Origin of the sequence: Pseudomonas putida, from assembly GCF_002741075.1 — a bacterium.
Classification (GTDB): domain Bacteria; phylum Pseudomonadota; class Gammaproteobacteria; order Pseudomonadales; family Pseudomonadaceae; genus Aquipseudomonas; species Aquipseudomonas putida_T.
In genome coordinates, this window is record NZ_CP016634.1 from 4,099,306 (window position 1) to 4,156,028 (window position 56,723).

56 protein-coding genes and 1 tRNA gene (2 of these 57 only partly in view) are annotated in these 56,723 nt (G+C 62.5%); 15 read left to right on the forward strand and 42 right to left on the reverse strand.

Annotation, left to right across the window (positions count from 1 at the left end; genetic code table 11):
• Nucleotides 1-291, forward strand: the final stretch of a protein-coding gene (locus IEC33019_RS19165; protein ID WP_099593846.1) for a polyamine ABC transporter substrate-binding protein. The gene continues 789 nt to the left of window position 1, outside the view; only the last 291 of its 1,080 coding nucleotides appear in the window; its start codon lies off the left edge, out of view; it ends in the stop codon at nt 289-291.
• A 117-nt stretch (nt 292-408) separates the two neighbouring features.
• On the opposite strand, the gene IEC33019_RS19175 is transcribed toward IEC33019_RS19165, so the two are convergent.
• Entirely contained in the window at nt 409-1,992 is a 1,584-nt protein-coding gene (locus tag IEC33019_RS19175) for a peptide chain release factor 3 (RefSeq protein ID WP_070093040.1), read from the reverse strand.
• Nucleotides 1,993-2,493: 501 nt separating this feature from the next.
• Between IEC33019_RS19175 and IEC33019_RS19180 the strand changes: the two genes are divergently transcribed.
• From IEC33019_RS19180 to IEC33019_RS19195, 4 genes are read left to right on the forward strand one after another with little or no spacing between them, the layout of a single operon-like run.
• Entirely contained in the window at nt 2,494-3,207 is a 714-nt protein-coding gene (locus IEC33019_RS19180) for an ABC transporter permease (protein WP_070093041.1), read from the forward strand.
• Between the two features lie 13 nt (nt 3,208-3,220).
• A complete protein-coding gene (locus IEC33019_RS19185; RefSeq protein ID WP_070093042.1) occupies nt 3,221-4,132 on the forward strand; it encodes a glycine betaine ABC transporter substrate-binding protein in 912 nt (303 codons plus the stop codon).
• Complete coding sequence (locus IEC33019_RS19190) at nt 4,129-4,782, forward strand: ABC transporter permease (RefSeq protein ID WP_070093043.1); 654 nt, start codon at nt 4,129-4,131, stop codon at nt 4,780-4,782. The genes IEC33019_RS19185 and IEC33019_RS19190 overlap by 4 nt, the downstream gene beginning before the upstream one ends.
• A complete protein-coding gene (locus IEC33019_RS19195) occupies nt 4,779-5,936 on the forward strand; it encodes an osmoprotectant ABC transporter ATP-binding protein OsmV (RefSeq protein ID WP_070093044.1) in 1,158 nt (385 codons plus the stop codon). The genes IEC33019_RS19190 and IEC33019_RS19195 overlap by 4 nt, the downstream gene beginning before the upstream one ends.
• A 94-nt stretch (nt 5,937-6,030) precedes the next feature.
• Here the strand turns inward: IEC33019_RS19195 and IEC33019_RS19200 are convergent, their stop codons facing one another.
• The 3 genes from IEC33019_RS19200 to IEC33019_RS19210 all read right to left on the reverse strand — a co-directional run bounded on the left by IEC33019_RS19200 (nt 6,031) and on the right by IEC33019_RS19210 (nt 10,046).
• A complete protein-coding gene (locus tag IEC33019_RS19200; RefSeq protein ID WP_070093045.1) occupies nt 6,031-8,457 on the reverse strand; it encodes a TonB-dependent siderophore receptor in 2,427 nt (808 codons plus the stop codon).
• A gap of 108 nt (nt 8,458-8,565) precedes the next feature.
• The gene (locus tag IEC33019_RS19205) at nt 8,566-9,528 is read right to left on the reverse strand and encodes a FecR family protein (RefSeq protein ID WP_070093046.1); all 963 of its coding nucleotides are present in this window, start codon (nt 9,526-9,528) and stop codon (nt 8,566-8,568) included.
• Nucleotides 9,529-9,545: 17 nt separating this feature from the next.
• Complete coding sequence (locus tag IEC33019_RS19210) at nt 9,546-10,046, reverse strand: RNA polymerase sigma factor (protein ID WP_070093047.1); 501 nt, start codon at nt 10,044-10,046, stop codon at nt 9,546-9,548.
• A gap of 593 nt (nt 10,047-10,639) precedes the next feature.
• On the opposite strand from IEC33019_RS19210, the gene IEC33019_RS19215 reads away from it, so the two are divergent.
• Complete coding sequence (locus IEC33019_RS19215; RefSeq protein WP_043208127.1) at nt 10,640-11,803, forward strand: type III PLP-dependent enzyme; 1,164 nt, start codon at nt 10,640-10,642, stop codon at nt 11,801-11,803.
• Nucleotides 11,804-11,902: 99 nt separating this feature from the next.
• Here the strand turns inward: IEC33019_RS19215 and IEC33019_RS19220 are convergent, their stop codons facing one another.
• Both IEC33019_RS19220 and IEC33019_RS19225 read right to left on the reverse strand, forming a co-directional pair.
• The gene (locus IEC33019_RS19220; RefSeq protein ID WP_070093048.1) at nt 11,903-12,652 is read right to left on the reverse strand and encodes a tetratricopeptide repeat protein; all 750 of its coding nucleotides are present in this window, start codon (nt 12,650-12,652) and stop codon (nt 11,903-11,905) included.
• Nucleotides 12,653-12,655: 3 nt separating this feature from the next.
• Complete coding sequence (locus IEC33019_RS19225; RefSeq protein ID WP_070093049.1) at nt 12,656-13,336, reverse strand: Fe2+-dependent dioxygenase; 681 nt, start codon at nt 13,334-13,336, stop codon at nt 12,656-12,658.
• A gap of 222 nt (nt 13,337-13,558) precedes the next feature.
• Between IEC33019_RS19225 and IEC33019_RS19230 the strand changes: the two genes are divergently transcribed.
• Nucleotides 13,559-15,799, forward strand: coding sequence for a TonB-dependent receptor (locus tag IEC33019_RS19230; protein ID WP_099593850.1), 2,241 nt, complete (start codon nt 13,559-13,561; stop codon nt 15,797-15,799).
• A 108-nt stretch (nt 15,800-15,907) separates the two neighbouring features.
• Entirely contained in the window at nt 15,908-18,463 is a 2,556-nt protein-coding gene (locus tag IEC33019_RS19235; protein ID WP_070093051.1) for a PepSY domain-containing protein, read from the forward strand.
• Nucleotides 18,464-18,569: 106 nt separating this feature from the next.
• On the opposite strand, the gene IEC33019_RS19240 is transcribed toward IEC33019_RS19235, so the two are convergent.
• The 21 genes from IEC33019_RS19240 to trmJ all read right to left on the reverse strand — a co-directional run bounded on the left by IEC33019_RS19240 (nt 18,570) and on the right by trmJ (nt 37,315).
• A complete protein-coding gene (locus tag IEC33019_RS19240) occupies nt 18,570-19,361 on the reverse strand; it encodes an amidohydrolase (RefSeq protein WP_070093052.1) in 792 nt (263 codons plus the stop codon).
• Nucleotides 19,349-20,497 (reverse strand): pyridoxal phosphate-dependent aminotransferase, encoded by a 1,149-nt coding sequence (locus IEC33019_RS19245; RefSeq protein WP_070093053.1) that lies wholly within the window; start codon nt 20,495-20,497, stop codon nt 19,349-19,351. The genes IEC33019_RS19240 and IEC33019_RS19245 overlap by 13 nt, the downstream gene beginning before the upstream one ends.
• Nucleotides 20,498-20,720: 223 nt before the next feature.
• Entirely contained in the window at nt 20,721-22,187 is a 1,467-nt protein-coding gene (der, locus tag IEC33019_RS19250; RefSeq protein WP_070093054.1) for a ribosome biogenesis GTPase Der, read from the reverse strand.
• A 117-nt stretch (nt 22,188-22,304) separates the two neighbouring features.
• Entirely contained in the window at nt 22,305-23,447 is a 1,143-nt protein-coding gene (gene bamB, locus IEC33019_RS19255) for an outer membrane protein assembly factor BamB (protein WP_070093055.1), read from the reverse strand.
• A gap of 1 nt (nt 23,448) precedes the next feature.
• A complete protein-coding gene (locus IEC33019_RS19260; protein ID WP_070093056.1) occupies nt 23,449-24,090 on the reverse strand; it encodes a tetratricopeptide repeat protein in 642 nt (213 codons plus the stop codon).
• 39 nt (nt 24,091-24,129) lie between these two features.
• Entirely contained in the window at nt 24,130-25,419 is a 1,290-nt protein-coding gene (gene hisS / locus IEC33019_RS19265) for a histidine--tRNA ligase (protein ID WP_070093057.1), read from the reverse strand.
• A 24-nt stretch (nt 25,420-25,443) separates the two neighbouring features.
• Nucleotides 25,444-26,553: a flavodoxin-dependent (E)-4-hydroxy-3-methylbut-2-enyl-diphosphate synthase gene (ispG, locus tag IEC33019_RS19270; RefSeq protein WP_070093058.1), complete on the reverse strand. Its 1,110-nt coding sequence runs from the start codon at nt 26,551-26,553 to the stop codon at nt 25,444-25,446.
• A gap of 2 nt (nt 26,554-26,555) precedes the next feature.
• Nucleotides 26,556-27,584, reverse strand: a complete 1,029-nt coding sequence (locus IEC33019_RS19275) for a RodZ domain-containing protein (RefSeq protein WP_070093059.1) — start codon at nt 27,582-27,584, stop codon at nt 26,556-26,558.
• Nucleotides 27,581-28,342: a type IV pilus biogenesis/stability protein PilW gene (gene pilW, locus IEC33019_RS19280; RefSeq protein ID WP_070093060.1), complete on the reverse strand. Its 762-nt coding sequence runs from the start codon at nt 28,340-28,342 to the stop codon at nt 27,581-27,583. The genes IEC33019_RS19275 and pilW overlap by 4 nt, the downstream gene beginning before the upstream one ends.
• Before the next feature lie 12 nt (nt 28,343-28,354).
• Nucleotides 28,355-29,500 (reverse strand): 23S rRNA (adenine(2503)-C(2))-methyltransferase RlmN, encoded by a 1,146-nt coding sequence (rlmN, locus tag IEC33019_RS19285; protein WP_070093061.1) that lies wholly within the window; start codon nt 29,498-29,500, stop codon nt 28,355-28,357.
• Between the two features lie 24 nt (nt 29,501-29,524).
• A complete protein-coding gene (gene ndk, locus IEC33019_RS19290) occupies nt 29,525-29,956 on the reverse strand; it encodes a nucleoside-diphosphate kinase (protein WP_023382208.1) in 432 nt (143 codons plus the stop codon).
• 89 nt (nt 29,957-30,045) lie between these two features.
• Nucleotides 30,046-30,246, reverse strand: coding sequence for a Fe-S cluster assembly protein IscX (gene iscX, locus IEC33019_RS19295; RefSeq protein WP_023382209.1), 201 nt, complete (start codon nt 30,244-30,246; stop codon nt 30,046-30,048).
• A 9-nt stretch (nt 30,247-30,255) separates the two neighbouring features.
• Nucleotides 30,256-30,597 carry an ISC system 2Fe-2S type ferredoxin gene (gene fdx / locus IEC33019_RS19300; protein ID WP_043208095.1) on the reverse strand — a complete coding sequence of 114 codons (342 nt, stop codon included), beginning with the start codon at nt 30,595-30,597 and terminating at the stop codon, nt 30,256-30,258.
• A 3-nt stretch (nt 30,598-30,600) separates the two neighbouring features.
• Nucleotides 30,601-32,463, reverse strand: a complete 1,863-nt coding sequence (gene hscA, locus IEC33019_RS19305) for a Fe-S protein assembly chaperone HscA (protein ID WP_070093062.1) — start codon at nt 32,461-32,463, stop codon at nt 30,601-30,603.
• A gap of 43 nt (nt 32,464-32,506) precedes the next feature.
• Nucleotides 32,507-33,028: a co-chaperone HscB gene (gene hscB, locus IEC33019_RS19310; RefSeq protein ID WP_070093063.1), complete on the reverse strand. Its 522-nt coding sequence runs from the start codon at nt 33,026-33,028 to the stop codon at nt 32,507-32,509.
• A gap of 8 nt (nt 33,029-33,036) precedes the next feature.
• Nucleotides 33,037-33,360 carry an iron-sulfur cluster assembly protein IscA gene (gene iscA / locus IEC33019_RS19315; RefSeq protein ID WP_043208089.1) on the reverse strand — a complete coding sequence of 108 codons (324 nt, stop codon included), beginning with the start codon at nt 33,358-33,360 and terminating at the stop codon, nt 33,037-33,039.
• Between the two features lie 42 nt (nt 33,361-33,402).
• Complete coding sequence (iscU, locus tag IEC33019_RS19320; protein ID WP_043208088.1) at nt 33,403-33,789, reverse strand: Fe-S cluster assembly scaffold IscU; 387 nt, start codon at nt 33,787-33,789, stop codon at nt 33,403-33,405.
• Nucleotides 33,790-33,835: 46 nt separating this feature from the next.
• A complete protein-coding gene (locus IEC33019_RS19325) occupies nt 33,836-35,050 on the reverse strand; it encodes an IscS subfamily cysteine desulfurase (RefSeq protein ID WP_043208086.1) in 1,215 nt (404 codons plus the stop codon).
• 42 nt (nt 35,051-35,092) lie between these two features.
• Complete coding sequence (iscR, locus tag IEC33019_RS19330) at nt 35,093-35,584, reverse strand: Fe-S cluster assembly transcriptional regulator IscR (protein ID WP_070093064.1); 492 nt, start codon at nt 35,582-35,584, stop codon at nt 35,093-35,095.
• Between the two features lie 168 nt (nt 35,585-35,752).
• Nucleotides 35,753-36,538, reverse strand: coding sequence for a serine O-acetyltransferase (gene cysE / locus IEC33019_RS19335; RefSeq protein ID WP_070093065.1), 786 nt, complete (start codon nt 36,536-36,538; stop codon nt 35,753-35,755).
• A gap of 6 nt (nt 36,539-36,544) precedes the next feature.
• Complete coding sequence (trmJ, locus tag IEC33019_RS19340) at nt 36,545-37,315, reverse strand: tRNA (cytosine(32)/uridine(32)-2'-O)-methyltransferase TrmJ (RefSeq protein ID WP_070093066.1); 771 nt, start codon at nt 37,313-37,315, stop codon at nt 36,545-36,547.
• Between the two features lie 151 nt (nt 37,316-37,466).
• Here trmJ and suhB point away from each other — a divergent pair, with 151 nt between their 5' ends.
• Nucleotides 37,467-38,285: a type III secretion system regulator SuhB gene (gene suhB, locus IEC33019_RS19345; RefSeq protein ID WP_070093067.1), complete on the forward strand. Its 819-nt coding sequence runs from the start codon at nt 37,467-37,469 to the stop codon at nt 38,283-38,285.
• Nucleotides 38,286-38,392: 107 nt separating this feature from the next.
• A protein-coding gene (locus IEC33019_RS19350; protein WP_099593083.1) for an IS3 family transposase occupies nt 38,393-39,612 on the forward strand; the annotation gives its coding sequence in 2 pieces (ribosomal slippage) (nt 38,393-38,741 and nt 38,741-39,612; 1,221 coding nt in all).
• Nucleotides 39,613-39,750: 138 nt separating this feature from the next.
• Here IEC33019_RS19350 and IEC33019_RS19355 read toward each other — a convergent pair.
• From IEC33019_RS19355 to queA, 6 genes are all read right to left on the reverse strand, one after another.
• A complete protein-coding gene (locus IEC33019_RS19355; protein ID WP_070094192.1) occupies nt 39,751-40,299 on the reverse strand; it encodes a glycine zipper 2TM domain-containing protein in 549 nt (182 codons plus the stop codon).
• A gap of 120 nt (nt 40,300-40,419) precedes the next feature.
• Nucleotides 40,420-41,328 carry a protein translocase subunit SecF gene (gene secF, locus IEC33019_RS19360; protein WP_070094191.1) on the reverse strand — a complete coding sequence of 303 codons (909 nt, stop codon included), beginning with the start codon at nt 41,326-41,328 and terminating at the stop codon, nt 40,420-40,422.
• Nucleotides 41,329-41,338: 10 nt separating this feature from the next.
• Entirely contained in the window at nt 41,339-43,201 is a 1,863-nt protein-coding gene (secD, locus tag IEC33019_RS19365; protein ID WP_070094190.1) for a protein translocase subunit SecD, read from the reverse strand.
• Nucleotides 43,202-43,264: 63 nt separating this feature from the next.
• A complete protein-coding gene (gene yajC, locus IEC33019_RS19370) occupies nt 43,265-43,600 on the reverse strand; it encodes a preprotein translocase subunit YajC (RefSeq protein WP_023382222.1) in 336 nt (111 codons plus the stop codon).
• A gap of 43 nt (nt 43,601-43,643) precedes the next feature.
• Nucleotides 43,644-44,759, reverse strand: a complete 1,116-nt coding sequence (gene tgt / locus IEC33019_RS19375; RefSeq protein WP_167358102.1) for a tRNA guanosine(34) transglycosylase Tgt — start codon at nt 44,757-44,759, stop codon at nt 43,644-43,646.
• Nucleotides 44,760-44,773: 14 nt separating this feature from the next.
• A complete protein-coding gene (queA, locus tag IEC33019_RS19380; protein ID WP_070094189.1) occupies nt 44,774-45,823 on the reverse strand; it encodes a tRNA preQ1(34) S-adenosylmethionine ribosyltransferase-isomerase QueA in 1,050 nt (349 codons plus the stop codon).
• Nucleotides 45,824-45,930: 107 nt separating this feature from the next.
• Here queA and IEC33019_RS19385 point away from each other — a divergent pair.
• Together IEC33019_RS19385 and IEC33019_RS19390 are read left to right on the forward strand one after the other, a co-directional pair.
• A tRNA-Leu gene (locus IEC33019_RS19385) sits at nt 45,931-46,015 on the forward strand.
• 294 nt (nt 46,016-46,309) lie between these two features.
• The gene (locus IEC33019_RS19390; protein ID WP_070094188.1) at nt 46,310-46,789 is read left to right on the forward strand and encodes a GNAT family N-acetyltransferase; all 480 of its coding nucleotides are present in this window, start codon (nt 46,310-46,312) and stop codon (nt 46,787-46,789) included.
• 48 nt (nt 46,790-46,837) lie between these two features.
• Here IEC33019_RS19390 and phnE read toward each other — a convergent pair whose 3' ends face one another.
• The 4 genes from phnE to IEC33019_RS19410 are packed head-to-tail and all read right to left on the reverse strand — an operon-like array spanning nt 46,838 to nt 50,068.
• On the reverse strand, nt 46,838-47,605 hold the full coding sequence (gene phnE, locus IEC33019_RS19395; protein ID WP_070094187.1) for a phosphonate ABC transporter, permease protein PhnE: 768 nt from the start codon (nt 47,603-47,605) through the stop codon (nt 46,838-46,840).
• Nucleotides 47,602-48,429 (reverse strand): PhnE/PtxC family ABC transporter permease, encoded by an 828-nt coding sequence (locus IEC33019_RS19400; RefSeq protein ID WP_070094186.1) that lies wholly within the window; start codon nt 48,427-48,429, stop codon nt 47,602-47,604. Before IEC33019_RS19400 ends, phnE begins: the two co-directional genes overlap by 4 nt.
• Complete coding sequence (locus tag IEC33019_RS19405) at nt 48,423-49,217, reverse strand: phosphonate ABC transporter ATP-binding protein (RefSeq protein WP_070094185.1); 795 nt, start codon at nt 49,215-49,217, stop codon at nt 48,423-48,425. Before IEC33019_RS19405 ends, IEC33019_RS19400 begins: the two co-directional genes overlap by 7 nt.
• On the reverse strand, nt 49,214-50,068 hold the full coding sequence (locus tag IEC33019_RS19410; RefSeq protein WP_070094184.1) for a putative selenate ABC transporter substrate-binding protein: 855 nt from the start codon (nt 50,066-50,068) through the stop codon (nt 49,214-49,216). Before IEC33019_RS19410 ends, IEC33019_RS19405 begins: the two co-directional genes overlap by 4 nt.
• Before the next feature lie 121 nt (nt 50,069-50,189).
• Between IEC33019_RS19410 and selD the strand changes: the two genes are divergently transcribed.
• Nucleotides 50,190-51,224 carry a selenide, water dikinase SelD gene (selD, locus tag IEC33019_RS19415; RefSeq protein ID WP_070094183.1) on the forward strand — a complete coding sequence of 345 codons (1,035 nt, stop codon included), beginning with the start codon at nt 50,190-50,192 and terminating at the stop codon, nt 51,222-51,224.
• Entirely contained in the window at nt 51,224-52,342 is a 1,119-nt protein-coding gene (gene mnmH / locus IEC33019_RS19420) for a tRNA 2-selenouridine(34) synthase MnmH (RefSeq protein ID WP_099593852.1), read from the forward strand. Before selD ends, mnmH begins: the two co-directional genes overlap by 1 nt.
• Before the next feature lie 56 nt (nt 52,343-52,398).
• Here mnmH and IEC33019_RS19425 read toward each other — a convergent pair whose 3' ends face one another.
• Nucleotides 52,399-53,325, reverse strand: coding sequence for a LysR family transcriptional regulator (locus IEC33019_RS19425; RefSeq protein ID WP_070094181.1), 927 nt, complete (start codon nt 53,323-53,325; stop codon nt 52,399-52,401).
• A gap of 90 nt (nt 53,326-53,415) precedes the next feature.
• On the opposite strand from IEC33019_RS19425, the gene IEC33019_RS19430 reads away from it, so the two are divergent.
• Entirely contained in the window at nt 53,416-53,889 is a 474-nt protein-coding gene (locus IEC33019_RS19430; RefSeq protein ID WP_070094180.1) for a DMT family transporter, read from the forward strand.
• A 67-nt stretch (nt 53,890-53,956) separates the two neighbouring features.
• On the opposite strand, the gene IEC33019_RS19435 is transcribed toward IEC33019_RS19430, so the two are convergent.
• The 4 genes from IEC33019_RS19435 to cyoE form a co-directional block, all read right to left on the reverse strand.
• Nucleotides 53,957-54,496, reverse strand: a complete 540-nt coding sequence (locus IEC33019_RS19435) for a hypothetical protein (protein ID WP_070094179.1) — start codon at nt 54,494-54,496, stop codon at nt 53,957-53,959.
• Between the two features lie 108 nt (nt 54,497-54,604).
• Nucleotides 54,605-54,982: a YkgJ family cysteine cluster protein gene (locus IEC33019_RS19440; protein ID WP_070094178.1), complete on the reverse strand. Its 378-nt coding sequence runs from the start codon at nt 54,980-54,982 to the stop codon at nt 54,605-54,607.
• Between the two features lie 149 nt (nt 54,983-55,131).
• Nucleotides 55,132-56,340: an alanine transaminase gene (alaC, locus tag IEC33019_RS19445; RefSeq protein WP_070094177.1), complete on the reverse strand. Its 1,209-nt coding sequence runs from the start codon at nt 56,338-56,340 to the stop codon at nt 55,132-55,134.
• Between the two features lie 329 nt (nt 56,341-56,669).
• Nucleotides 56,670-56,723, reverse strand: the final stretch of a protein-coding gene (gene cyoE, locus IEC33019_RS19450; RefSeq protein WP_043208040.1) for a heme o synthase. The gene runs 834 nt beyond the window's last position; 54 of the gene's 888 nt are visible here — the last part of the coding sequence; its start codon lies beyond the right edge, outside the window; it ends in the stop codon at nt 56,670-56,672.

Genomic DNA, 56,723 nt, shown 5'->3' on the forward strand with positions numbered 1-56,723 from the left:
CTGTGGTTCGACATGGTCGCCATGCCCGCCGATGCGCCGGACGAGAAAGCAGGCTATGCCTACATGAACTACCTCTTGCAGCCTGAGGTGATGGCCAACATCAGCGACTACGTGCAGTACGCCAATGGCAACCTCAAAGCCGACACGCTGGTGGACCCGAAGCTCAAGGCCAACAGCATGATCTACCCGAGTGACGAGGTGCTGGGCAAGCTGTATGCCCTGGAAGCGATGCCGGCGAAGATCGACCGCATTCGTACACGGATCTGGACCAGCATCAAAGCCGGAAATTAGCTTCGGCCGTAACGCGGTCTCCGTGGGAGCGGGTTCACCCGCGAATGCGCCGGTAGATCCAGCATCGCATTCGCGGGTAAACCCGCTCCCACGGAGGGCAGGTGCACGCTTCCCGAATCAGTGGTGCTCACGCGTCGCGCGGAACTGGATGTCCGGCCAGCGCTCTTCCATCAACGACAGGTTCACCCGGGTCGGCGCCAGGTAGGTCAGGTGACCGCCACCGTCGATGGCCAGGTTCTCCATGGCCTTGTTCTGGAATTCCTCGAGCTTCTTCTTGTCGTCGCAGCTGATCCAGCGTGCCGACCAGACAGTGATGGGCTCGTACGCGCATTCGACCTTGTATTCTTCCTTCAGGCGGCTGGCGACCACATCGAACTGCAGCACACCTACGGCGCCGAGGATGATGTCGTTGCTGCGCTCGGGGAAGAACACCTGGGTCGCGCCCTCTTCGGCCAACTGCTGCAGGCCCTGACGCAGTTGCTTGGACTTGAGCGGGTCCTTCAGGCGCACGCGGCGGAACAGTTCCGGGGCGAAGTGTGGAATGCCCGTGAAGCCCAGCGCCTCGCCTTCGGTGAAGGTGTCGCCGATCTGGATGGTGCCATGGTTGTGCAGGCCGATGATGTCGCCGGCATAGGCTTCTTCGAGCTGTTCCCGCTCGGAGGAGAAGAACGTCAGCGCATCGCCGATGCGCAGGTCCTTGCCCAGGCGCACGTGGCGCATCTTCATGCCTTTTTCGTACTTGCCCGAGCAGATCCGCATGAAGGCGATGCGGTCGCGGTGTTTCGGGTCCATGTTCGCCTGGATCTTGAACACGAAGCCGGTGAACTTCTCTTCCACAGGCTCGACGGTGCGCTCGTGGGCAACGCGGCCCAGTGGGCGCGGTGCCCAATCGACGACCGCATCGAGCACATGGTCGACACCGAAGTTGCCAAGGGCGGTACCGAAGAACACCGGGGTCAGCTGACCGTTGATGAACTCGTCCTGGTTGAACTCATGGCAGGCGCCCTGCACCAGCTCCAACTGCTCGACGAATGAATCGTACTGGTCGCCCAGGTGCGCACGGGCCTCGTCGGAGTCCAGCTTCTGGATGATCTTGGCTTCGGTGCGCTCATGGCCGTGGCCTGGGGTATAGACCACGATGTAGTCGCCGGTCAGGTGGTACACACCCTTGAAATCGCGGTAGCAACCGATCGGCCAGGTGATCGGCGCAGCCTTGATCTTCAGGACCGCCTCGATCTCGTCGAGCAGTTCGATCGGGTCGCGGATGTCGCGGTCGAGTTTGTTGATGAAGCTGACGATCGGCGTGTCGCGCAGGCGGCAGACGTCCATCAGGGCGATGGTCCGCGGCTCTACACCTTTACCACCGTCGAGCACCATCAGCGCCGAGTCCACCGCGGTCAGGGTGCGGTAGGTGTCTTCGGAGAAGTCCTCGTGGCCGGGGGTGTCGAGCAGGTTGATCATGTGCTCGCGGTAGGGGAACTGCATCACCGAGGTGGTGATGGAGATGCCGCGCTGCTTCTCCATTTCCATCCAGTCGGAGGTGGCGTGGCGGTCGGACTTGCGCGACTTCACGGTACCGGCGACGGCAATGGCCTTGCCCATCAGCAGGAGCTTCTCGGTGATGGTGGTCTTACCGGCGTCGGGGTGGGAAATGATGGCGAAAGTGCGGCGCTTCGCGACTTCGGCGGCCTGGTTGGTCATGGGAAATCGCCTGACGTGGGATCAAAAAGGGGCAGTATCATACCCGATGTCGAAGCAAGGACCAAAACCCGCCTGGACCATTGGGCTTATCGGCTCTGAATCTTGCGAAGCGTCGGTGCCTCAGAGACGCCTTCAAGCGTGACCGGTGCATGCCCAGGCACAGTCGTCTTCCGGCAAGCCCTCGAAGAGTAGGTACTTCAACGCCCAGACGTACTATCCACGGTTTTTTATCGCGCGATATTTCCTGCATGCCAGTGATTAACACTGGCCAAACGCCGCTTCAGATGGGAACCTTTAAAGCCATGGAGACGTCCACTCCCCTGCAACCCGCTTCGGTTCAGGGCGGGTTTCATCTGCATTTCGGGCCCGACGGGGTTCGGCTCATGGCGTGACCGCACTGCCTTCGCAGGGCACCACGCTGCTACTCGCGACCACACTGCCTGCTGCCAGGAATGGCGCCCGCCACGGGAGTGTGATCGCCGACTACAAAGGAGTCCGCCTGTGGCTGAACGCTATGGCAAAGGGCTGTTGGGATGGGCCGCCGTGCTCGTCATCCTGGCCCTGCTGGTCCACTGGATCGGCATCGAGACCTTCGCGCGTTATCGCGAAGACCTTTGGTTCTACCTGCAAGCGCACCTGGTACTGGTGCTGGCTTCGATGGCGGCGGCGTTGGCCGTGGGCATCCCCACCGGCATTGCCTTGAGTCGACCGCACAGGGTCGACAAGGCCGAGCGCTTCATGCAGTTGTTCAACGTTGGCAATACCATCCCTCCCCTGGCCGTCCTGGCCATCGCCCTGAGTGTCCTGGGCATCGGTGCAGGCCCTGCGATCTTCGCCCTGTTCCTCGCCTCCCTCCTGCCCATCGTGCGCAACACCTACGAAGGCCTGAAGAACGTCCCCGCCTCGCTCAAGGAAGCCGCCACCGGCATCGGCATGACCGCGCGCCAGCAACTCTGGCAGGTGGAACTGCCCAATGCCGTGCCGATCATCGTCGGCGGTGTGCGCGTGGCCCTGGCGCTGAACGTGGGCACCGCGCCACTGGCGTTTCTGATCGGCGCCAACAGTCTGGGCAGCCTGATCTTCCCCGGCATCGCCCTGAACAACCAGCCGCAACTGCTGCTGGGAGCGGCCTGCACGGCCTTGCTTGCACTGGTGCTCGATGCCGTGGTGAGCCTTTCCAGCAAACGCTGGCTGGAACGCGGCCTGGCTCAATAAAAAGAGAGAACCGATGAACAAGAAAATCGCCTTGCTCTTGGGCGCGGCCATGCTGTTCGCAGGGCTCGCCCATGCAGCGGAAAAACCGCTGATTCGCATCGGTGCGCGCGTCTTCACCGAACAGACCGTGCTCGCCGAAATCACCGCCCAATACTTGCGCGCCAACGGCTACGACGTGCGCGTCACCGAGGGACTGGGCAGCAACATCGCACGCCAGGCCCACGAAACCGGCCAACTTGACCTGATGTGGGAATACACCGGGGTTTCGCTGGTGTCCTACAACCACATCGAAGAGCGCATGCCCAACGCCGAAGCCACCTATGCCAAGGTCAAGGCCCTGGATGCCAGGAAAGGACTGGTCTGGCTGACACCATCGAAGTTCAGCAACACCTATGCCCTGGGCCTACCCCAAACCGTGGCCAAGGCCTACCCGCAGCTCACCACCATCAGCCAGTTGCAGCGGGTGCTGCGCGACGAGCACGAGCGCAACCACCTGGTGGCGCTGGACACTGAGTTCGCCAATCGCCCGGATGGCCTGGTGGGATTGCGCGAGCTGTACGACCTGCCGCTCGACCGGCGCAACATTCGCCAGATGGACAGTGGCCTGGTCTACACCGCCATGCGCAACAACCAGGTCTTCGCCGGCCTGGTGTACACCACCGACGGGCGCCTGAACGCGTTCAACCTCAAGTTGCTCGAAGACGACAAGCACTACTTCCCCGACTACACCGCCGCCCCCGTGGTGCGCCAGCAGACGCTGGACGCCAACCCGAAACTGGCCGCCCAGCTCAAGCCGCTGGCCGAGCTGCTCGACGACCAGACCATGCGCGCGCTCAATGCCAAGGTCGATGTCGAGCACCAGAGCCCAACCACCGTGGCTGCGGCATTCCTGCGTGATCACCCGATCAGTGAGGTACAGCCATGAACCTGCTCGATACGTTCACCCACCTGGACTGGGCCCAGGTCCTGCATCTGACCGGTCAGCACATCACCCTGGTAGGCGTGGCCGTGGGCCTGGCGATCTTGGTCGGCGTACCCTTGGGGATCTTGATGACCCGCTTCCCGACCCTGGCCGGCCCGCTGCAGGCCAGTGCCACGGTGCTGCTGACCGTCCCGTCGATCGCCCTGTTCGGCTTGCTGCTGCCATTCTATTCCAAGTTCGGCCAGGGCCTGGGGCCACTGCCGGCGATCACTGCGGTGTTCCTTTATTCGCTGCTGCCGATCCTGCGTAACACCTACCTGGCACTGACCAATGTCGAGCCCGGCATCCGTGAAGCGGCGCGTGGCATCGGCATGACCTTCGGCCAGCGCCTGCGCATGGTCGAGCTGCCCATCGCCGTGCCGGTGATCCTCGCCGGCGTGCGCACTGCCGTGGTGATGAACATCGGCGTGATGACCATTGCCGCCACCATCGGCGCCGGCGGCCTGGGTGTACTTATCCTCACCTCCATCAGCCGCAGCGACATGTCCATGCTGCTGGTCGGCGCCGTGCTGGTCAGCCTACTGGCGATCGTCGCCGACCTGCTTCTGCAAACCCTGCAACGTGCCCTGACTCCAGAAGGACTGCGCCCATGATCGAACTGAAGAACCTCAGCAAGACCTTCAACGTCAACGGCAAGGACGTCAAAGCCGTCGACGCGGTCAGCCTCACCGTCAACGAAGGCGAAATCTGCGTGTTCCTCGGCCCCTCAGGCTGCGGCAAGAGCACCACCCTGAAAATGATCAACCGCCTGATCACACCGACCAGCGGCCAGGTATTGATCAATGGCGAGGACACCAGTGCCCTGGACGAGGTGACCCTGCGTCGCCACATCGGCTACGTGATCCAGCAGATCGGCCTGTTCCCCAACATGACCATCGAGGAAAACATCACGGTCGTCCCGCGCCTGCTGGGCTGGGACAAGCAGAAATGCCACGAGCGTGCCCGCGAGCTGATGCACATGATCAAGCTCGAGCCCAAGCAGTACCTGCAGCGTTACCCACGTGAACTTTCAGGTGGCCAGCAGCAGCGGATCGGCGTGATCCGCGCCTTGGCCGCGGAGGCACCGGTGCTGCTGATGGATGAACCCTTCGGCGCGGTCGACCCGATCAACCGCGAGATGATCCAGAACGAGTTCTTCGAGATGCAACGGGCGCTGAACAAGACCGTGATCATGGTCAGCCATGACATCGACGAAGCGATCAAGCTGGGCGACAAGATCGCCATCTTCCGCGCCGGCAAGCTGCTGCAGCTCGACCACCCGGACACCTTGCTTGCCCATCCGGTGGATGACTTCGTCAGCAATTTCGTCGGCCAGGACAGCACCCTGAAGCGCCTGCTGCTGGTACGTGCAGAGGATGCCGCAGACAACGCCCCGTCCCTCGCCCCCGAGACGCCTGTGGCCGATGCGCTGGAGCTGATGGACGAACATGACCGCCGCTATGTGGTGGTCACCGATGCGCAGAACCGGGCATTGGGGTATGTGCGCCGACGCGACCTGCATCGTCAGCAGGGGAACTGTGGCGACTTCCTGCACCCATTCAATGCCACCGCGGCCCACGACGAACACCTGCGCATCCTCCTGTCGCGGATGTACGAGTTCAATCGTGCGTGGTTGCCGGTGCTCGATGCCGAGCAGGTGTTCCTGGGCGAGGTAACCCAGGAGTCCATTGCGGCCTACCTGAGCTCTGGGCGTTCGCGTGGTGGCAAGACCAGTATCGTTTCGCCAGCCGAGGCGGTGGTCTCCTAAGGCACGTGTCGACCTCTTCGCGGGTGAACCCGCTCCCAGCAATGGCGTTCTGCCTGTGGGAGCGGGTTGACCCGCGAATCAGGCACCACCGGTGTCAGAACCCTACACTGGCCTGCACATAAAAGGTGCGCGGCTCGCCCACATAGAGGCCGGCATTGTTGTCGCTGGAGCGGGTGTAGTACTGCTTGTCGAAGAGGTTCTTCACCCCCGCCGCCAGCTTCAGGTTCGACAGCTGCGGCCCGAAGTCATACCCGCCACGCACATGCCAGGTCACATAACCCGGAATGTCGCCGAACCGTCCATCGGCACTCGGCTCGGTGATGTAGTCGCCGTTGAACTGCCCCTTGGTGATCCCCGTGCCAGGCGAGCGCTGCTTGGATTGGGCATAGGCATCCAGGTTCCAGGTCCAACGATTGATCGCGTAGCGCAGGCCGGCGGTCGCCACCTGGCGGGAGTAGAACGGCAGGTCGCGGCCCTTGAAGCCCGGGATCTCGCCTTCGTAGGTGGCGCGGGTATAGGTGTAGCCGGCATTGGCCGTCAGGCCTTGCAGACGCTCATCCAGCCCGGACAAGTCATAGCGCACGGCGGCTTCGATGCCCTGGTGTTTGGTCGCCCCCAGGTTGGTCCAGCCCACCTCGTTGCTGATGTATTGCAGCTCATCGTCGAAGTCGATGTAGAACGCGGTCAGCTCGCCTGCGAAATGGCCATCGTCATAACGCGTGCCGACCTCGTAGGTCTTGGCTTTCTCTGGCTCCAGGCCATTGGCGGTACTGTCACCGTTACCACCCTGCCCGAGCTGGAAGTACTGCAGGCTGCCGAACGAGGTCTCGTAGTTGGCGAACAGCTTCCAGGCATCGGACAGGTGATACATCACGCTCAATGCTGGCAGGGGCTCGTTACTGGTGACGCTGCGGTTTTTCTCAGGGACTCGCTGGTAGTCTTCATCCAGGACCGGGCGGTCGCGCCAATCGGTATTGATGTGTTCGAAGCGAATGCCGGGGGTGATGGTCCAGTTGCCGACGTCAATCTTGTCGTCGATGTAGTAGGCACTGGCTTCGGTGCCCCCGCTGCGGTCCTGGATGACATGGCCGTCGGAGCCCGGGACTGGCGTCGGCACGTTGTCGACCAGCGCCAGCTGCGAGGACTGCTCGCGCATGGCTTCCTTCAGGTAGCGGTAGCCGACACTCACTTCCTGGGTAGTAGGGCCGGCGAAGAAGATCCGCGACAGGCGCGGCTCGATGGCGAAGGTGTGATAGTTGCGCGGGTACGACGACAGGGTCTGCAGGGTGCGGTCGGCGATGGAGCTGCCGCGGAAGCTGTCGGTGTAGTAGGTCAGCACCTCGAACTGGGTGGCATCGTCGAGCTGGCGCTGCCACTTGAACGACACGTCCTTGCGACGACCTGCGAAGTAGTCGTAGTCGCGTACCGACTGGAAGGGGTCATGGTCGAACTGCGCCTGGGTCAGGCCACCGGGCATGTCGGCGCGACCATCGTAGTAGTGGAAGTTGAGCCAGAACTCGTCGCTGTCGGTAGGCGCCCAGTGGGTCTTGAGGATGACGTCGTCGATGTCGTTGCCATTGTTGCTGCTGCGATAGCCATTGCCGTTCACGCCGGTATAGAGCAATGCCACGCCCATGCCGTTGTCGGCGGTGCCGCCGACGAATGCCGACTCGGTGTGTTTCCAGCCGCCATGGCGAGAGGTTTCCAGCGTGGTGGACAACTCGCCGGAGGCTTTCTCCGGAATAGCACGGGTGACGAAGTTGATCACCCCGCCGACGTTTTGCGGGCCATAGCGCACGGAGCCGGCGCCGCGGACCACGTCGATGCTGTCGAGGTTGCCGGAAGAGATAGGCGCCATGGAAAGCTGGGGCTGGCCATAGGGCGCGAAGGCGGCGGGAATGCCGTCGATCAACACGGTCGAGCGCGGCGACAGGCGCGATGTCAGGCCGCGCACGCCCACATTGAGCGACAGGTCGCTGCCGCCGGTGCCGTTGGAATCCTGAACCTGCACACCGGGGATGCCACGCAGCACGTCCCGCACGTTCATCGCGCCCTTTTCCACCATGGCTTCGCGGCGTACCACCGTGCGCGCGCCAGGATGATTCTGCACCACGCTCTGTTGCGCATCGCCCAGCCAGTCGCCGACCACTTTGACATCGGTAGGCGCCAGCTCAAGGCTGCCGGAGGTCAGCGTGCCAGCGTTCTCGACCGGTTTGACCACCACCGTGCCCTGGGACATTTCGTAGGTCAGCCCACTGCCCTGCAGCAACTGTTGCAGGGCCTGCTCCGGCGCGAGCGTGCCCGACACCGCCGGGGCCTGTTTGCCCGCCACCCGTTCAGGGCTGAAGAACAATTGCAGGTTGGTCTGTTGCCCCAACTGGTTCAAGGCCGAAGCCAGGGGCTGAGCCTGGATCTGGATCGTGGCCTGCGTTTGTTCGGCGTAGGCATTGGCCGTGGCGGCGCTGATCGCCAGGGCCAGCGCGAGGGAAGGCAAACGCAGGAAGGGCTTGTTGTTGTTCACGTCGTCGAAGAATCCTGAAAGTCGGGATGAACGCCAACCACACGCAAATGGAAATGCTTGGCAATTGCAGCTGGCGAGGAAGACGAACGAGTGAAAAAAAACCTGAATCTATTTCGCGATAATTTCGCTGGAGCCGTCGCCGTGGGTCTTGATGGCGACCGGCAGGAGGCTCGGCAGGGCACGCAACAGCGCGTCGGTGTCGTCGACATTGAAGGTGCTGGACAGGCGCAGGCCCGCGACGTTGCCAGGGGCGACGCGCAAGGGGTGGGTACGGTAGCGGGACACTTCGGCCACCACCTCGGCCAAGGTGGCGTTGTCGAACACCAGCTTGCCCTGACGCCAGGCCGTCATGACAGCCGCATTCACAGGGTAAGGCGCCGCGACCTGGCCTTGCGGATCGATATGCGCACCGAGGCCTGCGGTGAGCTGCGCCGAGGGCCCCGCAGCCCCCTCCACCTTCACGGAGCCCTGTTCCACGGCCACCCGGGTGTGCCCAGGATCCAGGCGCACATCGAACCGGGTTCCGGTCACGATGACACGCCCCTGGGCGGTGTCGACCACGAACGGCCGTGCACTGTCGTGGGCGACGCTGAACATCACTTCGCCCGCCTCGAGCACGACCTGCCGTTGCCCGGCGCTGAACCTCACGCTCAGGCGTGTCGCGCCATTGAGCTGCAGTTGCGAGCCGTCCGGCAGCTCGATGTCACGACGTTCGCCCAGGGCGGTCTGCAGGTCTTCGCGATGGTTTTCGCGCGTGTATTGCCAGCCGCGCCAGCCCAGCCCAAGGGCGGCGACGCCCACGCCCGCCGCCAGGGCCTGCTGCAGGAAGCGTCGACGGGGCAGTTGCCGCACAGGCTCAGGTACGCACAACGCCTCCAGGCGTTGGGATGGGATGTGATCGGCGGCCCGCCACAACCGCTCGAGCAGGTCGTACTCCTCACGATGGCGGGAATCGGCCTGCAGCCACTGATGCAAGCGCGCCTGCAGCCCCGCATCATCCGGCGCATCCTGGATACGCGCGAACCATTCGGCCGCCTGCTCGCGCACGTCTTCGGCACCGGGCTGTTTCATGCAAAGGGTCTCCTGACTCATCGGGTGGACACATCCAGGTGCTCACGCAGATGCCGGAGCGTGCGGATCATATACTTTTCGACCATGTTCTTGCTCAGCCCCATGCGCGCGGCGATCTCCGCCTGGGTCAGCCCTTCGAGCTTCTGCCAGACGAACACCTGCCGGCAATTGATCGGCAGCTCGGCCAGGGCGCGCTCGACCCTGTCGGCCAGTTCCAGGGCGTGCACATAGGCTTCCGGATCACCATTGCCTGCGGCGCCATCGTCGAGCATTTCCTCTTCCACGGCCTGGCGCCGGTCCTCCCGGCGGTATCCGTCCACGGCAATGTTGCGGGCGGTCTGGTGCAGGTAGGCACGCGGCTGCTCAATGACCTGGCATGGGTTTTCCAGCACGCGCACGAAAGCGTCATGGGCGAGGTCCTCGGCCTGTGGACGGTTGCGCAGCTTGCGCGTCCAGGTGCCGATCAGCTCGTGATAGTGATCGAGGAAGCCTTTGTGTCCTGACATGGTCGCGGCCATCTAGAGGAGCGATACGAGGTCGCGAATAGTAATGCTTCTCATAAACGGCGGCAAATCGCGATGAGCCGAGCGACCTAGGGCTTGGTAACAAAAAATTTATCGGTATTTCGGTCGATCTGGAACGTCGCGCAGGTGGCCATAAATATGAACACTTTGGCGCCGCTGATCTGTTGAACCCCGTCGCTCACCCAGCGCCTGGCGAACACCACGGCGTCGTTTTCGGGGGCTCGCCCGTGAAGGGGGCGATGGGGTCCATTCCACAATTTTTTACGCTTGGGAACATCAGCCGTTCACACAGGTCGGTTATTCCAGTGGCAGGTGGCCAAATCGCGACGAACGTGCCGGGATTGCCTGTTGATTCTGCATTCCTCACGCCCTAAAGTGCGCGCCGAACGTCCATGCTGGAAACGATCCATCCGGCTCAAGTACTGACGACGAGACAGCAAGGTCACCCGCCGCTCCGCTTCACGGGCACGGTTGACCTTTTTGCTTTCGGCGACATGCCTTGGGAAGTAGGCGAACCAAAGTGGGGATACGGAGGACGTTCAGTTTGCGCCACTTAATTTTTCTGTTTGCCCATGGAGTCCCTCAGCATGTCGATTCAGGTCGAAGACTATTTCGCGCGTGACACCTTCCAGAAGATGAAGGCGTTCGCCGACAAGCAGGAAACCCCGTTCGTACTCATCGACACCCAGATGATCAGCCAGGCCTATGACGACCTGCGCGCAGGTTTCGAATTCGCCAAGGTCTACTATGCCGTCAAGGCCAACCCGGCGGTCGAGATCATCGACCTGCTCAAGGAAAAAGGCTCGAGCTTCGACATCGCCTCGATCTACGAGCTGGATAAAGTGCTGGGCCGTGGCGTCACCGCCGACCGCATCAGCTACGGCAACACCATCAAGAAATCCAAGGACATCCGCTACTTCTACGAGAAGGGTGTACGTCTGTATGCCACCGACTCCGAAGCGGACCTGCGCAACATCGCCAAGGCCGCACCGGGCTCGAAAGTCTATGTGCGCATCCTCACCGAAGGCTCCACCACCGCCGACTGGCCGCTGTCGCGCAAGTTCGGCTGCCAGACCGACATGGCCATGGACCTGCTGATCCTGGCCCGCGACCTGGGGCTGGTGCCGTACGGCATTTCCTTCCACGTAGGCTCCCAGCAACGCGACATCAGCGTCTGGGACGCGGCCATCGCCAAGGTCAAGGTGATCTTCGAGCGCCTGAAGGAAGAAGACGGCATCGAACTCAAGCTGATCAACATGGGCGGCGGCTTCCCGGCCAACTACATCACCCGTACCAACAGCCTCGAGACCTACGCCGAGGAAATCATCCGCTTCCTCAAGGAAGACTTCGGTGACGACCTGCCGGAAATCATCCTCGAGCCAGGCCGTTCTCTGATCGCCAACGCCGGCATCCTGGTCAGCGAAGTGGTGCTGGTGGCGCGCAAATCGCGCACTGCCGTCGAGCGCTGGATCTATACCGACGTGGGCAAGTTCTCCGGCCTGATCGAAACCATGGACGAGTCGATCAAGTTCCCGATCTGGACCGAGAAGAAAGGCGAGACCGAAGAAGTGGTCATCGCCGGTCCTACCTGCGACAGCGCCGACATCATGTACGAGCACTACAAGTACGGCCTGCCGCTGAACCTGGCCATCGGTGACCGCCTCTACTGGCTGTCCACCGGCGCCTACACCACCAGCTATAGCGCGGTTGAGTTCAATGGTTTCCCGCCGTTGAAGGCGTACTACCTGTAATGCACGACGGGGCCGCAAGGCCCCGTTTTCATGTGTGCGTCATCAAGAGGCCTAGAGAAACCTGCGGGTTTACCCGCGAAAGAGCCGGCACAGACGCCCTCATTGCCGGCGTTTTTGCAGTTCTTCGGCATACCGAGCGGCAAACGCCATCAGCCTCGGCCCGGCCTGCTGCAAGGTCACCAAGGCACTGTTCAGAAAATTCAGGTTTCCCTCGATCCGCGCCCGCTCCAGCCAAGGCTGCGCCTCGACCAATTGCCCGCGTTCGACCAGCACCATCGCCAGGCTGAACATGCCGCGAAAATCCCCCGCCTCGGCCGAACGGCGATACCAACGCACCGCGCGCGCCGGACTGGCCGCGATGGCGATCCCCTGCTCCAGGTAACGGCCATACAGGTTCATCGACTTGGCGTGCCCCAGGTGCGCGGCTTTTTCGTAGCAGTTCAACGCGCGAGCCTGGTCGACGGCGACACCTCGCCCGGTGGCCAGCAGGTTGGCGTAGTTGTACAGCCCCCAATCCAGCCCGGCGTCGGCAGCCTGGCGATAGTGCGCAGCGGCCATGACCAGGTTGGGCTCCCCGCCCCAGCCATGCTCCAGGCAGCGCCCCAGCATGTTGTGGCCCATGGCGCTGCCGCCTTGGGCCGCAATACCAAACCACTGCCGCGCCAGCACCCGATCCTGCTCGATACCGCGTCCATCCAGCAGAATCTGCCCGAGCAGCAATTGCGCCTCGACCGCCCCCCTTCCTGCCGCGGCAAGGATGGCTTGGGCCGCCGTGCCGGGGCTCTGTTCGAGCATGGCCTGCAGCCCTGCGATATCGACGACTTCCTCACGACGCAACTGATACGACACAGCTCAGACCTCGGCCCAGCGGCGCAGCAAGTTGTGATAGGTGCCCGTCAGTTGCAGCAACGACGGGTGGTCCGGCACATCGGCGGTCAGTTGCCGGATGGCGTTATCCATGTCGAACAACAGGGCGCGCTGGCTGTCCTCGCGGACCAGGCTTTGGGTCCAGAAGAACGCCGCATAACGCGCGCCCCGGGTGACCGGATTGACTTTGTGCAGGCTGGTACCGGGATACAGCACCATGTCGCCTGCCGCCAGCTTGACCTGCTGAACACCATAGGTGTCCTGGATCACCAGCTCGCCACCGTCGTAGCTGTCCGGGTCGCTCAAGAACAATGTGGATGAGACATCCGTGCGTACCCGCTCGGGGCTGCCCTTGGGCTGGCGCAGCGCATTGTCGATATGGAAGTCGAAATTGCCACCTTCGCGATAGCAGTTAACCAGCGGCGGGAAGACCTTGTGCGGCAATGCCGCAGACATGAACAGCGGATTGCGCCACAGGCGATCGATGAGGGCGCTGCCGATCTCCTTGGCCAGCGCGTGCCCTTCGGGCAACTGCAGGTTGTGCTTGGCCTTGGCCGACTGATAACCCGCAGTGACCTTGCCATCGGCCCAGTCCGCCTGCTCCAGCGCCTCGCGGATGCGGGAGAGCTCGTCGGCGTCGAACAAGCCGGGAATGTGAAGCAGCATGACGGCGGCACCTTGGTAGGTAGGAAAGCCGCCAATGATATTGATTCCCTTTTACACCGCACAAGCCCCACACGCCGCTTAAGACGTTTCAGCACAGGAAAACCGTAAAGAGAAATTGTAAAGATTGTAAGTTTCTTGCGACTGTTAACGATTCTCAATTGAGACTCGCAATTGCTTGCATTAAGATCCGCCGACTTCAAACCTTGGGGAAGGTTCATCGAAATGCGTCACGTGCCATCTGCTGTGAGTTCACCACGTCTGCTCGTCTCCGCCATCGGCGTTGCCATTACTGCTTCCTCCGCCGCCCAGCTTGCCCTAGCGGCGGAACAGCCAACCGATGGCGTCGTCTCGCTGGATGCCACCAGTGTCAACGCGGCACAGGACACCACCAGCTACAAGACCGACACGGCAACCTCGAAGAAGTACACGGCGCCGCTGCGCGGAACACCCAAGAGTGTCACCGTCATTCCACAGCAGGTCATTCGTGATACGGGTGCTACCAGTCTCGTAGACGCATTGCGTACGACCCCTGGCATCACCTTCGGTGCTGGCGAAGGCGGCAACCCGGCAGGCGACCGTCCGATCATTCGCGGTTTCAATGCAGAAAGCGATGTATTCGTCGATGGCATGCGCGACGTGGCTTCGCAGAGCCGTGAAATCTTCAACGTCGAATCGATCGAGGTCAGCAAAGGCCCTGGCTCGGCCTTCACCGGCGCAGGCTCCACTGGTGGCAGCCTGAACCTGGTGACCAAAACCGCCAAGCTCGGTGATGCCTACAACGGTGGCTTTACCTGGGGCTCTGATCAGACCAAGCGGACCACGTTGGACCTGAACAAGCAACTGACCGACACTTCGGCGTTTCGCCTGAACCTGATGAAACACGAAGCCAACGTCGCCGGCCGAGATGATGTGGATGTCAGCCGTTGGGGTGTCGCCCCCTCGTTCGCTTTCGGCCTCGGTACCGATACTCGCGTGACTGTCGGCTACTACCACCTCAAGACCGACGACATGCCGGACTACGGCATTCCGCTCACGCGTAGCGCCAATCGCAGCAAATACAACGTCGACAAACCCGCGCATGTGGATCGCGACAACTTCTACGGCCTGAACGATCGCGACTATCGCAAGACCACCAACGACAGCGGCACGCTCAAGATCGAGCACGACTTCAACGAAAACCTGACGCTGTCCAACAGTTTCCGCATGTCGCGTTCAACTCTGGACTACATCGTCACAAACCCTGACGACAGCAAGGGCAACGTGGCCGATGGCACGGTCTACCGTGCGACCAAAAACCGGAACTCAACCTCCAAAGGTTGGGTCAACCAGACCGACTTGAGCGCGAAGTTCAATACAGGTTCCATTGAGCACAGCCTCGTCACGGGTCTGGAGTTCACCTACAGCGATACGCACAACCGTGGTTACGACATCAAATCCGCGGCGGGCAATGGCACCAAGTGCACTCCTGCTTTGCTGGCATCTGGCGACTGCACCAGTCTGCATGATCCGTCTCCGGATGACGCATGGTCCGGTACCATCACCGACAGCAAGGCGTTCACCGACACCGACACCAAGACCAGCGCTATCTATGTCTTCGACACGTTGAAGTTCAATGAACAATGGTCGCTGAACATGGGGCTGCGCTACGACGACTACCAGACCAAGTCCAGTGGTTACGCCAATGCAGGTCGCAATGGCCCGGCCGGCAGCTTCTCGCGCGAGAACAATACCCATCTGTGGAACTACCAAATGGGTGTGGTCTACAACCCTCTGCCCAATGGCAGCATCTATGCCGCGTGGTCAACCTCGAGCAACCCTTCGGGTGAAACCAGCGGAAACGGTGGCCTGGATCTGTCAAGAAACAATAGCGACCTTGATCCAGAACGTAACCGCAACTACGAGATCGGCACGAAGTGGGACTTCTTCGATGACAACCTCTCGCTGACTGCTGCGCTGTTCCGCACCGACAAGACCAATGCACGGGTAACGGACCCTGATAATGCCAGCTACCAGGTACTGGACGGTGAACAGCGCGTCCAAGGCCTCGAGCTCACATATGCGGGCAACCTCACCCAGAAATGGAAGGTCTATGGCGGCTACACCTACATGGAAAGCGAGATCGTGAAGACCACGACCCCGGCGAACAAGGGCAATCATATGCCGAACACGCCGCGTAACAGCTTCACGTTCTGGTCGACCTACGACATCGTTCCACAACTGACCGTTGGCGCAGGCGCTACCTTCATGGATTCGCGCTTTGGCGATGAAGCCAACTCGGTCGAGGTACCGTCGTACTGGCGTTACGATGCAATGGCGACCTATCGCCTGACCAAGAACGTCGATCTGCAACTCAACGTGCAGAACCTGACCGACAAGCGCTATTTCGACCAGGTGTTCGCTCCACACTATGCGCACGTCGCTCCAGGGCGTACTGCACTGATGAGCGCGAACTTCCACTTCTAATCAAATCGCGCCCCAAAGCCCCGCTCACCTTTCCGGTGACCGGGGCTTTCGCGTACCAAGGCATAATGCGCGCCGCGCCCCGCCCGGCGCCCAGACAAGGTGAACGATGTGGTGAAGAAGTCGCTGTTCCAATTGCACTGGTTCTTTGGCATCACCGCCGGCCTGGTGCTGGCATTGATGGGGATCACCGGGGCGGTCTACTCCTTCCAGGAAGAACTGCTACGCCTGTTCAACCCGGACGTGCTCAAGGTCCAGGTGCGCGAGGAAGGCGTGCTGCCACCGGCCGAACTGGTGCGCCGAGTCGAAGCCGCCCAAGGCGATACCGTCTCGATGCTGTGGGTCGATACCCGCGATGGCAACGCCGCGCGGATCTTCTTCCAGCCGCCACCGGGCCAGCGTCGCGGCGAGATGCGCTATGCCGACCCCTATACCGGCCAATTCCAGGGCGAAGTCACCGGGCAAGGCTTCTTCAACCTGATGCTGCAGTTGCACCGCTTTTTGGCCATGGGTGACACCGGCCGGCAGATCACCGGCGCCTGCACCCTGATGCTGGTGTTTTTCTGCCTCTCGGGCCTGTACCTGCGCTGGCCACGCCAGGCGCTGAACTGGCGGGCCTGGCTGACACTGGAGTGGGCCAAGAAAGGCCGCGCCTTCAACTGGGACCTGCACGCCGTCGCCGGGACCTGGTGCCTGCTGTTCTATCTGCTGTTCGCCTTGACGGGCCTGTTCTGGTCCTACGAGTGGTACCGCGAAGGCCTGAACAGACTGCTGGCAGATGCCCCCGCCGCCGGGCAGCAGCACAAGCGCGGCGAGGGCCGTGGCCGCCACGGTCCGCAAAAACTCGACAGGAACGCACCGCCTTTGGTGGTGGACTACGACGCCATCTGGACCAGCCTCAAGGAGGCCGCAGGCCCCGGCCTTGTGAGCTATAACCTGCGTCTGCCGCCCGCCGGTGGGCAGCCGGCCACGCTTTTCTACCTGCTCGAAAGTGCCGACCACGAACGCGCCTTCAATACCCTGACGCTGGACCCGGCCACCGGCCAGGTAAAACGTCATGAGCGCTACACCGACAAGTCATTCAAGGCGCAGTTGCTGCAAAGCGTCTATGCCTTGCACGTAGGCAGCTACTTCGGCCTGCCAGGACGGATCATCGTCACCGTGGCCAGCCTGACCATGCCGCTGTTCTTCATCACCGGCTGGCTGCTGTATCTCGACCGCCGGCGCAAGAAGCGCCAGGTAAGGGCTGCCCGCAGCTCGGTATCCCATGCCAAGGCGGGCGGCGACAGCTGGCTGATCGGTTTCGCCAGCCAAAGCGGTTTCGCCGAACAATTGGCCTGGCAGAGTGCCGGCCAATTGCAAGCAGCCGGCCTGCCGGTGCAAGTCCGGCCATTGGCCGAGCTGGGTGAGCGCGACCTGCAACAGGCCCGTCGCGCCCTGTTCGTGGTGAGCACGTTCGGCGACGGTGAAGCGCCTGACAGCGCCCGCGCCTTCGAGCGCAAGGTGCTAGGCCAGCCGTGGGCATTGAATCACCTGAACTACGCAGTGCTCGCCCTCGGCGATCGCCAATACCCTCACTTCTGCGGCTTCGCCCGCAGGCTTCAAGCGTGGCTGGACGAACGTGGCGCCACCCGCGCCTTCAGCGCGGTTGAGGTGGACAACGCCGACCCGGCAGCCCTGCTGCAGTGGCAGCAGGCACTCGCCCAACTGACCGGATCCCAGCCGGTGACGGCCTGGCAAGCGCCGTCGTTCGCCAACTGGACCTTGCGCCAGCGCCAGTGCCTGAACCCTGGCAGCCAGGGCGCACCGGTCTACCTGCTGGGGCTTCAGTCAGACCATCCCCAGACCTGGGAAGCCGGCGACCTGGTAGAAGTCCTGCCGCGCAACGGCCAACCGCGCATCGACGCCTTGCTCGCCGGTTTGGGCCTGGACGCAACGACACCGGTGCGCCTGGACGGTCTGGATGAGCCCCTCGGCCAGGCCCTGGCCACTCGCCAGTTGCCACTGAGCCGGGAACACCTGGTGGGCCTGCACGCCCAGGCGTTGGTCGATGCCTTGATTCCCATCACTGCACGGGAATACTCCATTGCCTCGATCGCCAGCGACGGCGTGCTGGAGCTGATCGTGCGTCAGGAGCGACGCCCAGATGGCACCTTGGGCCTGGGCTCGGGCTGGTTGACTGAATACCTCCCGCTGCAGGGCAACATCAGTCTGCGCCTGCGCCGCAACAGCGGCTTCCGCCTCCCGGATGCGCCTGCACCGATGATCCTGATCGGCAACGGCACGGGCCTTGCCGGCCTGCGCAGTCTGCTCAAGGCGCGTATCGCCGCGGGTGAGCGGCGCAACTGGTTGCTGTTCGGCGAGCGCAATCGCGCCCATGACCTGCTGTGCGGCGACGAGCTTCAAACCTGGTTGGCCGATGGCGACCTGCAACGACTGGACCTGGCGTTTTCCCGCGACCAGGCGGAGAAGGTCTATGTACAGGATGTGCTCTTGCTGCAGGCCGAGACGCTCAAGCACTGGGTAGCCGACGGGGCATGTGTCTATGTCTGCGGCAGTTTGCAGGGAATGGCCGCTGGGGTGGATGCGGCGCTCAGTGGCGTCCTCGGGGCCGAGGTAGTGCAGCAGCTGATCGAGGACGGGCGGTATCGGCGGGATGTGTATTGATCCCAAAGGCGCCCCTTTCCCGGCACCAGGCCGCTCCTGCAGGAGACCGCGATCCCGTGTAGGAGCGGCCTTGCGCCGCGATGGACTGCCAAGCAGCCCCTAGGTCTCAATGCAGCTCGAAGGTATCGGCATCCAGATTGGCCGGGAAGCGCGCGCGATAGGCCGCCAGGTCCGACGCGCTCAGCACCGCCGTGAACACCCCATCGGCCTCGCCGGCACTGAGCAGGCTCTCACCCTGGAAATCCAGCACCTGGCTGTCGCCGGAATAGGCAAAGCCCTTGCCGTCGGTGCCGACACGGTTCACCGCCGCCACATAGCACAGGTTTTCGATCCCTCGCGCCGGCAACAGACGGTTCCAGTGCTGACGGCGCGCGGCCGGCCAGTTGGCGGTATACAGCAGCAGGTCGGTATCCTGGGCATCGCGGCTCCACACCGGGAAGCGCAGGTCGTAGCAGATCAGCGGACGCACGCGCCAGCCCTTGAGCTCGAACTGCACCTGGCGCTCACCCGGGGTGTAGTGCCGATGCTCGCCGGCCATGCGGAACAGGTGGCGCTTGTCGTAATGCAGGATCTCGCCATCGGGCCGCGCCCAAAGCAGCCGGTTGCGGTGGCTGCCATCGGCAGCCTGGATGATCACGCTGCCGGTGATCACGGTATCGAACTTCTTGGCCTGGGCCTTGAGCCACTTGTAGGTCGGCCCATTCTCGGGCTCGGCGAGGCTTTCGGACTCCATGGAGAAACCGGTGGTGAACATCTCGGGAAGGATCACCAGATCCGCTTCACCGACCTGGGCCAACAGCTCTTCGAAATGCGCATAGTTGGCCTCGCGGTCGTGCCAGGCCAGGGTTGTCTGCACCAGGGCGACTTTCAGGTTGGGCAGTTCACTCAGATCGCGCATAGTTTTTCCGCCGCCTGACGCAGCGTCTCCTCACGTTTGGCAAAGCACAGGCGCACCAGGCGTTGCTCGGGGATGGGTTGCTGGTAGAACACCGAAACCGGAATGGTGGCCACACCGTGCTCACGGGTCAGCCACAGGGACATCTCGACATCGCCCAGGTCCGGGCGGATCTGCGAATAGTCCACCAGTTGGAAGTAAGTGCCTGGCGTGCGGGTGAAGGTGAAACGCGAGTCCTGCAGCAAATCGCAGAACAAATCGCGCTTGGCCTGATAGAAGCCCGGTAGTTCATCCAGATGTTGCGGATGCTCGGCCATGTAGTCGGCCAAGGCACACTGCAACGGCGTCACGCCGCAGAAGTTGACGTATTGGTGGACCTTGCGCAGCTCCGCGCTCAAGGCCGGTGGCGCCACCACATAGCCGGTCTTCCAGCCGGTAACGTGATAGGTCTTGCCGAACGAGCTGATCACGAACGCGCGCGAGTACAGCTGCTCATGAGCCAATACGCTGGCATGGCGCACGCCGTCATAGATCAGGTGTTCATAGACTTCGTCGCTGATCAGGTAGATATCGCGGCCCTCGATCAGCCGCGCCAGTTGGTCCAGGTCCTCACGGCTGATCAAGGCGCCGCTGGGGTTGTGTGGCGAGTTGAGGATGACCATGCGCGTACGCGGCGTCAGCGCATCGCTGAATTTCTGCCAATCGATACGGAAGTCGCCGTCACAGAGCTGCACATGCACGCAGCGCCCGCCGGCCAGTTCGACGGATGGCTCGTAGCTGTCATAGGAAGGGTCGAAAACGATCACCTCGTCACCCGCCTGGATCACCGCCTGAATGGCGCAGAAGATCGCCTCGGTGGCACCCGGCGTGATGGTCACTTCGTGATCGGCATCGACCGTGGCGCCGTACAGGCGCGCGATCTTGGCCGCTACCTGCTGGCGCAAGGCTGGCAGGCCGGTCATCGGCGAATACTGGTTATGGCCGGCCATGACATGGCGACACACCGCATCGAGCAACGCCTGGGGCGCATCGAAGTCAGGGAAGCCCTGGGACAGGTTGAGCGCACCCGTCTGCACAGCGAGCTGCGACATGGTGGTGAAGATGGTCGTGCCGACGTTCGGCAATTTGCTGCGGATCATGAAGCCCTCTTTCCTGAACACTGCATTCGGCACGGGGTAGAGGCCGAGCATAGCGGATCGAGCGGTCAGGAAAAAGGTTGAAACAATAGGGGGATTGCCTTGTGTCAGCAGGCCTCTTCGCGGGTGAACCCGCTCCCGCTGGTATTGCATCGCTCTCAAGTGCGATACGGTACCTGTGGAAGCGGGTTCACCCGCAAAGCGCCGCAGAGCGCCCCCAATAGGCTTACTTGCGCTTGTCCTTGCGCTTCTTCTCAGCCTTCTTGTGGTGCGACATCAGGCGACGCTTCTTGTTGACCTGACGATCGGTGAGGGTGTTTTTCTTGCCCTCGAACGGGTTGTCGCTGCCCTTGTACTCGATGCGAATCGGCGTGCCGACCAGCTTGAGCACCCGGCGGTAGGTGTTTTCCAGGTAACGCGAGTACGACCGCGGGATCTTGTCGGTCTGGTTGCCGTGGATCACGATCAGCGGCGGGTTCGCGCCACCCAGGTGGGCATAGCGCAGCTTGATGCGGCGACCGTTGACCATCGGTGGCTGGTGCTCGCTGATGGCGTCCTCGAGGATCTGGGTCAGGCGGCTGGTCGGCCAACGGGTGACCGCCGACTTGAACGCAGCCTGCACGGATTTGTACAAGTGACCCACACCGGTGCCGTGCAGCGCGGAAATGAAGTGGATGTCGGCGAAGTCGACGAAGAACAGCCGACGCTCGAGCTCCGTCTTCACGTAATCACGCTCGCTCGGCTCCATGCCGTCCCACTTGTTCAGGGCGATGACGATGGCGCGGCCTGCTTCCAGGGCGAAGCCCAGCAGGTTCAGGTCATGGTCGACCACCCCTTCGCGGGCGTCCATGACAAAGATCACCACGTTGGCGTCCTTGATCGCCTGCAGCGTCTTGACCACCGAGAACTTCTCGACTTCCTCGTGGATCTTGCCGCGCTTGCGCACCCCGGCGGTGTCGATGAAGGTGTACTTCTCGTCATCACGCTCGAAGGGGATGTAGATACTGTCACGGGTGGTGCCCGGCTGGTCGTAGACCACCACGCGCTCTTCGCCGAGCATGCGGTTGACCAGGGTCGACTTACCGACGTTGGGGCGGCCGATGATGGCGATCTTGATACCATCCTTCTCGCTCGGGCCCGGAATACGCGCGGCCTCTTCCCCTTCTGCGACGTCTTCGTCGAGGGCTTCCTCGACTTTGTCGCGCGGGATGTGGCCCAGCACGCTTTCCATCAGGGCGTTGATGCCACGGCCCTGGGAGCCGGCTACGGGAATGGCGTTGCCCATGCCCAGTGGCGAGAACTCGGCGCGGGCGACGTCCGCATCGATGTTGTCGATCTTGTTGGCGACCAGGATCGCCTCTTTGTTCCGCTTGCGCAGGTGCTCGGCGATCATCTGGTCGGCGGCGGTCATACCGGCGCGGGCATCGACCAGGAACAGCACGTAGTCGGCTTCTTCGATGGCCATCAGCGATTGCTCGGCCATCTTCTCGTCCATGCCCACTTCGTCGCCGGTGATACCACCGGTGTCGATCAGGATGTACGAGCGACCCTGCCAGGTGGCATCACCATACTGGCGGTCACGGGTCAGGCCCGACAGGTCACCGACGATGGCATCGCGGGTCTTGGTCAGGCGGTTGAACATGGTGGATTTGCCGACGTTCGGCCGTCCCACCAGGGCGATTACGGGAACCATGCGGCTCTCCACTCTTGAATTCTTGAAAATGCAAAGGCCGCTGCAAGGCAGCGGCCGGAGTTCGTGCGGCACATCATGCGCCGCGGCTCGAGACCGTATCCGGCCTCAAGCTTAGCTTCAGCGGATGGTCAGTGCCTCGAGTTTGCCGCTGTTGCCGAAGACATAGATGGTGTCGCCGACCACCAGGGGACGTGCGCGCAAGCCATCGCTGTCGATCCGCTCACGACCGACGAAGCGACCATCGACCTGGCTGAGCAGGTGCAGGTAGCCCTCGAAATCACCCACAGCCACGTAGCTGGAGAAGACTTCCGGTGCCGACAGCTGACGGCGTGCCATGGAGTCGTTGGTCCACAGGGCGCTGGAAGAGCGCTCATCGACGCTTTCCACGGTGCCCGACGCTTCGCTGACATAGACGTTGCCGAAGCCTTGGGCGACACCGACGTAGCTGGAGGCATCGCGCTGCCACAGCACACGGCCGCTTTCCAGGTCCAGGCCCGCGACGCGGCCCTGGTAGGTGCTCACGTACAGAGTGCCACCGGACAGCAGCAGACCGCCGTCGATGTCTACCACGCGGTCAAGCTCCGAACGGCCCTGCGGGATGGCCACACGGCTCTCCCACACCGGCACGCCATTGCGCACATCCACCGCGACCACCTTGCCGGTGGACAGGCCGGCCACGGCCAGGCGGTTGGTCACCACCGGCGCACCGGTGCCGCGCAAGGTCAATACGGCCGGGGTGTTCTCGTAGATCCACAGGCGATCGCCGGTGGCGGCATCGAGGCCGATCAGACGATCGTCCTGGGTCTGCACCACCACCACGTCACCGTTGTTGGCAGGCGGCGCCAGCACTTCGCTGGTCACCCGCGAACGCCAGCGCTCTTCGCCAGTGCTGGAATCCAGGGCAATGACCTCGCCCTTGAGGGTGCCGAGCATGACCAGGCCGTAACCAACACCGACCGCGCCGGAGACCGGCAGGTCCAGGTCCTTTTTCCACACCACGTCGCCGTCGATGCGGTTAAGGGCCATGACCCGACCATTGACGTCGGAGGCGTAGATACGATCGTTCTCGATGGCCGGGACCAAGGTGTTGTAGGTCTCACCCTGGCCGTCGCCGATCGAGCGGCTCCACTGCTTCTTGAGCACCACTTCCTCGGTGAACTTGGTCAGCTCGGCCGGAGGCAGTTCCTTCTTGCTGTTGCTGCTGCAACCTGCGGCCAGAACGGCCAGGGTGAGCACTGCTGCTTGTTTCCAACCGATCACGTCAGGCGTCCCCTTTGGCCAGGTCATCCAGCTTCAGTTGCAGGCCACCGACCGCGGCGTCATCGGACAGCGCAGCCTTGGCTTTTTCATAGGCACTATGGGCATCGTCGGCACGCCCCAGCTGGACCAGCAGGTCCCCCTTGAGCTCTTCGCGGCTGGCCAGGAAAGCCTTGTCGGCATCACCGTCGAGCAGCTTGAGGGCTTCTTCGGCTTTGTCCTGAGCCGCCAGCACACGGGCCAGACGCTGGCGCGCGATCTCACCCAGGGTGGCGTCGGCCGGCTTGTCCATCACGCTCTTGAGCTCGGCGGCGGCGTCGTCAAGCTTGCCGCTGTCGACCGCGACCTTGGCCACGAACAGGCTGCCGTACTGGGCATAAGCCGAGCCACCGAACTCGCTCTTGAGCTTGCCGGACAGTTCCGCGACCTTGGTCGCGTCTGGCTGGCCGCTTGGCGTCAGGCTGGTTTCCAGCAGGGCCTGGTACAGGGCAGAGGCGCCTTGCGACTGGTTGTTCTGGTACTTGTGCCAGGTCTGCCAGCCCATCACCACCACGCCAGCCAGCAGGGCACCGGTCAGCAGCGGCTTGCCGTTGCGGTTCCACCAGTCCTTGGCTGCGGCCAGGCCATCATCATCGGTACTCGACACCCCAATACTCCTTTTCAGCAATTCGGCTGTTTGACCCTGTCACGCCTGCGCGACAGCGGCTTGCAGGTGCTCGGCCAGAGCATCCCAGGCAATGTTCTGTTGTTCGCCCTGGCCACGCAGGGGCTTGAATCCAATCACTTGCTGCGCCAGCTCGTCATCACCGAGGATCAGGGCAAACAGCGCCCCGCTCTTGTCGGCCTTCTTGAACTGGCTCTTGAAACTGCCGCCACCGGCATTGACCGCCAGGCGCAGGCCCGGCAGGCGATCGCGCAGGCCCTCGGACAGGCGCAGACCGGCCAGCTCCGCCTGCTCGCCGAAGGCGCACAGGTAAACGTCGATCTGACGGCTGATGGACTCGGGCACCTTGCCCAGGGTCTCCAGCAGCAGGATCAGGCGCTCGATGCCCATGGCGAAACCAACGCCCGGGGTCGGCTTGCCGCCCATCTGCTCGACCAGGCCATCGTAGCGGCCACCGGCACAGACGGTGCCTTGGGCGCCGAGCTTGTCGGTGACCCACTCGAACACGGTCTTGCTGTAGTAGTCCAGGCCGCGGACCAGCTTGGTATTGATCACGAACGGAATGCCGGCAGCATCCAGGCGAGCCTTGAGCCCCTCGAAATGCACGCGGGACTCTTCGTCCAGGTAGTCTTCGAGCTTCGGCGCGCCGACCAGTACCGCCTGGGTACCTTGGTCTTTGCTGTCGAGGATGCGCAGCGGGTTGCTCTTGAGGCGACGCTGGCTGTCTTCGTCCAATTGCTCGAGACGTGCCGACAGGAACTCGACCAGCGCATCGCGGTAGCGTGCGCGGGCCTCGCTTGTGCCGAGGCTGTTGAGCTCCAGCTTGACCGCGTCCTGGATACCCAACAGGCCCCACAGACGCCAGGTCAGCATGATCAGTTCGGCATCGACGTCCGGACCTTCGAGGTTGAACACCTCGACACCGATCTGGTGGAACTGGCGGTAGCGGCCCTTTTGCGGACGCTCGTGGCGGAACATCTGACCGACGTACCACAGCTTCTGCACCTGGCCGTTGCCGGTGATGCCGTGCTCAAGCACGGCGCGTACGCAGGCGGCGGTGCCTTCAGGGCGCAGGGTAAGCGAGTCGCCGTTACGGTCCTCGAAGGTGTACATCTCTTTTTCGACGATATCGGTGACTTCACCGATCGAGCGCTTGAACAGCTCGGTGAACTCGACGATCGGCGTGCGGATCTGGCTGTAGCCATAGGTGTCCAGCAGGCCGGCCACGGTACCCTCGAAGTAGCGCCACAGGGGCGACTGGTCGGGCAGGATGTCGTTCATGCCACGGATGGCTTGCAGCGATTTGCTCACGAAAAGTCCTTACGAATCTGGGTATCAGCCGCGGGCGATGAGCGCCGCGTCGGCCTCGGCCTTTTCGGCCGCTTTCTGGCGGATGAGTTTTTCCAGCTCATCGACCAGGTTGTCATTGGTCAGCTTCTGCGATGGTTTGCCGTCGATGTAGACCAGGTTCGGCGTACCGCCGGTCAGCCCCACGTGGGACTCCTTGGCTTCGCCTGGGCCGTTGACCACGCAGCCGATCACGGCCACGTCCAGCGGTACCAGCAGGTCTTCCAGGCGCCCCTCCAGCTCGTTCATGGTCTTGACCACATCGAAGTTCTGCCGCGAGCAGCTCGGGCAGGCGATGAAGTTGATGCCACGTGAACGCAGGTGCAGCGACTTGAGGATGTCATAGCCGACCTTCACTTCCTCGACCGGATCGGCGGCCAGGGAAATGCGAATGGTATCGCCAATGCCTTCGGCCAGCAGCATACCGAGGCCGACGGCGGATTTCACCGTCCCCGAACGCAGGCCACCAGCTTCGGTGATGCCCAGGTGCAGGGGCTGGACGATCTGCTTGGCCAGCAGGCGATAGGCTTCCACGGCCATGAACACATCGGACGCCTTGACGCTGACCTTGAAGTCCTGGAAATCCAGACGATCCAGGTGCTCCACATGACGCAGTGCCGACTCGACCAGCGCTGCTGGGGTCGGTTCGCCGTATTTCTTCTGCAGGTCCTTTTCCAGCGAACCGGCGTTGACGCCGATGCGGATCGGGATGCCGCGGTCACGGGCAGCGTCGACTACCGCACGCACACGGTCCTCACGGCCGATATTGCCCGGGTTGATGCGCAGGCAGTCGACGCCCAGTTCGGCCACGCGCAACGCGATGCGGTAGTCGAAGTGGATGTCGGCGACCAGCGGCACGCTGACATGCTGCTTGATTCTACCGAACGCCTCGGCGGCGTCCATGTCCGGTACCGATACACGGACGATATCGACGCCGGCATCGACCAGGCGCTGGATCTGCGCGACGGTGGCGGCGACGTCATTGGTATCGGTGTTGGTCATGCTCTGCACCGCGATGGGGGCATCGCCACCCACCGGGACATTGCCGACCCAGATCTTCCGGGATTCGCGACGTTTGATCGGAGATTCGCCGTGCATGGTTACTGTCCCAACTTCAGGCGAGCGGTCTCGCCACTGGTGAACGGAGCGACGTCGACCGGCTGGCCGTTGTAGCTGACCTGGGCGCCACGGGCAAAGCCCAGGCGCACCGAGAACGGCGGCTTGCCATTCAGGTCGAGGCTATCGCCCTTGCGTTTGATGGCGCTGAACAGCACCTTGCCGTTGCCGTCGGTGACCTGGGTCCAGCAATCGGCGGTGAACTGGATTTGAACCTTGGCGTTGCCTGCCGGCACTTCGGCCGGGATCGGCGCGGCAGTGACCGGTGCACTGACAGCAGGCGCGACGGGGGCGACCGGGGCAGCCACGGCGGCAGGCACGACAGGTGCATTGGCGGTCGGGGCCGCGGCTGGAGCCTGGGGCGCCGGAGTGGCTGCGGAGTTTTCGGTCGTGGTTGACGGGGCTTCGCTGCTGATCACAGCTTCAGGCGCGGAGCCTTCGGTGGTTTGCTCAAGCGGCAACGGCGCGCCTTCAGGTTGCTGGCCTTCGGTCACGGCCTGGTCTTCCGGCTCGTCCAGCGGATGGATCTGGGTGGTGCCATCGGCACTCTCGACCTCGACATGCTCAAGGGCGATCTTGGCCAGGTCCTTGCCGCGCAGGCTGCCCTGGTCCTGCCACCAGAAGAAGCCACCGCCGACGACCACCACCAACAGCAGCAGGCTGACACCACGCAGGATATTGTGCGACAGGCGCACCGGCTCTTCGATTCGGCCCAGCGAATGGACCTCGCTGCCCTTGGCGTGAGTACCGGTGTAGTGATCGAACGCCTCGACCAGAGGTGCCTGGTCCATGTCCATCAGCTTGGCATAGGCGCGGATGTAACCACGGGCAAAGGTATGCCCTGGCAGCTTGTCGAAGGCGCCATTTTCAAGGTTGTTCAACGAACTTACCGTGAGGTTGAGCTTACGGGCCACCTCGGCTTGCGACCATTCCCGGCTCTCGCGGGCCTGGCGCAAGACCTCACCGGGATTCTGGCGAGTCGCTGCTGCTACTTCGGGGTGCGCGGCTTTCATCGTTGCTCCGACAGGTATTGCTGATATTCCGGCGTACCGGGATAAAGTCGTTGTAATTGCTGGCCCAGTTCGGCCGCAGTGCCTGGCTCGTCGAATGCCTGGGCAAGGCGGCTGCCCAGCAACAAGCTACGGGCGCTCGGGTCGTTCAGTTGGCTGAAACGATCGTAGTAGTCCCGGGACGGCACATAATGCCTGTTTTCGTAGGACAACTCAGCCATTTCGAGCAACGCCTTCGGTTGCCGCGGATTGAGTTGCAGGGCCTTGGCCAAGTATTCATGCGCCTGATCCCGACGCTCGAGTTTCAGGGCGACCAGCCCCAGATTCTCGTAGACCCGAGAGCGCTCAGGATACAGGGTATCGGCGGCGGCTTGGCGAAACATCTGCTCGGCCTTGGCAAATTGCCCCTGAGCATAAAGGAAACTGCCGTAATTGTTGCGAATCCGGGTATCCCCCGGGCGCGCCGCCAGGGCCTTGTTGAAATGCGCTTCGGCCAGGGCCGGCTCGCCTTCGGCCTGGAATACCAGCGCCAGGGCTGCGTGAGCATCGGCGTCGTTGCCATTGAGCGCCAAGGCCCGCACCAAAGGTGCCTTGGCCTGGCCGGTCAAACCCTGTTGCAAATACCCCAAGCCCAATTGTACGTAGGCCCGCCCGGCTTCCTCGCGACCCTGGCGACTGGCCAGAGGGTCACCCGACCCACCGGAAACGCAACCAACCAGCAGCGAAAGCGACAGGATCGACAGCGCGGCGCGCAAGGTCATGGGCGGGTACCGTCAGTGGCGCGGGGCGGTGTCTTGGCGCTCTGCGTCGGCGCTCAACTGGCGCACGGCGATGTAGCGCTCGCTACGGCGGGTGCGGTCCATGACCTGGCCGACCAACTGACCACAGGCTGCATCGATGTCTTCGCCGCGAGTGGTGCGGGTGGTGACGTTGAAGCCACCATGATGCAGCAGATCCTGGAAGCGGCGGATGGCATTGTTGCTCGGCCGCTCATAACCCGAATGAGGGAACGGGTTGAACGGGATCAGGTTGATCTTGCACGGCACATCGCGCAGCAGCTCGATCATCTGGGCTGCATGCTCGGGCTGGTCGTTGACGTCCTTGAGCAAGGTGTACTCGATGGTGAGTACGCGCTTGCCGCCCAGTGTCGACATGTAGCCCATGCACGACTCCAGCAGCATCTTCAGCGGGTACTTCTTGTTGATCGGCACCAGTTGGTTACGCAGCTCGTCGTTGGGCGCGTGCAGCGACAGCGCGAGGGATACGTCGATGTGCTTGGCCAGCTCATCGATCATCGGCACCACGCCCGAGGTGGACAGCGTGACGCGGCGCTTGGAAATGCCATAACCCAGATCATCCATCATGATCTTCATGGCGGCGATGACATTGTCGAAATTCAAAAGCGGTTCGCCCATGCCCATCATGACCACGTTGGTGATGGCGCGGTCGATCTTGGCCGGGACGGTACCGAAGGATTTGTTGGCAAGCCACACCTGACCGATCACTTCGGCGGCGGTGAGGTTGCTGTTGAAGCCTTGCTTGCCGGTGGAGCAGAAACTGCAATCCAGGGCGCAGCCGGCTTGCGACGAAACGCAGAGGGTGCCGCGGTCATCGGTGGGGATGTAGACGGTCTCGACGCAGCTGCCGGAGGCAACGCGGACCACCCATTTGCGGGTGCCGTCGGCAGAAATGTCTTCACTGACCACTTCAGGCGCCCGAATCTCGGCAACGGCCTCGAGCTTTTCGCGCAAGGCCTTGCCGACATTGGTCATGGCAGCGAAATCATCGACGCCAAAGTGGTGAATCCATTTCATGACCTGACCGGCACGAAAACGCTTCTCTCCGATGGACTCGAAGAATTTTTCCATTTCCTGGAGGGTCAGGCCCAACAGGTTGATCTTGCCAGTCATGTCACTCATGGAATCACCCAAGACCTGCTTCGCTTAGCGAATGCGGTCGCACAGCTCGGTAGCGGAGAAGAAGTAAGCGATTTCGCGGGCAGCCGAAGCTTCCGAGTCGGAACCGTGGACAGCGTTCTCGTCGATGGAAACGGCGAAGTCAGCGCGGATGGTACCGGCAGCAGCTTCTTTCGGGTTGGTGGCGCCCATCAGCTCACGGTTGGCCAGAACGGCGTTTTCGCCTTCCAGAACCTGGACGATGACAGGACCGGAGGTCATGAAGGCAACCAGGTCAGCGAAGAAACCGCGCTCTTTGTGCTCAGCGTAGAAGCCTTCGGCCTCGGCTTTGGACAGTTGCTTCATCTTCGAAGCGACGACGCGCAGGCCGGCTTTCTCGAAACGGGTGGTGATTTCGCCGATAACGTTTTTAGCAACGGCGTCAGGCTTGATGATGGAGAAAGTACGTTGAACAGCCATGGATAACTCCAGAAAATTGAGTGTTGCGAAAAATTAAACCCGCGAATTATACGCGGGTTCCAGGGGATTGCCTAACCTGCAGGTAACGCTCAGTCGGCTTCTTCGATCCAGGCCGCCTGGATGGCCTCGAGCACTTTCTCACCGCCGCGTGACGGATCGTCGCTGAATTCTGGCAAAGCCAGCACCCAGCGGTGCAGATCGACGAAATTCACATAACGAGGATCGACGTCCGGCTTGCTTTCCGCAAGCTGGATGGCGATCTCAAGTACATCAATCCATTTCAGGCTCATGCTGGAACCTCAGTGCGGCGCTTCGGCGGCGTGGTTGAGCGAATACTTGGGGATCTCGATGGTCAGGTCTTCTTCCCCGACGATCACCTGGCAGGCCAGGCGCGATTGCGCTTCCAGGCCCCAGGCCTTGTCCAGCATGTCTTCTTCCAGCTCATCGGCCTCTTCCAGCGAGTCGAACCCCTCGCGGACGATGCAATGGCAGGTGGTGCAGGCGCAAACGCCACCGCAGGCACTCTCCATCTCGATGTGGTGCTCGTGGGCCAGCTCCAGGATATTGGTGCCTGGCTCCACCTCCACCACCAGCCCATCCGGGCAAAACTTCTCGTGCGGCAGGAAAATCACCTGGGGCATCGGTTACTCCTCGATCTCATTCAGGTTGCGCCCGGCCAGTGCGGCTTTGACCGTCGAATCAAGGCGACGGGCGGCAAATGCATCGGTCACCTGCGACAGACGCTTGGTCTGCTGCTCGATGGCCGCGCCATCGGTGCCGCTGAGCAAATCACGCAATTCTTGCATCTGGTACTCGATCGCTTCGCGCTCTTCGCTGCTGAGCAGTCGATCACCGTCGGCATCCAGGGCACCCTGCACCGCTTCGAGCAGGCGTTCGCCGTCGACCTGGTGCTCGCGCAACTGGCGCGCCTGCTTGTCGGAGCCTGCATGTTCGAAGGAGTCCTTGAGCATGCGGGCAATCTCGCCATCGGTCAGTCCGTAGGACGGTTTGACCTGGATACTGGATTCCACGCCAGAGCCCAGTTCACGGGCCGAGACGCTGAGCAAACCATCGGCATCCACCTGGAAGGTAACGCGGATCTTCGCCGCGCCAGCGACCATGGCCGGGATGCCGCGCAGCTCGAAGCGCGCCAGCGAACGGCAATCGCTGATCAGCTCGCGTTCGCCCTGCAACACGTGGATCATCATGGCCGACTGGCCATCCTTGTAGGTGGTGAACTCCTGCGCGCGGGCCACCGGAATGGTCGTGTTGCGCGGAATCACCTTTTCCATCAAGCCGCCCATGGTCTCAAGGCCCAGGGACAGCGGGATGACGTCCAGCAGCAGCAATTCGCCACCTTCGCGGCGGTTGCCGGCCAAGGTGTCGGCCTGGATGGCAGCACCGATGGCAACCACCTGGTCCGGGTCGATGGATGTCAGTGGAGTACGGCCGAACAAGCCCCCGACGGCCTCGCGCACACGGGGAACGCGGGTCGAGCCACCAACCATCACCACCGCACCGACCTCCTCCAGCTCAATGCCGCTGTCGCGCACAGCGCGGCGGCAAGCTTTGAGGCTACGGGCGATCATCGGCTCGATCAGTGCGTCGAACCCAGCACGGCTCAATTCACCCTGCCAATCACCATGACGCACGCTGACGACATCGGCGTCGGTCAGGGCTTCCTTGGCGGCACAGGCAGCCTGCAACAGCTGGCGCTGGGCGGACGGATCGAGATCGGAAGACAGGCCCGCCTGCTCGATGATCCAGCCGGCGATCGCATGGTCGAAATCGTCACCGCCCAGGGCGGTGTCGCCGCCGGTGGCCAGCACTTCGAAGACACCGCCGGTCAGGCGCAGGATGGAAATATCGAAAGTGCCGCCGCCCAGGTCATAGATCGCCACCACGCCCTCGGCGTTTTGGTCCAACCCATAGGCAACGGCAGCGGCGGTCGGCTCGTTGAGCAGGCGCAGCACGCTCAGGCCAGCCAGACGAGCAGCATCCTTGGTGGCCTGGCGCTGGGCATCGTCGAAATAGGCCGGGACGGTGATCACCGCGCCCACCAGCTCGCCTCCGAGGGTTTCCTCGGCGCGCTGGCGCAATACCTTGAGAATGTCGGCAGACACCTCCACCGGGCTCTTGGGCCCCTGGACCGTGTCGATGAACGGCATATGCGACTCGCCGCCGACAAAACGGTACGGCAGCTGTTCACCCAATTGCTTGACATCAGCCAGGCCGCGCCCCATCAGGCGCTTGACCGACAGAATAGTGTTGAGCGGGTCGCTTGAGGCCGCTTCGCGCGCAGCCAGGCCGACTTCGCTGCGACCTTCGAGGTAGCGCACCGCGGACGGCAAAATGACATTGCCCTGCGCATCAGGCAGGGGCTCGCTGCGACCACTGCGCACGGCAGCGACGAGGGAGTTGGTGGTGCCCAGGTCAATCCCCACCGCCAGGCGACGCTGGTGCGGCTGAGGGCTTTGACCGGGTTCGGCGATCTGCAGTAGGGCCATGCTTATCTGAGTACCTTAGGCGTCGTCACGGGCAACGCCGGGGTTAATCGTCGAGGCGCTCTTCGAGTTGGCGCACTTCCTGGGCGAGCTTGTCGAGGAACTGCATGCGGCGCATCAGGCGCTCGGCCTTGTCACGCTCGGCAGCCACGTCCCAGCAGGCGGCAAAGTCCTCGTTAAGTGTCTCCTGTGCGGCCTTCAGGCGCTTTTTGAACACCGCTACGCCGTCCAGGTCGGCTTCGTCCTGCAGCTCTTCGAGCTCTTCTCGCCACTGCATCTGTTGCAGAAGGAAGTCAGGATCGCGCACGGTCACTTCCTGGGGCACTTCATGGCCACTGATAGCCAGCAGGTAACGGGCACGGCTCGGCGCGCTGCGCAGGGTCTGGTAGGCGTCGTTCAGTGCCGCCGACTTTTCCAGCGCCACGCGCTGCTCGCGCTCGGAGGCATCGGCGAAACGGTCCGGATGGACCTCGCGGGCCAGCTCGCGGTAGCGGCTAGCCAACTTATCGAGGTCCAGACGGAAGCCAGGCTGGAGGTCAAACAGAGCGAAATGGCAAGGAGTACCCACGTCAAGCCTCAGACATTGAAGCTTTCGCCGCAGCCACACTCACCGCGCACGTTGGGGTTGTTGAACTTGAAGCCTTCGTTCAACCCTTCCTTGACGAAGTCCAGCTCGGTGCCATCGAGGTACACCAGGCTCTTCGGGTCAATGATGACCTTCACGCCATGGTTCTCGAACACTTGGTCTTCGGCGGCCAGTTCATCGACGAACTCCAGCACGTAGGCCAGGCCCGAGCAGCCGGTGGTGCGCACGCCCAGGCGGATGCCCTCGCCTTTGCCGCGCCCTTCGAGGGAACGCCGCACGTGGTTGGCGGCGGCTTCTGTCATGCTGATAGCCATCGGAACTCTTTCCTCAACGTCAGTGACCTTGCGACAGGCGACTTAGAGCAAGCCTTTCTTCTGCTTGTAATCGCGCACGGCCGCCTTGATGGCGTCCTCGGCGAGCACGGAGCAGTGGATCTTCACCGGCGGCAACGCCAGTTCTTCGGCCAGCTGGGTATTCTTGATGGTCTCGGCTTCGTCCAGGGTCTTGCCCTTCATCCACTCGGTGGCCAGGGAGCTGGAGGCGATGGCCGAACCGCAGCCGTAGGTCTTGAACTTGGCGTCTTCGATGACACCCTGCTCGTTGACCTTGATCTGCAGACGCATGACGTCACCGCAGGCCGGCGCGCCGACCATACCGGTACCGACATCAGGATCATCGGCGTTCATCTTGCCGACGTTGCGTGGGTTTTCGTAGTGGTCGATGACCTTTTCACTGTATGCCATGGTGCAATTCCTTCCTCATCAGGGAGCCGCTCTTGCTGGCGACTGCTTAGTGGGCGGCCCACTCGATCTTGGAGATGTCAACGCCGTCTTTGTACATGTCCCACAGCGGCGACAGCTCACGCAGTTTGTTCACGGCCTCGCAGACTTTCTGCGCGGCGTAGTCGACTTCTTCCTCGGTGGTGAAACGGCCGAAGGAGAAGCGGATCGAGCTGTGCGCCAGTTCGTCGTTACGGCCCAGGGCGCGCAGGACGTAGGACGGCTCGAGCGAAGCGGAGGTACAGGCCGAACCGGACGATACGGCGATGTCTTTGAGCGACATCAGCAGCGACTCGCCTTCGACGTAGTTGAAGCTCAGGTTCAGGTTGTGCGGCACGCGCGCGGTACGGCTGCCGTTGACGTACAGCTCTTCGAGGTTGGAGACCTGTTCGAAGAAGCGGTCGCTCAGAGCCTTGATGCGTGCGTTCTCCGCGGCCATTTCCTGCTTGGCGATGGCGAAGGCCTCGCCCATGCCGACGATCTGGTGGGTCGGCAGGGTACCCGAGCGCATGCCGCGCTCATGACCACCACCGTGGATAATGGCTTCCAGACGCACACGCGGCTTACGGCTGACGTACAGCGCGCCGATACCCTTCGGGCCATAGACCTTGTGCGCCGAGAACGACATCAGGTCGACCTTGAGCTTCTGCAGGTCGATCTCGACCTTGCCAGCCGACTGAGCGGCGTCGACGTGGAACAGCACGCCGCGCGAGCGGGTCAGCTCACCGATGGCGGCGATGTCGTTGATCGAGCCGACTTCGTTGTTCACGTGCATCAGCGAGACCAGGATGGTGTCTTCACGCAGCGCCGCCTCGACCATGGCCGGGGTGACGATGCCGTCTTCGCCCGGCTCGAGGTAGGTGACTTCGAAACCTTCACGCTCGAGCTGGCGAGCGGTATCGAGGACCGCCTTGTGCTCGATCTTGGAGGTGATGATGTGCTTGCCCTTGGTCTGATAGAAGTGCGCCACGCCTTTGAGGGCGAGGTTGTCGGACTCGGTGGCACCGCTGGTCCAGACGATCTCGCGCGGGTCGGCGTTGATCAGCTCGGCGACTTGGCGACGGCCATTCTCGACCGCCTCCTCGGCCTTCCAGCCAAAGACGTGGGAGCGCGAGGCCGGGTTACCGAAGTTTCCGTCGACCAGCAGGCAGTCGGCCATCTTCTGGGCGACGCGGGGATCGACCGGCGTGGTCGCGGAGTAATCGAGGTAGATCGGCAACTTCATTGAGTATCTCCTATCAGGCGGTGGCGTCGCTCGTCGCTGCTATCAGTCGACGGCGGACGTCTCAATCTTGTCCATCTGGGCGGTACGGCCCGCGACGCGTCGCAGGTCCTGGCGGTGGGCGACTTCCTGCACCTCGCGGCGCATGACGAGGTCGGCCAGGCTGATACCGCTGAGGAATTCATGGATCTGCTGGCTGAGATCGCACCACAGGTGGTGGGTCAGACAGGTGTCACCGGCGTGACAGTCTCCCAGGCCCTGGCAACGGGTGGCATCGACCGATTCGTTGACCGCATCGATGACCTGGGCCACCTGGATGGTTTCCATGCCCCGCGACAGCTGGTAGCCGCCACCCGGGCCGCGCACGCTGGAGACCAGGCTGCTGCGGCGCAACTTGGCGAACAGCTGCTCCAGATAAGAGAGAGAAATGCCCTGGCGCTCGGAAATGTCGGCCAAAGACACCGGCCCATGCTGCGCGTGCAACGCCAGATCGAGCATGGCGGTCACGGCATATCGGCCTTTGGTAGTCAGTCGCATGGCTAATGGGTACCACGGGAGTTACAGGATGTGAGCGAGTATGCGATTCCCGAGCATTTAAGTCAACTATTAGACCTAGTGCTTTAGTCGGGTTTGCATCGGGGAGGCGGGCGCGAGTTTAACAGACCAGGGGCGTGAGCACACGCCCCATGTATCAGCGCGCCGTAATCAATGCGACTGAGTGTCGCTCTGCGCGGCTTGCTTGACGTCCACGAAGTCTTCCTCAGGCAACGCAGGCAGCTCCTTGCCGCAATAGTCACTACCGAGCTTGGTCAGTGCCCCGCACATGCCTTCAAGCCGTTCGTCGACCGCCTGCAGGTGATCGAGCATCTGGCCAATGGCGCGAGCCACTGGGTCAGGCATGTCACCACTGACGCCATAGGCATCGAAGCCGATCTTCTCGGCCATGGCCTTGCGCTTGGCCTCGACCTCGGTGTCCTCGGACTTGACGATGATACGCCCCGGAATGCCGACCGCCGTGGCCCCCGCCGGCACCGCCTTGGTCACCACGGCATTGGAACCGATCTTGGCCCCAGCCCCGACAGTGAAAGGGCCGAGCACCTTGGCACCAGCCCCCACCACCACGCCGTTCTCCAGGGTCGGATGGCGCTTGCCTTTGTTCCAGCTGGTGCCGCCAAGGGTCACGCCCTGGTACAGGGTGACGTCATCGCCGATCTCGGCGGTTTCACCAATGACGATGCCCATGCCGTGATCGATGAAGAAGCGCCGACCGATGGTCGCCCCCGGATGGATCTCGATACCGGTGAGCCAACGCCCGAAGTTCGACACCAGGCGCGCGAGCCACTTGAAGTCGCGAACCCACAAGGCATGACCCAGGCGGTGCAACCAGATCGCGTGCATGCCCGGATAGCAGGTCAGCACCTCGAAGGCGTTGCGCGCCGCCGGATCACGATGGAATACGCTCTGGATATCTTCACGCAGACGCTCGAACATCTCTTTCTAGTCCTTCCGCTTATGCGGCTCGCCCCGAGCGACTTTCTGGGTCTCGGTGAGGATGCCGCGCAAAATGCTCATTTCCGAACGATTGACCGAGCTGCGCCCATAGAGCCTGCGCAGACGCGGCATCAGGTGCTTGGGCTTTTCAGGGTCGAGGAAGCCGATGTCCACCAGGGTCTTCTCCAGGTGGTCGTAGAACAGCTCCATTTCGTCCATGGTCGCCAGCTCGCCGCTACGCAGCGAGTTGGCTTCGAACTTCTCGACCTTGGTTGGCGAACCTTGTACCGCCAGCCAGGCCATGCGCACCTCGTAGGAGAGCACCTGGACCGCGGCGGCGAGGTTCAGCGAACTGAAGTCGGGATTCGAGGGAATATGCACGTGGAAGTGACATCGCTGCAGCTCTTCGTTGGTCAGACCGGCGTGCTCGCGACCGAACACCAGGGCGATTTCCTCACCGACGCCCGCCTGCTCGACAACCTTGGCACCGCATTCGCGGGGGTCGAGCAAAGGCCAGGGGATGCTACGGTCGCGCGCACTGGTACCAATCGCCAGACTGCAACCGACCAGCGCCTCTTCGAGGCTGTCGACCACCTGGGCGTTTTCCAGTACGTCATCGGCGCCCGATGCACGGGCGGTGGCATCCACCGCAGGGAAATCCAGTGGCTGGACCAGCACCAGGCGCGACAAGCCCATGTTTTTCATGGCTCGTGCAGCGCCGCCGATATTGCCGGGGTGGCTGGTATTGACCAGAACAACACGAATATTTTGCAGCAAGGTGTAGAGCTCACAGAGACAGGAAAAGGGGCAGTCGATCTTACAGAACCGACAGACGTAACGCCATGAAAGCAAATGTCACCCTTCTGCCGGAACAGTTTTCTGATAGAATGTGCGGCTTTCTTCTTTAACATCCCCAGGTGAAACGCCCATGCAGCCTATGCTGAATATCGCGCTGCGCGCCGCTCGCAGCGCCAGTGAACTGATTTTCCGCTCCATCGAACGCCTGGATAGCCTCAAGGTCGACGAGAAAGACGCTAAAGATTACGTCTCCGAAGTCGATCGCGCCGCCGAGCAGACCATCGTCAACGCCCTGCGCAAGGCCTACCCGAACCACTCCATCCAGGGTGAAGAGACCGGCCTGCACGCCGGCTCCGGCGAGGAAGGCAAGGACTACCTGTGGATCATCGACCCACTGGACGGTACCACCAACTTCCTGCGTGGCGTTCCTCACTTCGCCGTCAGCATCGCCTGCAAATACCGTGGTCGCCTTGAGCACGCCGTCATCGTCGACCCGGTTCGCCAGGAAGAATTCACCGCCAGCCGCGGTCGCGGCGCCCAGCTCAACGGTCGCCGCCTGCGCGTCAGCTCGCGCACCAGCCTGGAAGGCGCCCTGCTGGGTACCGGCTTCCCGTTCCGTGACAACCAGATGGCCGACCTGGACAACTACCTGGGCATGTTCCGCGCCCTGACTGGCCAGACCGCCGGCATCCGCCGCGCCGGCTCCGCCAGCCTGGATCTGGCCTATGTTGCCGCCGGCCGCTTCGACGCGTTCTGGGAGTCGGGTCTGTCCGAGTGGGACATGGCCGCTGGCGTACTGCTGATCCAGGAAGCTGGCGGCCTGGTGAGTGACTTCAATGGTGGCCACGATTTCCTCGACAAAGGCCACATCATCGCGGGCAACATCAAGTGCTTCAAGGCCGTGCTGACTGCCATCCAGCCGCACCTACCCGAACACATGAAGCGCTAAGCGCCGATTGCAACGCAAAAAAAGCACCCCTCAGGGTGCTTTTTTTATGGCTGTGTCCCGTCCTGAATAAGGTTTACACCTCCCATCCCGAATTTCCGGAGAGTCAGATGGAGCAAGGTGTAAAGCGCACACAGCGAGATTACTCACTGTCTTTTAAATTGGCGGTGGTTGATCAGATTGAAAAAGGCGAGATGACCTACGGCCAGGCCCAGGAACGGTATGGCATCCAGGGTCGATCGACGGTTCTGGTATGGTTGCGTAAGCACGGTCGGCAGGATTGGAGCCAAGGGGCATCGATCCGAGCCGAGAGGAGCTGCGCGATGTCTGACCCCAAACCGCTCACTCCAGAGCAGCGGATCAAAGAGCTTGAGCAGCAGCTTGAGCTGATGAGCCAGAAGGCCCAGTTCTTCGAGACGGTCGTCGATGTTCTGAAAAATGACTATGGTGTTTCGGTCGTAAAAAAGCGATCCGGCAAGTCCTCTCGCAAGGTCAAGTCGCAGGACTGAGCATTGCCAGGGCTTGTCAGTTTCTAGGCATCAGTCGACAGGCTTACTACAAACGCAACCGAGCCGCTGATGGCAAAGAGCGCCAGGCAGACCGGGTGGTTAAGTTTGTTCAGCAAGTCCGGATGCGCCAGCCTCGTCTGGGTACACGCAAGCTGCACTATCTGCTGCATTGCCAGCCTGACAGACGACTCCAGATCGGCCGAGATAGGCTGTTCCAAGTCTTGGGAGAGCGCCGTTTGCTCGTACTGCCTAAGCGGGCCTACCACAAGACAACACAAAGCTTTCATCGCTTCTACCGCCACCCCAACTTACTCAAGCCCGGGCCAAGCCAGATTGTTCCGACAAGGCCGGAACATGTCTGGGTGGCCGACATTACTTACCTGCCCGCACGTAACGGCCCGCTATACCTGAGCCTGATAACGGATGCGTACTCCAGGAAAATCGTTGGCCACCACGTCCATGAGAGCCTGCATGCCGAGTCAGTGGCGCAAGCTTTCAAGCAGGCACTACGAAAGCGACGTCGTCGCCAGCCATTAGTCCACCATTCGGATCGAGGCATCCAATATTGCTCGGCGCTATACCAGTCACTGCATCAACGGCACGGCGTTCAGTGCTCCATGACTGATGGGTATGACTGCTACCAGAACGCGCTGGCCGAGCGAATCAACGGAATCCTCAAGATGGAGCTGCTGTTGAGTAGCCCTGCAGATTTGGAGCAAGCGAGACAGATGGTTGACGAGGCAGTGCAGATCTACAACACAGAACGGCCTCATATGGCCCTGAAAAACAAAACGCCCGATGCTGTGCATCGGGCGTTTTGAGGCCTGTCGGCCTACCTGAACAGGTGTAAACCTATTTCAGGACTAGACACTGAAACACCACAAGCCCAGTGAAAGCGTCGAGCCTGTGGGGGCGGGTTTACCCACGACAAAGTCGGCACCAGGGTGCCGCTGCGCGCTTTACTGGCCTGCCTGGTTCTCGCTAAGGACCAGGTTGCCGTTCTTGTCCAATGGAATGGTCGAACCCGGCTCGTGATTCATCTTCACCCGACCGACCTTGTCACCAATGGAGTAGGTCACGTTGTAGCCGACCACTTTCTCGCTCAGGTCATTGACGGTATTGCAGCGGGTCTGCGTGGTGGTATAGGTGTCACGCTCCTGCATGCCCTCCTGCACCTTGTTACCCGCATAACCACCACCGACCGCACCAGCCACGGTGGCGATCTTCTTGCCAGTGCCGCCGCCGATCTGGTTACCCAGCAGGCCACCTGCGATAGCGCCGACCACGGTACCGGCGATCTGGTGCTGGTCCTTGACCGGCGCCTGGCGCGTGACAGCGACGTCCTTGCAGACCTGACGCGGCGTCTTGATGGTTTCCTTGATGGGCTGCACGTCCGTAACCTGGGCGTACTCCGGCCCCTTGTTCACCAAGCTGTAGGTCGCCACAGCACCTCCGGCGGTTACACCGACAGCACCCAGAACCGCACCCACCAGCATTGATTTATTCACGTGAACCTCCTGATCGTACCCGCGGGATCTCGCCCGCTTTCTCCCAGCCTTGGAGCAAAAAAAAAGGCGCGAGTTCAATACTCGCGCCTCTCTTTACGGCAAACGGCGTAGGAAACAACCTTACGGACGATCGTCCACGCCGTCAGTCTTGGCTGGCGGAATCAGGTCTTCACTGCTCAGGTTCAGCCAGATCAGCACCACGTTGGCGATGTAGATCGACGAGTAGGTACCGGCCATGACACCGATGAACAGCGCCAGGGAGAAGCCGAACAGGTTGTCGCCACCGAAGAACAGCAGCGCCGCGATGGCCAGCAAGGTCGACACCGAGGTGGCGATGGTACGCAGCAGGGTCTGAGTGGTCGAGACGTTGATGTTCTCGATCAGCGAGGCCTTGCGCATGACGCGGAAGTTCTCACGCACCCGGTCGAACACGACGATGGTGTCGTTGAGCGAGTAGCCGATGATCGCCAGGACCGCCGCCAGCACCGTCAAGTCAAAGGTGATCTGGAAGAACGACAGGATGCCCAGTGTCACCACCACGTCGTGGATCAGCGAGACGATCGCGCCTAAGGCGAATTTCCACTGGAAGCGGAATGCCAGGTAGACCAGGATGCCACCCAGGGCCAGGAGCATGCCCAGACCACCTTGGTCACGCAGCTCCTCGCCCACCTGCGGGCCGACGAACTCGACACGCTTGACGGTAGCCGGGTTGTCGCCACCTGCCTTCTGCAGGGCTTCGGCCACCTTGTTGCCCAGCTGCGGGTCGTCACCCGGCATACGTACCAGCAGGTCGGTGGTGGCGCCAAAGCTCTGCACCACAGCCTCGTGGAAGCCGGAGTCGGCCAGCTCGGCACGAACTGCCTTGAGGTCCGCAGGACGCTCATAGGTCAGTTCGATCAGCGTACCGCCGGTAAAGTCCAGGCCGAAGTTCAGGCCCTTGTGCCACCAGCTGAACAACGCCAGGACAGTCAGGAGCGCGGTGATGGCGAACGCGACATTGCGTACGCCCATGAAGTTGATAGTTTTCATGTCAGCCCCCTCAAACCCACAGCTTCTTGATGTCACGCCCGCCGCAAGTCAGGTTGACCAGTGCACGGGTCATCATGATGGCGGTGAACATCGAGGTGAAAATCCCGAGGGACATGGTGACCGCGAAGCCTTTGACCGGGCCGGTACCCATGGCGAACAGGATGCCGCCGACCAGCAGCGTGGTCAGGTTGGCATCGACGATCGCCGAGTAGGCACGGTTGAAGCCTTCATGAATGGCGCGCTGCACCGACATGCCCGCAGCGATCTCTTCACGAATACGCGAGAAGATCAGCACGTTGGCGTCCACCGCCATGCCCATGGTCAGTACGATACCGGCGATACCCGGCAAGGTCAGGGTCGCGCCCAGCAGTGACATCAGTGCCAGCAGCAGGACCATGTTGCCCGCCAGGGCAATGGTCGCCAGCACGCCGAAGGCACGGTAGATGGCGATGATGAACAGCGAAACGAACAGCATGCCCCACAGGGATGCATCGATACCCTTGGTGATGTTGTCGGCACCCAGGCTCGGGCCAATGGTGCGCTCTTCGGCGAAGTACATCGGTGCGGCCAGGCCACCTGCACGCAGCAGCAGGGCCAGCTCGGACGACTCGCCCTGGCCGTTCAGGCCGGTGATACGGAACTGGCTGCCCAGCGGCGACTGGATGGTCGCCAGGCTGATGATCTTCTTCTCTTCCTTGAAGGTCTGGACCGCGACGTCTTTCTCGACACCGTCGACCATCTGCTTCTCGTAGCGCGTCATCGGCTTCTGCTCGATGAAGATCACCGCCATGCTACGACCGACGTTGGTACGGGTGGCCCGGCTCATCAGCTCACCGCCGTGACCGTCGAGACGGATGTTCACCTGCGGGCGGCCATGCTCATCGAAGCTGGCCTGAGCGTCGGTCACCTGATCACCGGTGATGATCAGGCCACGCTCGACTGCAGCCGAACGGCCGCCTTCGCGGAACTCGAACACCTCGGTAGTGGCCTTGGACGCACCCGGCTCGGCGCCGAAGCGGAACTCAAGGTTGGCCGTCTTGCCCAGGATACGCTTGGCCTCGGCGGTGTCCTGCACACCGGGCAGCTCAACCACGATGCGGTTGGCGCCCTGGCGCTGAACCAGCGGCTCGGCGACACCGAGCTCGTTGACCCGGTTACGGACAGTGGTGAGGTTCTGCTTGATCGAATATTCGCGGATCTCGGCGACTTTGGCCGGGGTCAGCGCCAAACGCAGCACGGCGAGCTCGTTGCGCTCGGTGGTGGTCAGGTCAAAGTCGTTGAAATTCTTGCGGACCAGGCTGCGAGCCTGTTCGCGGGTAGCATCGTCGGCGAAGCCCAGCATGATCGCGCCGTCCTGCTGAGGCAGGCTGCGGTAGCGGATGCGCTCTTTGCGCAGCAAGGTCTTGACCTCGCCTTCGTAGACTTTCATGCGGGCGCTCATGGCCTTGTCCATGTCCACTTCCAGCAGGAAGTGCACACCACCGGACAGGTCCAGGCCCAGCTTCATCGGGCTGGCGCCGAGGTTGCGCAGCCATTGCGGGGTGGTTTGGGCCAGGTTCAGGGCCACGACGTAATCATCGCCCAGTGCCTTGCGCACCACGTCCTTGGCCGGGAGCTGGTCTTCCTGGTTGGTCAGGCGCACCAGCGCACTGCCCTTCTCACCCAGGCTGCCGCCCTTGACGGCAATACCGGCGTCGGTCAGCGCCTTGGTGGCGCGATCCAGGTCGGCCTGGCTCACATGCAGCGCGGAACTCGCACCGCTGATCTGCACCGCCGGATCATCCGGGTAAAGGTTGGGAGCGGAATAAATAAAGCCGATCGCCAGTACCACCAGGATCAGCAGGTATTTCCACAGAGGGTATTTGTTCAGCATCACGCCGCCCGTTCAAGACGCGGGGCGCGTTGCGCGCCCCGACTGGAAAAGATAACCGGTAACTCAGATAGCCTTGAGCGTACCTTTTGGCAGGGTCGCGGCAACGGCGCCCTTCTGGAACTTCAGCTCGACGTTGTCGGACACTTCCAGTACCACGAAGTCATCGGAGACTTTGACGATCTTGCCGGCGATGCCGCCGTTGGTGACAACTTCGTCACCTTTTTGCAAGTTGCTCAGCAGGTTCTTCTGCTCCTTGGCGCGCTTGGCCTGTGGGCGCCAGATCATCAGGTAGAAGATGACCAGGAAACCAACCAGGAAGATCCACTCAAAGCCGGTACCGGCTGGGCCGGCGGCAGGGGCTGCAGCGTCCGCGTAGGCGGCGGGAATCAAGAAGCTCATTGGGCACTCCTAATGGATGTTTTCTAATAATGGATGCGAACAGTCAGTCCAAAGGCGGCACAGGCAGCCCGCGCTTGGCGTAGAAGGCGTCGACAAAGGCGGCCAATTTACCTTGTTGAATAGCCTCGCGTAAACCGGCCATCAAGCGCTGGTAATGGCGCAAGTTGTGGATGGTATTCAGCATGCTGCTCAACATTTCGCCGCATTTATCCAAATGATGGAGATAGGCGCGCGAGAAGTTGGTGCAGGTATAGCAATCACAGGTCGGATCGAGCGGCGAATCATCATGACGATGGAACGCGTTACGGATCTTGATCACCCCGGTATCGACGAACAGATGACCGTTGCGCGCGTTGCGCGTCGGCATCACGCAGTCGAACATGTCGACGCCGCGGCGCACACCCTCTACAAGATCCTCCGGCTTGCCTACCCCCATAAGGTAACGAGGTTTGTCAGCCGGCATCTGGCCTGGCAGGTAGTCCAGCACCTTGATCATCTCGTGCTTGGGTTCGCCCACCGACAGACCGCCGATGGCCAGGCCGTCAAAGCCGATGTTTTCCAGCGCTTCGAGCGAGCGCATGCGCAGGTCCTGGTACATGCCACCCTGGACAATGCCGAACAGCGCCGCGGTGTTATCGGCGTGGGCATTCTTCGAGCGCTGGGCCCAGCGCAGCGAAAGCTCCATGGAGGTGCGCGCCACGTCGTGCTCGGCCGGGTATGGCGTGCACTCGTCGAAGATCATCACGATGTCCGAGCCCAGGTCACGCTGGACCTGCATGGACTCCTCGGGGCCCATGAACACCTTGGAGCCATCGACCGGCGAGGCGAAGGTCACGCCCTCTTCCTTGATCTTGCGCATGGCGCCGAGGCTGAACACCTGGAAACCACCGGAGTCAGTGAGAATCGGACCTTTCCACTGCATGAAGTCGTGCAGGCTGCCATGCTTCTTGATCACCTCGGTGCCCGGACGCAACCACAGGTGGAAGGTGTTGCCCAGGATGATCTCGGCGCCGATGGCCTCGATGTCGCGTGGCAGCATGCCCTTGACCGTGCCATAGGTGCCCACCGGCATGAACGCCGGGGTCTCGACCGTGCCACGGGGGAAGGTCAGGCGACCACGACGGGCCTTGCCGTCGGTGGCCAGCAGTTCGAACGACATTCGACAGGTGCGACTCATGCTTGATCCTCGGGGCCGCGCGGCGCCGGATTGCGGGTGATGAACATGGCATCACCGTAACTGAAGAAGCGGTACCCCTGCTCGACCGCCGCCGCATAGGCAGCCATGGTCTCGGGGTAGCCGGCGAAGGCCGAGACCAGCATCAGCAGCGTGGACTCCGGCAGGTGGAAGTTGGTGACCAGGGCATCGACCACGTGGAATGGCCGGCCCGGATAGATGAAGATGTCGGTGTCGCCACTGAAGGCCTTGAGCACGCCATCACGTGCGGCGCTCTCCAGCGAACGCACGCTGGTGGTGCCCACGGCGATCACCCGACCACCCCGATCGCGACAGGCCTGAACGGCATCCACCACATCCTGGCTGACCTCCAGCCACTCTTTGTGCATGTGGTGGTCTTCGATCTTGTCGACGCGCACCGGCTGGAAGGTACCCGCGCCCACATGCAAGGTCACGAAAGCACGTTCCACGCCCTTGGCAGCGATCTTTTCCAGCAGAGCCTCATCGAAATGCAGGCCTGCAGTCGGCGCAGCCACGGCGCCTGCGCGCTCGGCGTACACGGTTTGATAGCGTTCGCGATCGGCGCCTTCGTCCGGGCGATCGATGTAGGGCGGCAACGGCATGTGCCCGACACGCTCCAGCAGCGGCAGCACTTCTTCAGTGAAGCGCAGCTCGAACAAGGTCTCGTGACGCGCCACCATCTCGGCCTCGCCACCGCCATCGATGAGAATCTGCGTGCCCGGCTTGGGCGCCTTGCTGGCGCGCACATGGGCCAGCACCCGGTGGCTGTCCAGCACACGCTCGACCAGCACTTCCAGCTTGCCGCCGGAGGCCTTCTGGCCGAACAGACGCGCCGGGATCACCCGGGTATTGTTGAAGACCATAAGGTCGCCGGGGCGCAGGTATTCCAGCAAATCGGTGAATTGCCGGTGCGCCAGCTCCCCGCTCGGCCCATCGAGGACCAGCAGACGGCTGCCATGGCGCTCGGCCAAGGGGTGACGGGCGATCAGGGAATCGGGGAGTTCGAAGGAAAAATCGGCGACGCGCATGATGGTGTTCGGTTCGACAGGGCCGGAAAGTTTAGCCCAACGAACGAAAATTGACCATGAAACCCGATTGACCGACTCAATGAGGCTCTCTATACTGCGCGCCACATGCCCTGATGGCGGAATTGGTAGACGCGGCGGATTCAAAATCCGTTTTCGAAAGGAGTGGGAGTTCGAGTCTCCCTCGGGGCACCAAAATCCGAAAGAAACCGACCTTCTGGTCGGTTTTTTTGTGCCTGCAATTTGCCAGGCAAGGCATGTCCCTTATGAGGGTGTCGAATCCGCAAACAAGGGCGAAGCCCTTGCCATCCACCGCGTTCCCCTTTTCGCGGGTAAACCCCCACTGGTTACGTGGTGTTCTTGTACGACAGCGTTAGCCGTCTGTAGGCACAGCGCCTCGGAGAGGGCGCGTCGATCGACTGTCCGACTTGCCCCTCGATTGGCAACGCCATCAGTATGTAGGCCGAAGCCACCCTCGAAGGCATACCCATGAAGCTGTCACACCGCCCCGTACGCCACCACGACATCGCCGCCCTCTGCTGCTTCCCCCAAGGCCCGGACGAGCTGTTCTACATGTTCCCCAAGGCCTCCTACCCGCTCACGCCGGACCAACTGAGCGATGCCATTGCCCAGCGCAGCGGCTCGACGGTGATCGAAGGTGATGGCGTGGTGCTGGGCTTTGCCAACTTCTACAAGGCCGAGCACGGCGGCGTGTGCGCCCTGGGCAACGTGGTGGTGGCGCCTGCCGCCCGTGGCCACGGCGTGGCGCGTTACCTGGTGCAATGCATGATCGACTTGGCCCGGGAGCAGTTCGCCGCGCGGGAGGTGTGGGTGTCGTGCTTCAACCACAACACGGCGGGGCTGCTGCTTTATCCGCAGTTAGGGTTCGTGCCGTTCGGCATCGAGGAACGACAGGCACCGGATGGCAACCGAGTGGCATTGGTGCAGATGAAGCAGGTGCTCGCTTAACCCCTCTCCCCGAACCTTTCCTAGTGAGCGCAGCCCACCGGGAAGGGTTCAGGCGCGCACGTACCGCTGGCGCAGCACGTCGCTGAAGGCATCCACCAGCAACACCAGCACCAGCATGCCGATGATCACGGTACTGGCCTGGGCCTCCTGGAACAGGCTCAGGGTGGTGTAGAGCATTTGCCCCAAGCCACCGGCACCGACAAAGCCGAGCACGCTGGCCATGCGGATGTTGTTTTCCCAACGATAGAGGCCGTAGGCAAGCAGTTGCGGCCAGAGGTTGGGCAGGGTGCCGAAACAGAATGCGGCGACTTGGCTGCCACCTTGCAGGCGAATGGCCGCAGCAGGCTCTGGCGGGGCATTTTCCAGGGCCTCGGCGAACAACCGGCCCAGCACGCCAGCGGTGTGCAAGGCCAGGGCCAGGGTCCCGGCATTAGGGCCCAGGCCTGCGGCAAGCACTGTCAGAGCGGCCCAGACCAGTTCGGGAATGGCGCGCAAGGCGTTGAGCACCATGCGTGCCACGCCCTGCAACGGCCAGCCGAAACGCCCGGCAGCGGGCAATGCCAGCAGCAAACCGAGAACCATCGCCAGGAGGGTGCCGAGGCCAGACATGGCCAGGGTTTCGAGGGCACCCTGCCCTACCGCCTTCAGATGCTCGGCAGAAAGGTCCGGGCTGAGGAAGCGGTGGGCGTACTCGCCCATCTGCGCCAGGCCACCATTGCCAACCACCGATGCCATGTCCAGCTCCAGGTAGCCGAACGAAGCGACCACGGCCGCAAGGATGGCGACGATCACCAGCAGGTTGATAAAACGGCTCATGCCAGCCTCCCACGCAGGAAGCGGCTGAGCAGATCAGCGAGCATCACCAGCACCAGAAACGCCAGCAGCATGCTCGCCACTTCAGCCCCGGCGAACATGCGCATGGACAGGTCGATCTGCTGCCCCAGCCCACCGGCACCAACAAAGCCCATCACCACCGAGGCCCGCACCGCACATTCCCATCGGTAGACGGTGTAGGACACCACCTCCGCCGCAGCGCCCGGCAAGATACCGTAGAAGAACGCCATCAGCCGCCCGCTGCCGGCCTGCAACAGGGCGTGAGCCGGGCGCTGGTCGACCGATTCGAAGATTTCCGCATAGACCTTGCCGAGCATCCCGGCGTAGGTGATGGCGATCGCCAGCACGCCGGCGGTGGGCCCAAGGCCTACCGCGCGGACGAACAGCAACGCCCAGACGATCTCCGGCACACTGCGCAGAAACACCAACAAGGCACGCACGGGCATGCGCAGCATCCTCGACCACATCCCCGGACGACCGCCCCGGGAGGCGGCCCTCAGCGAAAGCGCTCGACTGGCCAACAGGCTCGTGGGCACGGCGAGCAGCAGGGCCAGGGCCATGCCGGCGGTGGCCACGGCCAGCGTCTGCAAGGTGGCTTCGAACAGCAGCGAGAGGAAGTCCGCATCATGGGCAGGCGGCCAGAACGCGCTGACAAAATTGCCCATTTGCTGACGGTTTTCCGCCTGCAGCAGCACACCCGGGTTCAGCTCGCTCAAGCGCAGCCCAGGCCACAGTAGCGCCAGGGCGAGCACGGTCAGCAACAGCCGGGAAAACGCCGCCGGGTCGCGGTTGTCGGCCTTCAGCATCGTGGGATCTGTACCGTCAGGGTCGGCCCCGGGGTGGGCGGCGAAACCAGCTGTTCATTGGCATAGAGCGCATCGAGCAGGCTCTCGGTCACCGCCTGGGCCGGGCAATCGAACGCCACCTGCCCTTCGCGGATACCGATCACCCGGGGAAAGTGCGCCAAGGCCAGGTCGACGGCGTGAAGACTGGCGACCAGTGTCACGCCGTTATCCTGGGCATGGCGGTTGAGCAAGGCCAGGCTGTGATCGGCGAGCACCGGGTCCATGGCCGACACCGGTTCATCGGCGAGCAGCACTTCGGGCCGCTGGTACAGCGCCCGGGCAATGCCCACGCGCTGCAGTTGACCGCCGGACAACTGCCCACACTGGACGAACAGCTTGTCCGCCAACCCCAGCTCGGCCAAAGCCTGACGAGCCCCTGGCACGTCGCTTGGGTAGATCAGGTTGAGCAGGCCATGCAGGGTGCTCCATTGCCCCAGACGCCCAGCCAGCACTGCCGTGACCACGCGTTGGCGCGGTGGCAGTGGTGGCGCCTGGTGCACCAGCCCGACCCGTGCACGCAGGCGCTGGCGAGCCCTGGCTGACAGCGACCACGGCTGCTCGCCGAGCAGTTCCAGGCGCCCCGCACTGGGCTGGATAGCCGTCGCCATCAGGTGCAGCAGGCTGGACTTGCCAGCCCCGGAAGGGCCGATGATCGCTACCCGCTCGCCTCTGTCGATGCGCAGACTCACCGCATCGAGGGCGCGAACCTGGCCGTGGCGCAGGCCCGCGCCGTGCAGATGGATAGTCACTTGAGCAGACCGGCCTCGCGTGCAGCTTGCTCGGTGCCTACGTAGTTCTCAGGCTTGGTTTCGATGAAGCGGCTGGCGGCCTGCAGGTCGAGGATCGCCTTGTGCTCCGGATTGGCCGGGTCAAGCGCCAGGAAGGCCGCCTTGATCTTCTCTTTCAGGGCCGGGTCCATGTTGCCGCGCACCGTCCAGTTGTAGTCATAGTAGGTCGGAGTGGTGGCAAAGACCTTGACCTTGTTGGTATCGACCTTGCCGGCATCGACCAGCTTCTGCCAGACGCTGGCGTTGAGCACGCCGCCATCGACCTTGCCAGCCTGGACCCAGGCCACGGTGGCATCGTGGGCGCCGGAGTAGGCAACGCGGCTGAAGTAGCTCTCAGGCTTGATGTTGTCTTCCTTGAGCATGAAGTAACGCGGCATCAGGCTGCCGGAAGTGGACGAGATCGAACCGAAGGCGAACGATTTGCCCTTGAGGTCAGCCAGACTCTTCACGCCCGGGTTGGCGGTGATGAACTTGGAGGTGAACTGGGCATCCTGCTCACGCTGCACCAGCGGCGTGGCGGTCGGGTCCTTCAGGTGCACCTGGACGAAGGTGAAACCGCCCAACCAGGCCATGTCCAAGCGATTGGAGGCCAGCGATTCGACCACCGCCGGGTAATCGGCCACCGGAACGAATTTCACGTCCATGCCCAGTTGCTTGGACAGGTACTCACCCAGCGGCTTGAACTTGCGCAGCAGCTCGGTCGGCGCTTCGTCTGGGATGGCGCTTACCCGCAGGGTGTCAGCAGCCTGGGCAATGACGGCACAGCAAGACAGCACGAGACCGGCGGCGACCGCCAGGGGACGTTTGAGCATGGGATTCTCCGGTTCAATAGCGGGGAAAAGGCCGGCAACGCGCCGACCGGGGGATTATAAGAGCCGCTGGCGCAAAGGCCAGCTTTGCTACAATCGCGCATCACGAAAATCCGAGGTGCGTATGAGCGAACCGATTCGTCTGACCCAGTACAGCCATGGCGCCGGCTGTGGTTGCAAGATCTCCCCCAAGGTGCTGGATGTGATTCTCGCCGAGAGCGGCGCCCAGGCCCTGGACCCGAAACTCTGGGTAGGCAACGCCTCGCGCGACGATGCCGCTGTGTATGCCCTGGACGATGAACGCGGCGTGGTCTCGACCACCGACTTCTTCATGCCGATCGTCGATGACCCCTACGATTTCGGCCGTATCGCCGCCACCAACGCCATCAGCGACATCTACGCCATGGGCGGCGACCCGCTAATGGCCATCGCCATCCTCGGCTGGCCGGTCAACGTCTTGCCACCGGAAGTCGCCCGCGAGGTGATCCGCGGTGGCCGCGCCGTGTGCGCCGAGGCCGGCATCCCGCTCGCCGGCGGTCACTCCATCGATGCACCCGAGCCAATCTTCGGCCTGGCGGTCACCGGCGTGGTCAGCAAGCGCCACCTCAAGCGCAACGACACCGCCAGCGTGGGCTGCCGCCTGTACCTGACCAAGCCGCTCGGCATCGGCATCCTCACCACCGCTGAAAAGAAGGCCAAGCTGCGTGCCCAGGACCAAGGCCTGGCCCGCGACTGGATGTGCACCCTCAATACCCCCGGCAGCCGCTTCGGCAAGCTCGAGGGCGTGAAGGCCATGACCGATGTCACCGGCTTCGGCCTGCTCGGCCACTTGGTGGAGCTGGCCGACGGCAGCGGACTGACCGCGCACTTGCGCTACGACGCCGTGCCACGCCTGCCCAGCGTCGATCACTACCTGGCCGAGGGCTGCATCCCTGGCGGTACGCTGCGAAACTTCGACAGCTACGGCCACAAGATCGGCACCTTGACCGATGACCAGAAGCACCTGCTGTGCGACCCTCAGACCAGTGGCGGACTGCTGGTGGCGGTCAGCCCTGAGGGCGAGGCCGAGTTTCTCGCCGTGGCAGCAGAACTGAACCTGGCCCTCTCGCCGATCGGCGAGCTGGTCGAGCGACAGACCCACGCGGTCGAGGTGCTTTGATGCGCAACGACTGCACCGATTACCGCCAGCTGTTCCTCGACGACGTGCCGATGATGGACATGCGCGCGCCGATCGAATTCACCAAGGGCGCCTTCCCCGGCGCCGTCAACCTGCCGCTGATGAACGATCAAGAGCGGCAGAAGGTCGGCACCTGCTACAAGCAGCACGGCCAGGACGCCGCCATCGCCCTGGGTCACCAGTTGGTAACCGGCGCCATCAAGCAGACTCGCCTGGAGGCGTGGGTGACATTCGCCCAGGCCCACCCCGATGGCTACCTGTACTGTTTCCGTGGTGGTTTGCGCTCACAGCTCGTCCAAGCCTTGCTAAGGGATGAAGCCGGCATCCAGTACCCGAAGGTAGAGGGCGGCTACAAGGCCATGCGCACCTTCTTGCTGGAAACCACCTTGCAAGCCGTCGACGAATGCGACTTCGTATTGATCGGCGGGCTGACGGGTACGGGCAAGACCGATGTGCTGCTGCAGTTGGACAACGTTCTGGATTTAGAAGGTCATGCCAACCATCGGGGGTCGAGTTTCGGCAAGCGCGCCACCGCGCAGCCGGCGCAGATTGATTTCGAGAACCAGCTCGCCATCGACATTCTCAAGAAGCGTGCCCGTGGCCTGCAGCAGTTCGTGCTGGAGGATGAAGGGCGCATCATTGGCAGTTGCTCGGTACCTCTTGAGCTATACCAGGGCATGCAGCAGTACCCACTGGTATGGCTCGAGGACAGCTTCGAGAACCGCGTGGAGCGCCTTCTGCGGGACTACGGCATCAACCTGCATGCCGAATTCGTCGAGCGACATGGCGCTGAACACGGGCCACGGCTGTTTGCCGAACGCATACGTCAAAGCATGGCCAATATCCAAAAGCGTCTGGGCGGCGAGCGATATCAACGCCTTTCGGTGCTACTGGAGCAAGCGTTGGAAGCACAGTTGAACACCGGTGAGGTGGACCTGCACCGAGGTTGGATCGAAGGTGTGCTCAAGGAGTACTACGACCCGATGTACGCCTACCAGCGCGAAGCCAAAGCGGAGCGTATCGAGTTCGCCGGGGACGGCGTGGAAGTGCGCGAGTACCTCAAGGCCCGGGCCAAGCGCGAGCCACGCACCACCCCCTAGGGCAATTTGCCCCCTAAAGGCGCCCCTACAGCGGCGGCGCCTTCAGAACCCTACGATCAACTCGCTGAACGTGGCGCTTCGTGCTCATCGCAAAGCCCACGGATCAGCTCGCGCAACCAGCGGTGGCCAGCATCGCCCTCGCGCCTGGCATGCCAGGCCTGGGTAAAGGCAAACGGCGCGATCGGTAGCGGGGGCGCAAAGCTGCGTAGGCCGGGGTCGAGCCGGGCACCCGCCAGGCTGCGGCGGGCCACGGTCAGAATGAGGTCGGTACCGGTGATCACGCCCTGGGCCACCCCCCAGTGTGGCAGGGTGAGCGCAATCCGTCGCCCTTGGCCCAACGCATGGAGTGCCAGGTCGATCTCGTTATCGATGCCTGGTCGCACGGCCACCAGCACATGGGGGCGCGCCAGCCACTGGGCCAGCGAAAGCCCCGTACGCGCCGGCAGACTGCGGCGATCCGCCAAACAGGTGAACGACTCTTCGAACAGCACCTGCAGCCGCACTTCCGAAGGCAAATCGGGAAACACCCCCAACGCCAGGTCCACCTCACCATCGATCAATTGCCCGAGCATGGCTTCACGACTGCCTTGGGATACCACCAGGTCGATGCCTGGCGCCTCCGTCCTGAGCCTGCGCATCAGCCCCGGCAACACCACCCGCGCGCCATAGTCCGACATCGCCAGGCGAAACGTGCGCCGCGCCCGACTCGGCTCGAAACGCGGGCTGCCCAACAGGCCGTCGAGCTGCTCGAGTGCTTGTTCGAGCGGCTCGCGCAAAGCCTGGGCACGACTGCTCAGGTGCAGGCGCCCGCCCAGGCGCACCAGCAGTGGGTCGGCAAAAATGTCTCGAAGCTGGGCCAGGGCATGGCTGACGGCTGGCTGGCTGCGGTGCAAACGTAAGGCAGCCCGGGAGACATGTTGCTCGCTGAGCAGCGCATGCAAGGTCAACAGCAGATTGAGGTCGATACGGCGCAGGTCATCCATATGACGAATACAGCCTGTGTGAATTTCGAATTTCCATCATTGAAATGGATAAACAACACTGCGCCTAGTGTTTTCCACAGGAGCCCTTCCATGCCGCATGCCCTCTCCCTCTCAGCTATCCTCCCGTTGCTTGTCGCGCTATTGGCCGGTGCCGCCGTGCCTTTTCAGGCGGGCAGCAATGCCGCGCTCGGTCGCCTGTTGGGGCACCCGCTGTGGGCGGCGGGGGTATCACTGAGCGTCAGCCTGCTGATGCTGGTCCCCGCACTGCTGGTGATGCGCGCGCCTCTGCCGCAGGTGCAGAACCTGGCCCAGGCGCCCTGGTGGGCCTGGTTTGGCGGTGTGGCTGGCGTGCTCTACATCACCGCAGCGCTGGTGCTGACCCCCCGGCTGGGGGCGGCGGGATTCATCGTCTGCGTGATCGCCGGGCAGGTACTGTCGTCGCTGCTGATCGACCAATGGGGGCTGATGGGGTTGCCGGAGCGGCCGGTCAACACCCTGCGCTTGGCGGGCGTGGGGATGATCGTGATAGGGATGCTGGTGGTGCAGTGGGGGACGTCGCGCTGAGGTGTTGCCTGTACCGCTTATTCGCAAGTGAACCCGCCTACCACCTAGTCCAATGTGTGGGAGCGGGTCACAGCGACTGCGACGACTCCGGCGGCATCAGCACCTTGTCCACATCGAAATGCAGCGCAGGCATCTGGGTGCCAGCGTAGATCGTGACCGCGATCGCGGCGATCAGCGCCACATCGAGCCAGTGCCAACCGGGCATGTCATCGGCGCGCCGGGCCTTCCAGCACCACCAGGCCTGCCCTAGGCAGAACACCAGGATCGCCAGGCTCCACAGGTAGAAACCTGCACCAAAGCCGGTAACGTCCTGGAAGGCGTAGCTCTGGTTGTCCGGAAGCCGCTCGATACCCAGGCTGCTGAGCGCCAGGTACAGGGCGCTTCCCCCCAGCAGCAACGCCAGCCGGCGAAAGCGCCGATGGGCCAGCACCGCCACCACCAGCAACGGGTTGGCAAACCATTGATACAGGCCGAACGGTACGCCCCAGGGCCCGTAAAGCAGCATCTGCAAGGCTGGCATGTGCCGGCTTGCGCCCATCAAGGCGCCGTCGAAGAACAGGCCGATCAGGTACAGAAGCAGGCTCACGGGCAGGTAATAGGCAGACAACCGCAGGCTCCGGTATTTGGACGAGCCTGAAACCATACAGCACCCGTGTTTCACGCAACAGGTGGCTCAAGCAACAAGCCCTACAGACCTGGGGCGAAAACACCGGCCTCAGGCCACTTCGGCCCCGTCATCCTCCGGCCAGTGCGGCTCGTTCGCCTCCAGCGGCGGCAGGCCGTAATGTGCACGGGCGGCGTCGCAGCTTGGGTTGTGCACACCGTTGACCCAAGAGGCCTCGAACTCCCGGCAAGGGCTCGAGCGGTTTTCATAGATGGTGCAGGCGACCTGCTTGCCGACCTCGCCCTCCAGGGCGGTGCAGCGACAGGGCTTGGCGTCGGTGCCGATCATGGCGACGCGGGTGGGGTTGATCTGTACCACCAGATCGTCGGGCACAACGCCGCCGGCTGATTGGCATTCGCCCCAGAAAAAAGACACACGGAAGTACCCGCAGCAGGCGCCGCAGTCAAGGCAAGGGTTGTATTCGGACATGATGGCACGGAGGGAGGGTTGTTGTTATGGGGGCTGGGCCCGCGCGCCATTCTCAGTCCAAGCGGGGGTGGCTGAGAAGAGGGGGAAAGCAAAAAATAACGCCGCTGATCCGGAACGATCGGGGCCGCGTTGCGGCCCCTTCCGCGGTGTCACTTTTGGGTCAGGCCATCGGCTCGGAACATCTGGCGAATACCACGAATGGCCTGGCGAATACGGTCCTGGTTTTCGATCAGGGCGAAGCGCACATGGTCGTCGCCATAGTCGCCAAAGCCGATCCCCGGCGACACACAGACCTTGGCCTCGGCCAGCAGCTTCTTGGAAAATTCCAGCGAGCCCAGGTGAGCGTAGGCTTCGGGAATCTTCGCCCAGACGTACATCGAGGCCTTGGGGTTCTCGACCATCCAGCCGATCTCATGCAGCCCCTTGACCAACAGGTTGCGGCGCTGGCGGTACTGCTCGGCAATGTCCCGCACGCACTGCTGATCGCCTTCAAGCGCCGCGATGGCTGCGACCTGCAACGGGGTGAAGGTGCCATAGTCGTGATAGCTCTTGATCCGCGCCAGGGCGCTGACCAACTCCGGGTTGCCGACCATGAAACCGATACGCCAGCCGGCCATGTTGTAGCTCTTGGACAGCGTGAAGAATTCCACCGCGATGTCCTTCGCGCCGGGCACCTGCATGATCGACGGGGCTTTCCAGCCGTCATAGACGATGTCGGCGTAGGCCAGGTCGTGGACCACCAGCACGTCATACTGCTTGGCCAGAGCGACCACACGCTCGAAGAAGTCCAGCTCGACACACTGGGCGGTCGGGTTGGACGGGAAGCCCAGGATCATCATCTTGGGCTTGGGGATCGACTCGCGAATCGCCCGCTCCAGCTCGTTGAAGAAGTCCACACCGGGCACCAGCGGCACCGAGCGCACCTGGGCACCGGCGATGACTGCGCCATAGATGTGGATAGGGTAGCTGGGGTTTGGCACCAGCACCGTGTCGCCATGGTCGAGAGTGCCGAGCATCAGGTGAGCCAGGCCCTCCTTGGAGCCAATGGTAACGATGGCTTCGGTTTCAGGGTCGATTTCGACCTCGTAGCGCTCCTGATACCAGCGCGAAATGGCCCGGCGCAGGCGCGGGATGCCGCGTGAGGTGGAGTAGCCATGGGTGTCTTCGCGCTGGGCGACCTGGACCAGTTTCTCGACGATATGCGGTGGCGTGGCGCCGTCGGGGTTGCCCATGCTCAGGTCGATGATGTCCTCGCCACGGCGGCGGGCGGCCATCTTGAGCTCGGCGGTGATGTTGAAGACGTAGGGGGGGAGACGATCGATGCGCGCAAAGCGGCGCGGCGAACCTGGGTTGGCCATGGCTTCCTCGAATGACGTAAGCGCCCGGAACCGTCCGAGCGACGTTGGCCGCTGCGGCGGCCGAATCAGAAGATAGTGCCGACACGAATAACCTGTAAAGGATAATTTCCTGTTTTGTTAGATCTTTTTAGGCTTATTCATTGAATTCGTTAGATTTACGTTGCCTGTGCCGGCCTTTTCGCGGGTAAACCCGCTCCCGTAGGGGCCGCGTAAGTCTTTAAAACGGCGCAATCCCGGTGGGCGGTTTACCCGAAAAAGGCGCCATCGAAACGACCGCCATAAAAAAACCCCGGCACAAGGCCGGGGTTTTCGTGTAACAGGCGTGTGTATCAGCGTGCGTAGGTCATCAGCACGTCCGCGGCAGTCTGGCTGTCCACCGACAT

Excerpts from the sequence above, each read along its gene's own strand:
- IEC33019_RS19240 (WP_070093052.1), bottom strand. The coding sequence starts at position 19,361 with ATGCGCGATCTGAGTGAACTGCCCAACCTGAAAGTCGCCCTGGTGCAG.
- iscU (WP_043208088.1), bottom strand. The coding sequence starts at position 33,789 with ATGGCATACAGTGAAAAGGTCATCGACCACTACGAAAACCCACGCAAC.
- ndk (WP_023382208.1), bottom strand. The coding sequence starts at position 29,956 with ATGGCTGTTCAACGTACTTTCTCCATCATCAAGCCTGACGCCGTTGCT.
- iscA (WP_043208089.1), bottom strand. The coding sequence starts at position 33,360 with ATGGCTATCAGCATGACAGAAGCCGCCGCCAACCACGTGCGGCGTTCC.
- rlmN (WP_070093061.1), bottom strand. The coding sequence starts at position 29,500 with ATGAGTGACATGACTGGCAAGATCAACCTGTTGGGCCTGACCCTCCAG.
- fdx (WP_043208095.1), bottom strand. The coding sequence starts at position 30,597 with ATGCCCCAGGTGATTTTCCTGCCGCACGAGAAGTTTTGCCCGGATGGG.
- IEC33019_RS19225 (WP_070093049.1), bottom strand. The coding sequence starts at position 13,336 with ATGCTGCTTCACATTCCCGGCTTGTTCGACGCCGACGAGCTCTCCCGC.
- IEC33019_RS19195 (WP_070093044.1), top strand. The coding sequence starts at position 4,779 with ATGATCGAACTGAAGAACCTCAGCAAGACCTTCAACGTCAACGGCAAG.
- selD (WP_070094183.1), top strand. The coding sequence starts at position 50,190 with ATGAGCGAACCGATTCGTCTGACCCAGTACAGCCATGGCGCCGGCTGT.
- IEC33019_RS19175 (WP_070093040.1), bottom strand. The coding sequence starts at position 1,992 with ATGACCAACCAGGCCGCCGAAGTCGCGAAGCGCCGCACTTTCGCCATC.
- IEC33019_RS19210 (WP_070093047.1), bottom strand. The coding sequence starts at position 10,046 with ATGGCCGCGACCATGTCAGGACACAAAGGCTTCCTCGATCACTATCAC.
- hscA (WP_070093062.1), bottom strand. The coding sequence starts at position 32,463 with ATGGCCCTACTGCAGATCGCCGAACCCGGTCAAAGCCCTCAGCCGCAC.
- yajC (WP_023382222.1), bottom strand. The coding sequence starts at position 43,600 with ATGAGCTTCTTGATTCCCGCCGCCTACGCGGACGCTGCAGCCCCTGCC.
- IEC33019_RS19275 (WP_070093059.1), bottom strand. The coding sequence starts at position 27,584 with ATGAAAGCCGCGCACCCCGAAGTAGCAGCAGCGACTCGCCAGAATCCC.
- IEC33019_RS19410 (WP_070094184.1), bottom strand. The coding sequence starts at position 50,068 with ATGCTCAAACGTCCCCTGGCGGTCGCCGCCGGTCTCGTGCTGTCTTGC.
- IEC33019_RS19440 (WP_070094178.1), bottom strand. The coding sequence starts at position 54,982 with ATGTCCGAATACAACCCTTGCCTTGACTGCGGCGCCTGCTGCGGGTAC.
- suhB (WP_070093067.1), top strand. The coding sequence starts at position 37,467 with ATGCAGCCTATGCTGAATATCGCGCTGCGCGCCGCTCGCAGCGCCAGT.
- tgt (WP_167358102.1), bottom strand. The coding sequence starts at position 44,759 with ATGTCGTTCGAACTGCTGGCCACCGACGGCAAGGCCCGTCGTGGTCGC.
- IEC33019_RS19325 (WP_043208086.1), bottom strand. The coding sequence starts at position 35,050 with ATGAAGTTGCCGATCTACCTCGATTACTCCGCGACCACGCCGGTCGAT.
- der (WP_070093054.1), bottom strand. The coding sequence starts at position 22,187 with ATGGTTCCCGTAATCGCCCTGGTGGGACGGCCGAACGTCGGCAAATCC.
- secD (WP_070094190.1), bottom strand. The coding sequence starts at position 43,201 with ATGCTGAACAAATACCCTCTGTGGAAATACCTGCTGATCCTGGTGGTA.
- alaC (WP_070094177.1), bottom strand. The coding sequence starts at position 56,340 with ATGGCCAACCCAGGTTCGCCGCGCCGCTTTGCGCGCATCGATCGTCTC.
- IEC33019_RS19205 (WP_070093046.1), bottom strand. The coding sequence starts at position 9,528 with ATGAAACAGCCCGGTGCCGAAGACGTGCGCGAGCAGGCGGCCGAATGG.
- IEC33019_RS19430 (WP_070094180.1), top strand. The coding sequence starts at position 53,416 with ATGCCGCATGCCCTCTCCCTCTCAGCTATCCTCCCGTTGCTTGTCGCG.
- mnmH (WP_099593852.1), top strand. The coding sequence starts at position 51,224 with ATGCGCAACGACTGCACCGATTACCGCCAGCTGTTCCTCGACGACGTG.
- secF (WP_070094191.1), bottom strand. The coding sequence starts at position 41,328 with ATGAAAACTATCAACTTCATGGGCGTACGCAATGTCGCGTTCGCCATC.
- IEC33019_RS19185 (WP_070093042.1), top strand. The coding sequence starts at position 3,221 with ATGAACAAGAAAATCGCCTTGCTCTTGGGCGCGGCCATGCTGTTCGCA.
- pilW (WP_070093060.1), bottom strand. The coding sequence starts at position 28,342 with ATGACCTTGCGCGCCGCGCTGTCGATCCTGTCGCTTTCGCTGCTGGTT.
- IEC33019_RS19190 (WP_070093043.1), top strand. The coding sequence starts at position 4,129 with ATGAACCTGCTCGATACGTTCACCCACCTGGACTGGGCCCAGGTCCTG.
- IEC33019_RS19400 (WP_070094186.1), bottom strand. The coding sequence starts at position 48,429 with ATGCTGAAGGCCGACAACCGCGACCCGGCGGCGTTTTCCCGGCTGTTG.
- IEC33019_RS19215 (WP_043208127.1), top strand. The coding sequence starts at position 10,640 with ATGTCGATTCAGGTCGAAGACTATTTCGCGCGTGACACCTTCCAGAAG.
- iscX (WP_023382209.1), bottom strand. The coding sequence starts at position 30,246 with ATGAGCCTGAAATGGATTGATGTACTTGAGATCGCCATCCAGCTTGCG.
- IEC33019_RS19390 (WP_070094188.1), top strand. The coding sequence starts at position 46,310 with ATGAAGCTGTCACACCGCCCCGTACGCCACCACGACATCGCCGCCCTC.
- cysE (WP_070093065.1), bottom strand. The coding sequence starts at position 36,538 with ATGTTCGAGCGTCTGCGTGAAGATATCCAGAGCGTATTCCATCGTGAT.
- ispG (WP_070093058.1), bottom strand. The coding sequence starts at position 26,553 with ATGCACGGCGAATCTCCGATCAAACGTCGCGAATCCCGGAAGATCTGG.
- phnE (WP_070094187.1), bottom strand. The coding sequence starts at position 47,605 with ATGAGCCGTTTTATCAACCTGCTGGTGATCGTCGCCATCCTTGCGGCC.
- IEC33019_RS19425 (WP_070094181.1), bottom strand. The coding sequence starts at position 53,325 with ATGGATGACCTGCGCCGTATCGACCTCAATCTGCTGTTGACCTTGCAT.
- IEC33019_RS19245 (WP_070093053.1), bottom strand. The coding sequence starts at position 20,497 with ATGATCCGCAGCAAATTGCCGAACGTCGGCACGACCATCTTCACCACC.
- iscR (WP_070093064.1), bottom strand. The coding sequence starts at position 35,584 with ATGCGACTGACTACCAAAGGCCGATATGCCGTGACCGCCATGCTCGAT.
- queA (WP_070094189.1), bottom strand. The coding sequence starts at position 45,823 with ATGCGCGTCGCCGATTTTTCCTTCGAACTCCCCGATTCCCTGATCGCC.
- IEC33019_RS19230 (WP_099593850.1), top strand. The coding sequence starts at position 13,559 with ATGCGTCACGTGCCATCTGCTGTGAGTTCACCACGTCTGCTCGTCTCC.